This window comes from Bradyrhizobium ottawaense (assembly GCF_900099825.1).
Lineage (GTDB): Bacteria > Pseudomonadota > Alphaproteobacteria > Rhizobiales > Xanthobacteraceae > Bradyrhizobium > Bradyrhizobium ottawaense_A.
Window position 1 is genome coordinate 1361887 of record NZ_LT629693.1, and the last position, 57671, is coordinate 1419557.

The 57671-nt window shown below is 63.3% G+C and carries 48 protein-coding genes (2 of these 48 only partly in view); 12 read left to right on the forward strand and 36 right to left on the reverse strand.

Translation table 11 applies throughout. The features are described from left to right. From BLR13_RS06470 to BLR13_RS06485, 4 genes are all read right to left on the reverse strand, one after another. Positions 1–265: the beginning of an ABC transporter substrate-binding protein gene (locus tag BLR13_RS06470; protein WP_074826317.1), read on the reverse strand. Its footprint begins 734 nt before the window's first position; the window shows 265 of its 999 coding nt (coding positions 1–265); the start codon lies at positions 263–265; its stop codon lies off the left edge, out of view. 59 nt (positions 266–324) lie between these two features. Beyond that, positions 325–1134 carry an ABC transporter permease gene (locus BLR13_RS06475; RefSeq protein ID WP_074826314.1) on the reverse strand — a complete coding sequence of 270 codons (810 nt, stop codon included), beginning with the start codon at positions 1132–1134 and terminating at the stop codon, positions 325–327. Between the two features lie 245 nt (positions 1135–1379). Continuing rightward, complete coding sequence (locus BLR13_RS06480; RefSeq protein WP_171944990.1) at positions 1380–2087, reverse strand: TetR/AcrR family transcriptional regulator; 708 nt, start codon at positions 2085–2087, stop codon at positions 1380–1382. A 73-nt stretch (positions 2088–2160) separates the two neighbouring features. Beyond that, entirely contained in the window at positions 2161–3021 is an 861-nt protein-coding gene (locus BLR13_RS06485; protein WP_074826311.1) for a VOC family protein, read from the reverse strand. 238 nt (positions 3022–3259) lie between these two features. Here BLR13_RS06485 and BLR13_RS06490 point away from each other — a divergent pair, with 238 nt between their 5' ends. The 3 genes from BLR13_RS06490 to BLR13_RS06500 all read left to right on the forward strand — a co-directional run bounded on the left by BLR13_RS06490 (position 3260) and on the right by BLR13_RS06500 (position 6284). After that, positions 3260–4153 (forward strand): sugar kinase, encoded by an 894-nt coding sequence (locus tag BLR13_RS06490; protein WP_074826308.1) that lies wholly within the window; start codon positions 3260–3262, stop codon positions 4151–4153. A gap of 20 nt (positions 4154–4173) precedes the next feature. Continuing rightward, positions 4174–5085 (forward strand): ribokinase, encoded by a 912-nt coding sequence (locus BLR13_RS06495; protein ID WP_074826305.1) that lies wholly within the window; start codon positions 4174–4176, stop codon positions 5083–5085. 89 nt (positions 5086–5174) lie between these two features. Further along, a complete protein-coding gene (locus BLR13_RS06500; RefSeq protein ID WP_074826302.1) occupies positions 5175–6284 on the forward strand; it encodes a mandelate racemase/muconate lactonizing enzyme family protein in 1110 nt (369 codons plus the stop codon). Positions 6285–6314: 30 nt separating this feature from the next. On the opposite strand, the gene BLR13_RS06505 is transcribed toward BLR13_RS06500, so the two are convergent. Then, positions 6315–7535 (reverse strand): NAD(P)/FAD-dependent oxidoreductase, encoded by a 1221-nt coding sequence (locus BLR13_RS06505; protein WP_074826300.1) that lies wholly within the window; start codon positions 7533–7535, stop codon positions 6315–6317. A 253-nt stretch (positions 7536–7788) separates the two neighbouring features. On the opposite strand from BLR13_RS06505, the gene BLR13_RS06510 reads away from it, so the two are divergent. Continuing rightward, complete coding sequence (locus BLR13_RS06510; RefSeq protein WP_433994257.1) at positions 7789–8574, forward strand: enoyl-CoA hydratase/isomerase family protein; 786 nt, start codon at positions 7789–7791, stop codon at positions 8572–8574. A gap of 60 nt (positions 8575–8634) precedes the next feature. Here BLR13_RS06510 and BLR13_RS06515 read toward each other — a convergent pair whose 3' ends face one another. From BLR13_RS06515 to BLR13_RS06535, 5 genes are all read right to left on the reverse strand, one after another. Beyond that, the gene (locus tag BLR13_RS06515; RefSeq protein ID WP_074826294.1) at positions 8635–9978 is read right to left on the reverse strand and encodes a TRAP transporter large permease; all 1344 of its coding nucleotides are present in this window, start codon (positions 9976–9978) and stop codon (positions 8635–8637) included. Then, the gene (locus BLR13_RS06520; RefSeq protein WP_074826291.1) at positions 9975–10559 is read right to left on the reverse strand and encodes a TRAP transporter small permease; all 585 of its coding nucleotides are present in this window, start codon (positions 10557–10559) and stop codon (positions 9975–9977) included. Before BLR13_RS06520 ends, BLR13_RS06515 begins: the two co-directional genes overlap by 4 nt. A gap of 168 nt (positions 10560–10727) precedes the next feature. Next, on the reverse strand, positions 10728–11729 hold the full coding sequence (locus tag BLR13_RS06525) for a TRAP transporter substrate-binding protein (protein WP_074826287.1): 1002 nt from the start codon (positions 11727–11729) through the stop codon (positions 10728–10730). A gap of 136 nt (positions 11730–11865) precedes the next feature. Then, entirely contained in the window at positions 11866–12864 is a 999-nt protein-coding gene (locus tag BLR13_RS06530; protein WP_074826284.1) for a TRAP transporter substrate-binding protein, read from the reverse strand. Between the two features lie 273 nt (positions 12865–13137). Then, a complete protein-coding gene (locus tag BLR13_RS06535) occupies positions 13138–14844 on the reverse strand; it encodes an IlvD/Edd family dehydratase (protein ID WP_074826281.1) in 1707 nt (568 codons plus the stop codon). Positions 14845–14994: 150 nt separating this feature from the next. On the opposite strand from BLR13_RS06535, the gene BLR13_RS06540 reads away from it, so the two are divergent. Together BLR13_RS06540 and BLR13_RS06545 are read left to right on the forward strand one after the other, a co-directional pair. Next, a complete protein-coding gene (locus BLR13_RS06540; RefSeq protein ID WP_074826278.1) occupies positions 14995–15678 on the forward strand; it encodes a GntR family transcriptional regulator in 684 nt (227 codons plus the stop codon). A 31-nt stretch (positions 15679–15709) separates the two neighbouring features. Then, on the forward strand, positions 15710–16297 hold the full coding sequence (locus BLR13_RS06545; RefSeq protein ID WP_074826276.1) for an invasion associated locus B family protein: 588 nt from the start codon (positions 15710–15712) through the stop codon (positions 16295–16297). 6 nt (positions 16298–16303) lie between these two features. On the opposite strand, the gene BLR13_RS06550 is transcribed toward BLR13_RS06545, so the two are convergent. Further along, positions 16304–17125 (reverse strand): NAD-dependent epimerase/dehydratase family protein, encoded by an 822-nt coding sequence (locus BLR13_RS06550; RefSeq protein WP_074826273.1) that lies wholly within the window; start codon positions 17123–17125, stop codon positions 16304–16306. A 105-nt stretch (positions 17126–17230) separates the two neighbouring features. On the opposite strand from BLR13_RS06550, the gene BLR13_RS06555 reads away from it, so the two are divergent. Both BLR13_RS06555 and BLR13_RS06560 read left to right on the forward strand, forming a co-directional pair. Continuing rightward, positions 17231–18199: an SMP-30/gluconolactonase/LRE family protein gene (locus BLR13_RS06555; protein WP_074826268.1), complete on the forward strand. Its 969-nt coding sequence runs from the start codon at positions 17231–17233 to the stop codon at positions 18197–18199. Positions 18200–18394: 195 nt separating this feature from the next. Beyond that, complete coding sequence (locus BLR13_RS06560) at positions 18395–19357, forward strand: IS481 family transposase (protein ID WP_074826265.1); 963 nt, start codon at positions 18395–18397, stop codon at positions 19355–19357. 51 nt (positions 19358–19408) lie between these two features. On the opposite strand, the gene BLR13_RS06565 is transcribed toward BLR13_RS06560, so the two are convergent. Both BLR13_RS06565 and BLR13_RS06570 read right to left on the reverse strand, forming a co-directional pair. After that, positions 19409–20839 carry an aldehyde dehydrogenase family protein gene (locus BLR13_RS06565; protein WP_074826262.1) on the reverse strand — a complete coding sequence of 477 codons (1431 nt, stop codon included), beginning with the start codon at positions 20837–20839 and terminating at the stop codon, positions 19409–19411. Between the two features lie 209 nt (positions 20840–21048). Beyond that, positions 21049–23415, reverse strand: coding sequence for a hypothetical protein (locus BLR13_RS06570; protein WP_074826259.1), 2367 nt, complete (start codon positions 23413–23415; stop codon positions 21049–21051). A gap of 137 nt (positions 23416–23552) precedes the next feature. Here BLR13_RS06570 and BLR13_RS06575 point away from each other — a divergent pair, with 137 nt between their 5' ends. Next, positions 23553–24014 carry an Lrp/AsnC family transcriptional regulator gene (locus tag BLR13_RS06575; RefSeq protein WP_027536530.1) on the forward strand — a complete coding sequence of 154 codons (462 nt, stop codon included), beginning with the start codon at positions 23553–23555 and terminating at the stop codon, positions 24012–24014. Positions 24015–24886: 872 nt separating this feature from the next. Here BLR13_RS06575 and BLR13_RS06585 read toward each other — a convergent pair. From BLR13_RS06585 to BLR13_RS06605, 5 genes are all read right to left on the reverse strand, one after another. After that, the gene (locus BLR13_RS06585; protein WP_074826256.1) at positions 24887–25972 is read right to left on the reverse strand and encodes a zinc-binding dehydrogenase; all 1086 of its coding nucleotides are present in this window, start codon (positions 25970–25972) and stop codon (positions 24887–24889) included. A 40-nt stretch (positions 25973–26012) separates the two neighbouring features. Next, positions 26013–28925, reverse strand: a complete 2913-nt coding sequence (locus tag BLR13_RS06590; protein WP_244525110.1) for an autotransporter outer membrane beta-barrel domain-containing protein — start codon at positions 28923–28925, stop codon at positions 26013–26015. A 200-nt stretch (positions 28926–29125) separates the two neighbouring features. Beyond that, a complete protein-coding gene (locus BLR13_RS06595; RefSeq protein WP_074831836.1) occupies positions 29126–30070 on the reverse strand; it encodes a DMT family transporter in 945 nt (314 codons plus the stop codon). A 316-nt stretch (positions 30071–30386) separates the two neighbouring features. Then, positions 30387–31226, reverse strand: coding sequence for an aldo/keto reductase (locus BLR13_RS06600; RefSeq protein WP_074826249.1), 840 nt, complete (start codon positions 31224–31226; stop codon positions 30387–30389). Positions 31227–31287: 61 nt separating this feature from the next. Beyond that, positions 31288–31854 (reverse strand): TetR/AcrR family transcriptional regulator, encoded by a 567-nt coding sequence (locus tag BLR13_RS06605; RefSeq protein WP_074826247.1) that lies wholly within the window; start codon positions 31852–31854, stop codon positions 31288–31290. 149 nt (positions 31855–32003) lie between these two features. On the opposite strand from BLR13_RS06605, the gene BLR13_RS06610 reads away from it, so the two are divergent. Then, complete coding sequence (locus BLR13_RS06610; protein WP_074831835.1) at positions 32004–32792, forward strand: crotonase/enoyl-CoA hydratase family protein; 789 nt, start codon at positions 32004–32006, stop codon at positions 32790–32792. 142 nt (positions 32793–32934) lie between these two features. Here the strand turns inward: BLR13_RS06610 and BLR13_RS06615 are convergent, their stop codons facing one another. The 11 genes from BLR13_RS06615 to urtA form a co-directional block, all read right to left on the reverse strand. Further along, positions 32935–34182 carry a serine hydrolase domain-containing protein gene (locus BLR13_RS06615; protein WP_157793689.1) on the reverse strand — a complete coding sequence of 416 codons (1248 nt, stop codon included), beginning with the start codon at positions 34180–34182 and terminating at the stop codon, positions 32935–32937. Between the two features lie 153 nt (positions 34183–34335). After that, complete coding sequence (locus tag BLR13_RS06620; RefSeq protein ID WP_074826242.1) at positions 34336–35718, reverse strand: MFS transporter; 1383 nt, start codon at positions 35716–35718, stop codon at positions 34336–34338. 11 nt (positions 35719–35729) lie between these two features. After that, on the reverse strand, positions 35730–36752 hold the full coding sequence (locus BLR13_RS06625) for an MBL fold metallo-hydrolase (protein WP_074826239.1): 1023 nt from the start codon (positions 36750–36752) through the stop codon (positions 35730–35732). A gap of 402 nt (positions 36753–37154) precedes the next feature. Next, complete coding sequence (locus BLR13_RS06630; RefSeq protein WP_074826235.1) at positions 37155–38195, reverse strand: aliphatic amidase; 1041 nt, start codon at positions 38193–38195, stop codon at positions 37155–37157. 68 nt (positions 38196–38263) lie between these two features. After that, positions 38264–38605, reverse strand: a complete 342-nt coding sequence (locus BLR13_RS06635) for an FmdB family zinc ribbon protein (RefSeq protein ID WP_074826232.1) — start codon at positions 38603–38605, stop codon at positions 38264–38266. Between the two features lie 147 nt (positions 38606–38752). Continuing rightward, positions 38753–39982 carry a formamidase gene (gene fmdA / locus BLR13_RS06640; protein ID WP_074826229.1) on the reverse strand — a complete coding sequence of 410 codons (1230 nt, stop codon included), beginning with the start codon at positions 39980–39982 and terminating at the stop codon, positions 38753–38755. A 104-nt stretch (positions 39983–40086) separates the two neighbouring features. Continuing rightward, positions 40087–40776, reverse strand: a complete 690-nt coding sequence (gene urtE / locus BLR13_RS06645; RefSeq protein WP_074826225.1) for an urea ABC transporter ATP-binding subunit UrtE — start codon at positions 40774–40776, stop codon at positions 40087–40089. A gap of 19 nt (positions 40777–40795) precedes the next feature. After that, positions 40796–41551 carry an urea ABC transporter ATP-binding protein UrtD gene (urtD, locus tag BLR13_RS06650; protein WP_074826222.1) on the reverse strand — a complete coding sequence of 252 codons (756 nt, stop codon included), beginning with the start codon at positions 41549–41551 and terminating at the stop codon, positions 40796–40798. A gap of 11 nt (positions 41552–41562) precedes the next feature. Further along, entirely contained in the window at positions 41563–42696 is a 1134-nt protein-coding gene (urtC, locus tag BLR13_RS06655) for an urea ABC transporter permease subunit UrtC (protein ID WP_074826219.1), read from the reverse strand. Positions 42697–42715: 19 nt separating this feature from the next. Then, positions 42716–43642, reverse strand: coding sequence for an urea ABC transporter permease subunit UrtB (gene urtB / locus BLR13_RS06660; protein ID WP_074826215.1), 927 nt, complete (start codon positions 43640–43642; stop codon positions 42716–42718). A 135-nt stretch (positions 43643–43777) separates the two neighbouring features. Continuing rightward, entirely contained in the window at positions 43778–45037 is a 1260-nt protein-coding gene (urtA, locus tag BLR13_RS06665; RefSeq protein WP_074826212.1) for an urea ABC transporter substrate-binding protein, read from the reverse strand. Between the two features lie 173 nt (positions 45038–45210). Here urtA and BLR13_RS06670 point away from each other — a divergent pair, with 173 nt between their 5' ends. Next, a complete protein-coding gene (locus tag BLR13_RS06670; protein ID WP_074826208.1) occupies positions 45211–48576 on the forward strand; it encodes a hybrid sensor histidine kinase/response regulator in 3366 nt (1121 codons plus the stop codon). Continuing rightward, a complete protein-coding gene (locus tag BLR13_RS06675; protein WP_074826205.1) occupies positions 48566–49495 on the forward strand; it encodes a response regulator in 930 nt (309 codons plus the stop codon). Before BLR13_RS06670 ends, BLR13_RS06675 begins: the two co-directional genes overlap by 11 nt. Before the next feature lie 175 nt (positions 49496–49670). Here BLR13_RS06675 and BLR13_RS06680 read toward each other — a convergent pair whose 3' ends face one another. The 7 genes from BLR13_RS06680 to BLR13_RS06710 all read right to left on the reverse strand — a co-directional run. Continuing rightward, positions 49671–50573, reverse strand: a complete 903-nt coding sequence (locus BLR13_RS06680) for an SMP-30/gluconolactonase/LRE family protein (RefSeq protein ID WP_171944989.1) — start codon at positions 50571–50573, stop codon at positions 49671–49673. A 173-nt stretch (positions 50574–50746) separates the two neighbouring features. Beyond that, a complete protein-coding gene (locus BLR13_RS06685; RefSeq protein ID WP_074826198.1) occupies positions 50747–53452 on the reverse strand; it encodes a nitrate reductase in 2706 nt (901 codons plus the stop codon). A gap of 13 nt (positions 53453–53465) precedes the next feature. Further along, on the reverse strand, positions 53466–54683 hold the full coding sequence (locus BLR13_RS06690) for an NAD(P)/FAD-dependent oxidoreductase (protein WP_074826194.1): 1218 nt from the start codon (positions 54681–54683) through the stop codon (positions 53466–53468). A gap of 18 nt (positions 54684–54701) precedes the next feature. Next, positions 54702–55127, reverse strand: a complete 426-nt coding sequence (locus tag BLR13_RS06695) for a globin family protein (protein WP_074826191.1) — start codon at positions 55125–55127, stop codon at positions 54702–54704. Positions 55128–55215: 88 nt separating this feature from the next. After that, on the reverse strand, positions 55216–56013 hold the full coding sequence (locus tag BLR13_RS06700) for an ABC transporter ATP-binding protein (RefSeq protein WP_074826185.1): 798 nt from the start codon (positions 56011–56013) through the stop codon (positions 55216–55218). Between the two features lie 10 nt (positions 56014–56023). Further along, a complete protein-coding gene (gene ntrB, locus BLR13_RS06705; RefSeq protein ID WP_074826180.1) occupies positions 56024–56929 on the reverse strand; it encodes a nitrate ABC transporter permease in 906 nt (301 codons plus the stop codon). A 62-nt stretch (positions 56930–56991) separates the two neighbouring features. Next, positions 56992–57671, reverse strand: the 3' portion of a protein-coding gene (locus tag BLR13_RS06710; RefSeq protein ID WP_074826176.1) for a CmpA/NrtA family ABC transporter substrate-binding protein. Its footprint extends 634 nt past the window's final position; the window shows 680 of its 1314 coding nt (coding positions 635–1314); its start codon lies beyond the right edge, outside the window; its stop codon occupies positions 56992–56994.

Here is a 57671-nt window from a genome sequence, read left to right on the forward strand (position 1 = left end):
TGGTGGGCACGTCGACATAGCCGAAATCGGCGGTCTTCGCCGCCACCGCCTGCGTGGTCGCCGCCGAACCGCGGCCTTCCTGGATTTCGAGATCGATGCCTTCGGCGGCATAGATGCCCTTGGCCTTGCCGTAATAGAACGGCGCGTGCTCGCCATAGACGTACCAGTTCAGCATCAGCACGACCTTGTCGGCAGCGGAAGCGGGAACCACTGAAAGCGCGGTCCAGATCAAGGCGGTCGCAACCGCCGCTATCGCTCGTATCATGGTTATCCTCCCGTTGGTGTTGACGCGGTCCTTGCCGGCCGCTTGTTCTGACGTTGGTATTATGAAGCGAAAATGATGTCCTCGCGCTGGCTGACATGCCAGGGGATCACGAGGCGTTCGATGCGGTCGACGATCCAGAACAGGATCACGCCGAGCAGCGCCAGGATCACGAGCGCGGCAAACATCGTCGGCAGATCGAAGGTGCCGATCGAGCGCTGCAGCACATAGCCGATGCCGGAATTGGAGCCGACGAACTCGCCGACCACGGCGCCGACGACGGCCAGCGTCACCGAGACCTTGAGGCCGGAGAAAATCGCCGGCATCGCATGCGGCAGGTTGACGGCGCAAAACACCTGGAAGCGGCTGCCCTGCATGGCGCGCGCGAGATCGACCATATCAGGGTCGACCGACTTGAAGCCCTGCACCGCCGATACCACGACCGGGAAAAATCCCAACAGGAACGCCGAGATCACTTTCGGAATAATGCCGAAGCCGAACCAGACCACAAACAGCGGTGCGATCGCGATCTTCGGCACCGATTGCGAGAACACCAGCAGCGGATAGACGTAGCTCTCCACCGTCTTCGAGCCCGCGATCAGCATCGCGACGGGAATGCCGAACAGCGCCGACAGCGCAAAGCCGCAGATGGTGGCGTAGGTGGTCGGCCAGGCCTGCCGCAACAGTTCCGGCCAGTCGGTCCACAGCACCGCCAGCACATCGCCGGGCGACGGGATCTGATAGGCCGGGATGTGGAACAGCCGGATCGCCACATCCCAGGCCACCACGATGAAGATCAGGAACAAAAACGGCCGCAGCCACGCCGCGTTCAGCGCTCTGGATACACCACTGGGCCCCTTCGCCTCGGCCACGTCTCGCTCCCTGTCTGGCTGTCTGGTCGTCTTTCGGAGAGAAATTAACCCGTTGGATAAATACTGGCAAGTGGCTTTCGTGCGGCAATTTGCGGCGTGGGCGACCGTCCGGGATGTGGAGAAGGCTCCATCCGCCGTCATGCCCGGGCTTGACCCGGGCATCCACGACTTTTCACACTAAGAAGGAATACGTGGATGGCCGGGTTAAACCCGGCCATGACGCCGTGTTCACCAACGCGAACGCGTCAAACCGGCTGATGCGCCGCCGCCCGCAATCCCGCCGGCTTCGCCTTGCCGAAATCCGCGGTCGATTTTCCCGTCAGCGCCGCCAGCACCAGCGCCACCATGTGCGCGAGGCGCTCGTCCCTCGCCTCCCTCTTCAGGAGGTCGCGGCCGAAGATCACCGACAGCGTGGCGCTGTTCGAGAGATAGAAGAAGCACAGCCCGGCGATCGAAATGTACAACTGGACCGGATCGACGGCGACGCGGAAGTCGCCGCTTTCGACGCCGCGCGTCACCACGGTGCGGATCATCTCGACGAACGGCGAGTGCATCGACTTGACCTTGGTCGAGCGTTTCAGATGGCGGGCTTTGGCGAGATTCTCGGTGTTGAGCAGCGCCAGGAATTCCGGGTTGCGGATGAAATAATTCCAGGTGAAGTCGATCAGCCGCTCGATCGCCTCGGGCGGATCGAGATGTTCGAGATCGAGGCCGCGCTCCTCGGAACGGATCTTGTCGTAGGCAGCCTCCAGCACCGCGAGGTAGAGATCTTCCTTGTTGCCGACATGGTAATACAGCATGCGCTTGTTGGCGTCGGCATTGGCCGCGATGCGGTCGACGCGCGCACCGGCCAGGCCATGGGCGGCAAATTCCTGCTTGGCGGCCTCGAGAATGCGGATCCGCATGCCCTCGGGGTCGCGCTGCCACTTCAGGACGCGTTTTGCCTTTGCCAAATCAATCGCTCGATGGACGCATGATGGTTGCTGTAGCACGCAGGCGGGCGTTTGAGAATGCGGGGTGAGCGCATCACTCCGGCTTCCCCGGCGACGGCTGCACCAACAGTGTCGGAACCCCGCAGGTGCCGTTGCGCACGGTCATCACCCGCGTGCCCGGCTTGCGGCCGGTGCGGACTTCGGAGACGTCGACGCCGGCCCGGGCCAGCCGCGCATGGGTGGCGTCGATGTCGGCGACGCGCCAGCAGATGCCCCGGAGACGATCCTTCTGCAGGTCCAGCGGCGCAGGCGCGGGCTTGGCCGGCCGGTGCGTCACCTCGACGACGAGGTCGCCGCAGCGGAAGAACATCAGCCGGCCCCAGTCCGGATGTGAGCGGTCGAGCGCCATGTCGAGCCCGAGCCGCGCGCCATAAAGCGCGGCGGCGCGCTCGGGATCCGGCGTCGAAACCACGACATGGTCCATCGCGGTGATCGGCCCGGTCGCGACAGGCACGGAGCGCGGACGCTCGCTGGCGAGTTGAAGATAGAACAGCCGGATGCCGCGCGTGGCGTCCGAGGCCGTGCGAGTCCGCTTCCACGACAGCACAGCCCCCGAGAGCGCGTCGCGGCTTTCAACCTCCGCAACCGGCTCGGGCTTCAGGGTCAGCCGATCGAGCCGGCGGTGCAGCTTGCCGATGTCGTTGGTGCGGAAACAGAGGCTCGCCAGCCCCTCGCCCTGGGCCGCCAGAACGCTGCGGATTCGATCCGCATTGGCGTCCGCGCCCGAGGGCGCCATCAACTCCAGCGACATATTGTCGAGCGTGAACAGCACGCGGTCGGCGCCGTCGCCGCTGTTCTGCCAGGCCGGCGCCCGCGCAAACAGCGTCTGATAGCTTGCGGTGCCCGCCGCGATGTCCTGGGTTAAGACGACGACATGATCGAGACCGGTAATCACGGAAAAGTCCCCTCCCATTTTGTCGCACCGCGCCGGAAACCCGCGCAGTGTCCAGCCGTTATACAGGCCCGGCCGCCTTGGGACGGTCCTAGGCTCATCATCTTGCCATCTCAAGCCGCAAAGACGGCACGGTTTGCGAATATTTTCAGCGAAACCATCTGATTTCCGGTGTTAGTGTAAGCGCGCCGGGCCGGATCCACCTTCAGCCCAATGCGCTGTAATACAAGACGGAAAGCGAATGCAGGCCCTCTTCATCGGACAGACCTATATCGACGTCACCTTCATCACCGACCACATGCCGACCGGCGACGAAAAGCACGTAGCCTCCGCCTACGCGGTTTCGTTTGGCGGCAACGCCGTCACGGCCGCATTCTGCTGTGCGAAACTCGGCATCGTGCCCGACCTGATCGCGACCGTCGCCAATGACTGGCTCGGCCGCATGTTCCAGGACATGAGCGCGAAATACGGCATCTCGATCCATCCGCGCAAGGTCAATAGCTCCTCGCTGTCCTTCATCATGCCGAAGGACGGCAAGCGCGCCATCGTCCGCTGCCGCGACGACGAGCATATCCATCCCTTTCCGATCCTCAACCTGAGGGGTTGCCGGGCGCTGCATATCGACGGCCACCAGCCGGACGCCGCCATCCACTATGCCAAACTGTGCCGCGAGGACGGCATCCTGACCTCGCTCGACGGCGGCGGCCTGCGCTCCAATACCCATGAGCTGCTGGAATTCATCGACGTCGCCATCGTCGCCGAAAGGCTCTGCGAGCAGATGGACAAGACGCCGGAGGAGATGCTGGATTATCTCAAGAGCAGGGGCTGCCGGGTCGGCGGTGTCACGCTCGGCGAAAAGGGCCTGCTCTGGTACGACGAGACCGGCGCGGTCCACAACCTGCCGGCGCTTCCGATTCCACGCGAGCGCGTGATCGATACCAACGGCGCCGGCGACGTCTTCCACGGCGCCTATGTCTATTCCTACCTCGCTAACCCCAGCAAAAGCTGGCACGACCATTTCGAATTCGCGCGGGCCGCGTCCACCTACAAGATCCAGCGCCTCGGCAACGAGGCCGGATTGCCGACGCTGACCGACATCGAAGTGGTCAAGATGGCGTTTCCGGCCGGCGCGTGACCGGATGAGTCGGGGATAACATGGGGCGGGTCTTTGTCGCCGGCAGCATCAACATGGATGTGGTGGCGACCGCCGACCGGCATCCCAAGGTCGGCGAGACCGTCGCCGGCAACGCCGTAAACTATTTTCCTGGCGGCAAGGGCGCCAACCAGGCGGTGGCATCCGCCAAGCTCGGCGCGCCGACCACGCTGATCGGCCGGCTGGGGCGCGATGCCTTCGGCCAGCAATTACGGACGTTTCTCGCCGCACAGGCGGTCGATCTCGCTCATGTCAAGGACACCGCCGAGGCCCATACCGGAATGGCCATCATCACCGTTGCCGATGCCGACAATACGATTGTGGTCGTGCCAGGCGCCAATGCGCTGGTTAGTAGCGAAGACGTCACCGCAGTTGCGCTGGCCAAAGGCGACGTCGCCGTCAGCCAGTTCGAAATTCCGCAAGCGACGATCGTCGCGTTCTTCCGGCGCGCACGGGCAGCGGGCGCGACCACGATCCTCAATCCCGCGCCGGCGATCCCGTTCGGGAAGGATCTGCTCGATCTCGTCGATATCCTGATCCTGAACGAGACCGAGCTCGGACTTCTCACCCATATGGAGCTGCGCGACAGCGACGATCCCGCCCGCTTCGTGGCAGCAGCGAGCGCCTTGCAAGGCGGCAGTAGAATCATCTGCATCACGCTGGGCAAACGCGGCGTGCTGGCGCTGATCGATGGGCAGGCCTCCGTCATCGCCGGCCGCGCGGTGAAGGCGGTCGACACCACCGGCGCCGGTGATTGCTTTGTCGGCGCGCTCGCAAGCCAGCTCGCCAATGGCACGGCCATCCGCCGTGCCTTGGAATACGCCAATGCCGCGGCATCGATCTGTGTGCAGCGGATGGGCGCGGCGCCCTCGATGCCGACGGCGGCGGAGGTCGCGGCACTGCTGTCCACATAGACTCGTCTTCCTGATCCCCCGGTCTTGATATCGGGCGCGTCCGGCGACATGCTGGCTGCGGCGCTTGCCCCAACGAACAAGGAAAAACCATGGCCAAGATCGTGCGTGTCGAAATCCTGCAGGTCGATCTTGTGCCAAAGGCGGTCCGCACCGACGCGATCCAGTCGTTCGCCACGCAGGAAACGCCGATGGTCCGCATCCACACCAGCGACGGCATCGTCGGCACCGGCTATTCCTATACGATCGGCACCGGCGGCTCGTCGGTGGTCGCGCTGCTCAGGGATCATCTGGCGCCGCGGCTGCTGGGCCGCGACCCGCTCGACATCGAGGCGATCTGGAAGTCGCTGTTCTTCGCAACCCATGCGACCGCGGTCGGCGCCATCACCAGTCTCGCGCTATCAGCCATCGATACCGCGCTGTGGGACGTCAAATGCCTCGCCGCGGGCCGTCCGCTCTGGAAGGAAGCCGGCGGCGCGCAAGCTTCCGTGCCGGTCTATTCCACCGAGGGCGGCTGGCTGCATGTCGAGCCGCAGGCGCTGGTCGATGACGCACTGTCCGTGCGCGCGCAGGGGTTCGGCGGTGCCAAGATCAAGGTCGGCCGCCCCCATGTCAGCGAGGACATCGCGCGCCTTGCCGCCGTGCGCGACGCGGTCGGCCCCGGTTTCGAGATCATGGTCGATGCCAACCAGGCCTTCACGGTCGGCGAAGCGATCCGCCGCGCCCGCCAGTACGAGCCGCTCGACCTCGCCTGGTTCGAGGAGCCGCTACCGGCGGAAGACCTCGCCGGCCATATCCGCCTCGCCGCATCGACGTCGCTACCAATCGCGGTCGGCGAGTCGATCTATCATCCCAGCCATTTTCGCGAATATCTGCAGCGCGACGCCTGCGCGATCGTGCAGGCCGACGTGGCGCGGATCGGCGGCATCACGCCGTGGCTCAAGGTGGCGCACCTCGCCGAAACCTTCAACGTTCCGATCTGCCCGCACTTCCTGATGGAGTTGCACGTCTCGCTGTGCGCGGCCGTGCCGAACGCGGCCTGGGTGGAATGGATCCCGCAGCTCGACGACATCACCACCAGCCGCCTGACCATCGAAGGCGGGCGGGCCAAACCGTCTTCCGAACCCGGCCTCGGCATCGCATGGGACTGGCAGGCGATCGCCAGGCTGCAGGCGTTCACTCCGGTTGTCCTGAGCGCGTGATGATGACCTGAAGCCGGCACCGTGCCGGCCTTAAGTCAGCGCGCCCTTCAGATCGAAGCTGGCATCGGCCGCCTGCTCCGGGGTGATCGAGCGATTGGCGGCCAGCAGACGCCGGCCGAACATGTGATCGCCGGCGCGGTTGACGGATTCGATGCCGAGCAGCCGCCCGGACTTGTAACAGAAGGCGGAGAAGGCCCCCGCGCCGCGATCGCCGCGCACCACGACCTGGTCGTAACCGGTGGTCAGGCCTACCATCTGCAGCTTGTCGGGCCCCTGATCGCTCCAGAACCACGGCAGGCCGTCATAGGGTTTGGCGTCGCCGGTCAGCCGCGCCGCGACGCTGCGCGCGTGATCGGTGGCGTTCTGCACCGACTCCAGCCGCAACGAGCCGCCGAAGCGCGGGCTCGCATACAGCGCGCAATCGCCAACCGCCGAAATGTTCGGATCCGCGGTCAACAGAAGCTCGTCGACGATGATGCCGGCCGCCACCGGCAGGCCGGCCTCCGCCGCCAGTTCGACATTGGGCAAGACGCCGACGCCGACCACCACGAGATCGGCCTGAAGGTGCCGGCCGTCACTGAGGCTGACACCGGTCACCCTGCCGCCGTCGTTTTCGATGCTGGTGACCTGCACGCCGAAATGAATGCGAATGCCGGCAGCGGCATGCTGCGATTGCGAAAATTCCGAGATTTCCGCGGTCACCGCACGCGCCATCACCCGCGCGGCAAGTTCGACCACGTCGACTTCGAGGCCCTTGGCCCGCGCCGTTGCGGCAAATTCCAGCCCGATGAAACCGGCGCCGATCACGATGACATGCTGGCCGGAGGCGATCCGGTGCCGCAGCGCCTCGCTGTCGTCGAGCGTCCGCAGATAACGCACGCCATCGAGATTGGCGTTGGGAATATCCAGCAGGCGGTTGCGCGCCCCGGTCGCCAGCACGAGATGGCCGTAATCCAGCGACGCGCCGGACGCGAGCGCCAGTTTGCGCGCGGCGCGATCGATCGAGGTGACGCGATCGGCGATCAGATCGACGGTCTGGTCGTGATAGAATTTTTCCGGCCGGAACATCAGGGTGTCCGGTCCGCCGGTTCCCTTCAGATAGGCCTTGGACAGCGGCGGCCGCTGGTACGGCAGATGGCCTTCATCATTGACGAGCGCGATGCGCTCGGAAAAGCCGTTCTGGCGCAATGAGGCCGCAAGCTGAAAGCCTGCATGGCCGGCGCCGGCGATGATGACCGGTCCCTGCGTCATCGGGACAATTCAACTGCGAAGGCACAGGAGTGACCCATGTCGTCTGCTCTCGGCTGATGTTGGTGCTTGCTGCCTCATCCTGGATCGCGGCGCTCGTGGCCGGATCCGGAAAGATGGGCATCTCGAGGCTCGAGGCGGCTCGTGCGCCCCAAACCCCTGATGAAGCCGAAGTCTTGCAGACTTCGCCGGGATTGTCACCCGTTCCCTTCTGCGATTTAAATGCCGGGCCATTTTCGCGTCCATGAGGTCCACCATGTCAGCAGCCCCCTCCGACCCTGCCCTGCTCCGGATCGAAGGTCCGATCGCGACCATCACCCTCAACCGGCCCGCGGCCTTCAATTCGATCGACCTGTCGATCGCGCAAAAGCTCGAGCAGCTCGGCGCCGACGTCGAAGGCAATGACGATATCAGGGTGCTGGTGATCGAGGGCGAAGGCCGCGCCTTCTCCGCCGGCGGCGACTTGCAGACCATTGGCGCTGCGGCGGCTGCCGACAACATCGCGCCCGTGGTCGGGGAACTGCTGAAGCATTATCACGCCTTCATCGAGACGGTGCGGCGGATGCCGAAGATCGTGCTGTCCAGCGTCAACGGCTCGGCAGCCGGCGCCGGCATGGGACTGGCCTTTGTCACCGACCTCTGCATCGCCGCCGATGATGCCCGCTTCACCCCGGCCTACGCCAAGATCGGCGTCTCGCCCGATGGCGGCAGTACCGTCGGCATGGTCGGCACCGTCGGCACCCGCCGCGCGCTGCAGATATTTCTGGCGGAAGACAGTTTTACCGCAAAGCAGGCTTACGAATGGGGCCTGGTCGCGCGCGTCGTGCCCGCCGCTGAACTCAAGGCCGCGACGCGCAAATTCGCCGAACGGCTGGCGCAGAACCCGCCGGCCGCCATCGCCGGCACCAAATCGCTGGTCTATCAGGCCGCGGTGACGCCGACCCGGCAGCAGCTCGATGCCGAGGAAGCCAAGATCATCGACGCCATGCACACCGATGATTTTCGCGTGGCGGTGAAGAAATTCACCAGCAAAGGGAAATGAGAGCGACGCATCCAGCACTCTGCCGTCGTCCCCGCCTTCGCCGGGACGACGCGGGTATTGTTACGTGTTCGGACAGATATACCCGGTCCCCGCCGGAGACTTGAAGCACCCGACCGACTCCGGGATCACCTGCTTCGGCAGCCACAGCACCACCTTCGGGAAATAGATCGTGAAGATGATGGTCACCAGGAACACGACGTAGATCGGCAGCGCCGCGCGCAATGCCTTCGCAAATGGAACGCCGACGAATTTCGAAGCCATCAGCAATACCAGCCCGTAAGGGGGCGTGATCAGGCCGAACGCCAGCGTGGCGATCAGCACCACGCCCATATGAACGCCGTTGATGTCGCCGGCCTGCGTCAGCGTGTTCACCAGCGGCATGAAGATGATGATGGTCGGCACCGGCTCGATGAAATCGCCCACGACCGTGAACAGCAGCACCAGCAACAGCATCATCAGATGCGGGTCGTTGCCCGCGATCGAGGTGATCCAGTCGGCGATCACGGCCGCACCGCGCAGATAGGCCAGCATCCAGCCGAAGGCGTTGGCGGCGCCGATGGTGATCAGGGGCAGCGAAAAGATCAGCCCGGCGAGACAGAAATCGTAGGGGATGTTCCTGAAGTGCTTGCGATTGAGCGCCGGGATCACCACCGCGATGATCCAGATCACGGCGACGATGCCGGCTTCCGTCGGCGTGAAATAGCCGGTGAGGATGCCGCCGAGCAGGATCACCGGGATCATCAGCGGCAGCGCCGCGTCACCGGCGGCGAACACGACCTGGCGCAGGGGCGCGCGCGGCTTGCGCATGCCGGAAGGGCCGAAGAAATAGCAATATATCATCAGGCCGAAGCCAATCATCAGGCCCGGTACCACACCGGCCATGAACAGCCCGGCGATCGAGACGTTGCCGACCGCGCCATAGACGACCGCCGTGATGCTCGGCGGCACCAGCGCCGCGATGGTCGAGGCCGATGCGATGATCGCGGCGATGAAAGCAGGGCTATAGCCTTCCCGCTTCATCGGGCCGCCCAGCGCGCGGCTCATGACCGCGACATCGGCGGTGGTCGATCCCGACATTTCCGAGAAGAACATCGAGAACACCACGACCACCTGGGACAGCCCGCCCCTGATATGGCCGACCAGCGACAGCGACAGATTGGCTATTCGCACCACGACGTTGGCCGAACTCATGAGCTCGCCGACCAAGAGGAAGAATGGAATCGCCAGCAACGCCTCGGAATCGACGCCGTCAAACACCTTCTGGATGATGGCCGCCAGCGAAACGTCCGTCAGCATGGCGCCGACGAACACGCCGGCCAGCAGCGAGAACGGCACCGGCACGCCGAGATAGCCGAAGAACAGGAAGCAGAACGTCATCAGACCGAGAATGACCGGTGCACTCACGGGCGCGCCCTCGTCTCAGGCCTGACGTCGACCGGCGGAATATCGCGGTCTTCCTCCAGTGGCTCCGGATGATCGAACCCGTTACGAATGCCGTTGACCAGTTGCTCCACCGTGAACAGCGCGATCAACGCGCCGGCGAACGGAATCGCCGCATAGAGCGAGGCGATCGGCGTCCCCGACGGCAACCGGAAACTGCCGAATCCCCTGACATAATTGATGTAGCCAAAATAGATGAGGCAGAACGCGACGCCGAGCACGACGATGCGAATCATGATCTCGACGATCATGCGCGGCGTGCCATGCATCGCTTCGGAGATCGCGGTCAGATACAGATGATCGTTGCGGCGGGTGGCGACGGCCGCGCCGATGAAGATCGCATAGATGAACAGCGTCGATGTGACTTCCTGCAGCCAGAGCCATGGATGACCGATGGTCCGCGTGATGATGTCGGCCGTCACCGATAGCGAGAATCCGAGGCAAAGGACGCCGCATACGATCATCAGGAACAGTTCGAGCCGGTCGAACGACTGCCATTTCAGATGACGTTGCCGCTGCAGCACCAGTTTGTCGGCGATGGCCATCGGGTTAGACTCTCTGTCCCGGATCAAACTCTCTCGTCGTCCCGGCGAACGCCGGGACCCATAACCACCGGCGTACATTGTTGAACAAGATGGCTGCCTGATCGCCCAATTGAAAGGCCGCGGCGTATGGGTCCCGGCGTTCGCCGGGACGACACGGATAGTGCGCCCTCAATTAATCCCGCGGATCAGGTTCTTGATCTTCTCCGCGTGCGGGCCGAGTTCCTTGGCGAGCTTGTCGAGATACCGATCGGAGATGGCCGCAAAGCTCTTCTTGTCCACGTCCTCGACGATCTTGACGCCATACCCCTTCAGCTTGGTGGCCGCCGTCTTTTCGAGTTCGAATGCCTTGGCCGGCTCCTTGGCGCTGACTTCGGCCGCTGCGGTCTTGACCCACTGTTTCTGGTCGGCGGAAAGGCTCTGCCAAAGCTTGTCGCTGATGAACAGCAGCGCGTTGTTGGCTTCATGCTCGCTCATCGAGAGCACCGGCGCCACCTCGTAATGCTTGTTGACGAGGTAGACGTTGACGCTGTTCTCGGCGGCATCCATCACGCCGGTCTGCAGCGAGGTGTAGACGCTGCCGAACGGCATATGCACGGTCTGGGCGCCATAGGCCGGGAAGATTGCGTCCTCGGTCGCCGTGGCCTGAACCCGGATCTTCAATCCCTTCATGTCGCCGGCGTTGTGGATTTCCTTCTTGCTGTAGATGCTCCGCACGCCCTGCGAACCGGTGGCGATGACGTGCAGGCCCTGCGTGGTCTCGTCGATCATCGCCGTGATCGCGTCGATTACCTGCTGGTTGGCCAGCGACTTGACCAGATGATCGGCGTTGCGGAACAGGAAGTGCAGCGACATCACTCCGGCCTGCGGCGAGATCGTCGCGGTATTCGCTGACGAGACGATGGCGAAGTCGATGTCGCCGGACTTCACCAGTTGCAGAAGCTGCGGCTCCTGGCCGAGTTGCGCGCCAGGATATTGATCGACCAGCATCGTTCCCTTGCTCAGTTCCTTGAGCTTGGCCGAAAACATGTCGTAGGCGACACTGTAGCCGGTGTTGAGCTGCTGATCGTGGGCGAAGCGGTAATGCTTCGTCTCCTGGGCGCCGGCGCTTGCGGCAAACATCACCGAAGCCGCGGCGATCGCCGCGCCCAACAACATCCTACGACTGGCCATCCCGCCCTCCCTGTTCTGATTTTCCCGATCATCCCATCAAGGCCGCAAGATTGTCAATAAAGTAACGGCATTTCAAGGCGATGCGACAGTTCCTGACCTCGAAGACACCAGATTATCGACAATTCCGCGAAGGGCCTTACTTAATGGCCCGGATCAGGTCCTTGACCTTCTCGGCGTGGGGACCGAGGTCCTTGGCGAGCTTGTCGAGATAGGGATCGGCTATTGCGACGAAGCCCGATTTGTCGACATCGGTGACCACTTTCACGCCGATCGCCTTCAGCTTGTCCTGCGACTGATGCTCGAGCTCGATCGCCTTGGCGGGCTGGGTCTTGTTGACCTCATCGGCGGCGGCCTGCACCCAGCCCTGCTGTTCCGGCGAGAGGCTGTTCCAGAGCTTGTCGCTGACCCAGACCAGGTTGTTGTTGGCCTCGTGTTCGGTCATCGACAGCACGGGCGCAACTTCATAGTGCTTGTTGGCGAGATAGACGTTGACGCCGTTTTCGGCGACGTCGATCACGCCGGTCTGCAGCGAGGTGTAGACGCTGCCGAACGGCATGTGCACGATCTGCGCGCCATAGGCCGGGAACATGGTGTCCTCGGTGGGCGTCGCCTGCACCCGCACCTTGAGACCTTTCATGTCATCGATCTTCTTGATCTCGCGCTTGGAATACATGCTGCGCAAACCAAGCGTCGACAGCGCGATGACGCGGGCGCCCTGCACGGTATCCGCGATCATCGCCTTCATGGCCTTGGACACTTCGGGATCCGCGATCGCCTTGATGAGATGCGCCTCGGAGCGGAACAGGAAATGCATCGACATCACGCCGGCCTGCGGCGACAGCGTCGCGGCATTGGCTGATGACGAGATGCAGAACTCCACGTCGCCGGATTTGACGAGCTGCAGCACCTGCGGCTCCTGTCCGAGCTGCGCGCCCGGATACTGGTCGATCAGCATGGTGCCCTTGCTCAGCGCCTTCAACTTGTCGCTGAAGATATCGCCGACGATGCCGTAACCGGTCGATTTCGGTTGATCGTAGGCGAAGCGATAGTGTTTCGCCTCCTGCGCGCCGGCGCTTGCGGTGGTCATCACGAGCGCGGCCACGACCGCACCAAGCACGCTTCTCAGCCTGTCCATCGTCTCCCCCTCATGATTTCTGATGTTATTTTTCCTTTTATCATCCCATCGGCCTTGTTCGATTGTCAATCAAACAAGGCGCAACGCATCTGCGAGATGGATGACAACCAATACGGCAAATCTATTCGCACAACCGTCATCGTCCGCCTTGTGCGCGATTGCGCACTGGGGCGGAAGATCCAGTATCCTGTGGGGTCTCGGCTCTACGTCAGCGTCTCTACAATACTGGATGCCCGCTTTCGCGAGCATGACGACGGCGGATGTACAAGTCGGCTACTTGCCTTCGCCGCGCATGAAATCGAAGTCGCAGCCCTCATCGGCCTGCAGGATGGTTTCGTTGAACAGATGCGCATAGCCGCGCTTGGCCCAGTCGGGCGTCGTCGGCGGCGCCAGCGCCGCACGGCGCTTTTCAAGTTCGGCATCGTCGATCAGCAAGTCGATGCTGCGGCTGGCGACATCGAGGCGGATCATGTCGCCGTTCCTGACCAGCGCCAGTGGGCCGCCGACAGCCGATTCCGGCGTGATGTGCAGCACGATGGTGCCGAACGCCGTGCCGCTCATGCGCGCGTCCGATATCCGTACCATGTCCTTCACGCCTGTACGCGCGAGCTTCTTCGGGATCGGCAGGTAACCCGCTTCCGGCATGCCGGGGGCGCCCTTCGGTCCCGCATTGCGCAGCACCAGCACGTCGTCGGCCGTCACATCGAGCGCGGGATCGTCGACCCGCAGCGTCATGTCTTCAACCGACTCGAACACCACCGCCCGGCCGGTATGCTGCAGCAATTTGGGGCTCGCCGCCGAATGCTTGATGACGGCACCGCGCGGCGCGAGATTGCCATGCAGCACCGCCATCGCGCCTTCCGGCTTGATCGGATTGTTGCGCGGGCGGATCGCGTCCTGCCCCGGCACGTCCTCGGCACCGGCGACGACATCGCGCAACGTCGCGCCGGTGATGGTCCTGGCATCGAGGTCGAGGAGATCGCCGAGCTGCGCCATCAGCTTCGGCACACCGCCGGCATGATGGAAGTGCTCCATGTAGTGCTCGCCGGACGGTTTCAGGTCGATCAGCACGGGCACTTCGCGGCCAAGCTTGTCGAAGGCTGCGAGATCGATACGATTTTTGGTGCGGTTGGCAATCGCGGTCAGATGAATGAGGCCGTTGGTCGAGCCGCCGATCGCCTGCAGCACCACCTGCGCATTGCGGAACGACGACGCCGTCAGAAATTCGCTGGGCTTTGGCCCCTTCGCGATCGCCATCGCGGCGGCAACCCTGCCGCTCGCTTCGGCGGAACGAAACCGTTCGGCATGCGGCGCCGGTATGGTCGCGCTCATCGGCAGCGACAGGCCGAGCGTTTCGGTGATGCACGCCATGGTGCTGGCGGTACCCATCACCATGCAGGTGCCGACCGACGGCGCCAGCCGGCCGTTGACGGCCTCGATCTCGACGTCGTCGATTTCACCGGCGCGGTATTTGGCCCACAGCCGCCGGCAATCGGTGCAGGCGCCGAGCACCTCGCCCTTGTGATGCCCGACCACCATCGGCCCGACCGGAATGACCACGGTCGGCAGATCGGCAGAGACTGCTGCCATGATCTGCGCCGGCAAGGTCTTGTCGCAGCCGCCGATCACCACAATGGAGTCCATCGGCTGGGCGCGGATCATCTCCTCGGTATCCATCGCCATCAGATTGCGCAGATACATCGACGTCGGATGCGAGAAGCTTTCGGCAATCGAGATGGTCGGGAATACCATCGGCATCGCGCCCGACAGCATCACGCCGCGCTTCACGGCCTCGATGATCTGCGGCACATTGCCGTGGCAGGGATTGTAATCGCTGTAGGTATTGGTGATGCCGACGATCGGGCGATTGAGCGCGTCGTCGGAATAGCCCATCGCCTTGATGAAGGCCTTGCGCAGGAACAGCGAAAATCCGGCGTCGCCATAGCTCGCCAATCCCTTGCGAAGTCCGTCGTCAGCCATCTCTTTAATTCCCGTGGTCGTTGGCCGCCCACTAAAGGAGGCCGCGGAATTATTGTCAATGCATGATAATTCGCGGGCCAAATTAAGCGGATAGCCGCCAAAATCCCATCATTATTGACAATGAATGGGGTACTGTGCTGACTTTGAGAGATGAAAGCTCAGGCAGAGGAAGCTTCCGCGCTGACGCGCGAGGAGGAACAGGCGGAAGTCATTCGCCGCCTGGAAGAGGACATCATCTTCGGCCGCTTCGCGCCGGGCTCGCGGCTGGTCGAGGACACGCTGATGACGCGCTACGGCGCCAGCCGGCATTTCGTGCGCCAGGGCCTGTTCCAGCTCGAACGCCAGGGCATCGTGCTGCGCGAGAAGAATATCGGCGCCACCGTGCGGTTCTATTCGGCCGAGGAAGTGCGGCAGATCTACGAGGTGCGGGAGATGCTGACGCGGCAGGCCGCGCTGATGATCGCGCTGCCCGCGCCCGCCAGCCTGATCGAAGAGTTGAGCGAGCTGCAGCGGCAATATTGCGCGAGGGCCGATGCGCAGGACCTGCGCGGCATTCACGAGACCAACGACGCCTTCCACGTCGCGCTGTTTTCGGCTTGCGGCAATCCCTATCTGGTGCGCTCGCTGCAGGACTACATGAACCTGACGCTGCCGATGCGGGCCAAGAACCTCGCCGACAAGGAAGGTTTGGCGCTATCGCGTCGCCAGCACGAACTAATGATCGAGCTGTTGAAGGGCCGCGACAGCTGGGCGCTGGCGCAGCTCTGCGTCGACCACATGCAGTTCAGCAAGGCGGACTATCTCGGCCGCATCGCGGACAACAAGAATCCGTAAGTCCGGCATCGGCGGAGCGATGAGCCCCTTCATGAAACGCGTGCTGGTGTTGTCCGCAGTGATCGCGGCGCGTGTCGGATGTGGCGCCGGCGCAGCCGAAGCCGCCAGTGATCCAAGGGCGGCGCAACTCACCTATCAACCGTGGGCCAAGATTTGCGTCAATCGACCCGACGGCAATTCCGACTGCTTCACTTCTTCCGGCGCGAAGGGCGCGTGTCAGCCTTCCGGAGGCGGAATCGCCGTCTGGATCCGCGACGGCAAACAGCGAAGCCTGTCCATCAACCTGGTGACGAAGCGCCTGCTCGACGGCACCCTCGCGGTCCGGATCGATCAGGGCACCCCGATCCCAATTCCTGATCCGAATTGTGGGGAATTGGGCTGCCGGGGCAAGCTCGATATCGACACCTATTTCATTGAAGGCCTGAAGCATGCGCGCACGATCAGCATCGAAGCCATGGCCCGCGATCGTCAAGGCATCACCCTTCCGTTTCCGCTCGCAGGGTTCGCCGAGGCCTTTGACGGTCCGGCCGGCGGACCACCAAAGGTAGCTGAGATGACCAGCGACGAATTGAACGCGCGGTTGAAGCGGGCAGCGAACCCGCCACCATGCGAGGAATAGGCAGCGCTACTTCTTCCAGTCCACGATCTTGCTCTTGTCGCCCGCGAATTCCATGCTGCAGAACGTGCCGCCCTGGTAGAAGTCGCCGACCGGATCGGGCTTGAGCTTGGCCTGCTCGGCCATTGCATGCTCGCGAAAGTCCTCAGCCCTGCCGGTCGGCCGGTAGCCGAGGTCGTAGGCGCGGTGGTTGTCCCACCAGGCGCGCTCGTTATACGAGGCGCCGTACAGCACCTCGAAATGAATGTCGGGATGGTCGAGCCCGATCCGGCAGAGCTGCACCAGGTCTTCCGGCTTCAGCCAGATCGAAAGCCTGCGGTGGTCGAGCGGCATTTCGCCGAAATTGCCGATCCGGATGCAGGTGACGCCGAGCCCGTATTTGTCGGCATAGAGCGCGCCGACGGCTTCGCCGAACACCTTGCTGACGCCATAGCGGCTGTCCGGCCGCGCGGTGACGTCGGTGCCGATGCGATGGTGGCGCGGATAGAAGCCAACCGCATGATTTGACGAGGCAAACACCACGCGCTTGACGCCCTTCTTGCGCGCGGCCTCGAACAGGTTGTAGCCGCCGATGATGTTGGACTGCAGGATATCGTCCCAGGGGCCTTCGACCGAGTAGCCGCCGAAATGCAGGATACCGTCGACGCCGTCGCAGATCGCCTCGACCTGCGCCGGATCGGCCAGATCCGCCGCGATGAATTTCTCGTTCCTGCCGAGATCGGCCGGCGCCTTCAAGTCGCTCAGCACGAGGTCCGGATAGATCGGCGGCAACAGCTTGCGCAAGGACGTGCCGATCCCGCCGGCGGCGCCGGTCATCAATATGCGTGGCATTGCGTTCCTCTTCTCTTTTCTCTTGCTTGGACCGATTTGCGGTCATTGGCTGGGGGTGATAGCAAACCAAACTGCGAGGAAACGCAACAACAACGAGAACAGCAAATGTCCGAGGCATCATCTCATGCGGCCGGCTGGCGTCCGGCGACCTGCTATCCCGATCCGGCGATCCACGCGCTCGATCCGCGCTTCGAGAAATACTGGCTGAAGCTGTCGGCCGTGGAGCGGCTGACCACCGGCCTGCGCTGGGCCGAAGGCCCGGTATATTTTGGCGACGGGCGGTATCTCTTGTGCAGCGACATTCCGAACCAGCGCATCCTCAAATGGGAAGAGGAGACCGGCGCCGTCAGCATCTATCGCAAGCCGTCGAACTTCGCCAACGGCAACACCCGCGACCGCCAGGGACGCCTCGTCACCTGCGAGCACGGCGGCCGCCGCGTCACCCGCACCGAATATGACGGCTCGATCACGGTGCTGATCGACAGTTTCGACGGCAAGCCGCTGAACTCACCCAATGACGTCGTGGTGAAATCCGACGGCTCGATCTGGTTCACCGATCCGACCTTCGGCCTGCTCGGCAACTACGAGGGCTACAAGGCCGAGTCCGAGATCGACGCCAATGTCTACCGCCTTGATGGTGCGACCGGCAAAGCCACCATCGTCGCCGAGGGCGTGCTCGGGCCCAACGGGCTGTGCTTCTCGCCGGACGAGAAGATCCTCTACGTCGTGGAATCCCGCGGCGTGCCGAACCGAAAGATTCTCGCCTATGACGTCTCGCCCGGCGGCGACAGGATCTCCAACAAGCGCGTCTTCATCGACGCCGGTCCCGGCACGCCCGACGGCATGCGTTGCGACATCGACGGCAATCTGTGGTGCGGCTGGGGCATGGGCGATCCCGAACTCGACGGCGTCGTGGTCTACGCACCCGACGGCGTCCTGATCGGCCGCATCGCGCTGCCCGAGCGCTGCGCCAACCTCTGCTTCGGCGGCGTCAAGCGCAACCGCCTGTTCATGGCCGCGAGCCAGTCGATCTACGCGTTGTATGTCAACACGCAGGGCGCGCTCGGCGGGTAGGCTCAACTGTCGTCCCTGCGAACGCAGGGACCCATACTCCGTGATCTCAATTTCGAAGGACGCTGTTCGACGACTTTTCGCAGTAACGAATGCCTGTGGTTATGGGTCCCTGCGTTCGTGTTTGGTCCCGGAAGATTGGTTGGACGGAATCGGTGTAGAACGAGGCGTGGCCTTTATCAGGGAGCGCCTCGAGTCATGGAACTGAACCTGCACGCCAATGCTACGACGACGCCAAAGACGCGCGGCTACATCCAGCGCAGCAGGAAATCAGTCGTCCAATTGGCCGCGGAACTCGGGGTTAGCGAGACCACCATTCGTCGCTGGCGCGGACGAACGACGGTCGCGGACCGCTCGCATCAGCCGCGCAACCTGACGACCAGCCTGTCGGCTGTGGAAGAGAGGGCGGTTTGCGAGCTGCGGACGTCGCTGCAATTGCCGCTGGATGACATCGTCGAGGTGATGCAGCGCTGCATTAATGCCAAGCTATCCCGCAGCGCCATCCACCGCTGTCTGCAGCGAAATGGGATTAGTCGGCGTCCCAAGCCGGACAAGCCAAAGGCCGGCGTCTTCGAGACCGCCAGTGTTGGGTTCATCCATATCGACCTCAAGCATCTGCCGGCCCTGCAGCGTCGCACGAGTTATGCCTTTGTCGCCATCGATCGCGCCACTCGCTACGTCTATGTCGAGATCCACTCCAGGCGGGACAGCGAGACTGCGGCCGGCTTCCTCCAGCGCTTCCTGGCCCACTTCCCGCATGATGTTCACACCATCCTGACCGACAATGGCGCCGAGTTCACCGACCGCTTCGCCGTCGACAAGAAGAACAAGCCGCCCGGTCGGCCTTCCGGCAGTCATCCCTTTGATCGGCTCTGCAAGCAACACGGCATCGACCATCGCCTGACCAAGCCCTACCACCCGCAGACCAACGGTTTGGTCGAGCGCTTCAATCGCCGCATCGCCGAAGCCATCGGCCGCGAGGAAAAGCGCGGCAGCGCCCGCCGCACATTCGCCGACCATGCCGATCGCGACGCCTTCCTCGGCAAGTTCGTCCACGATTACAATCGAACCCGCCTCAAATGCCTTGGATACAAGGCCCCCATCCAGGCCCTCACCAATCTTCCGGGACCAAACACGTTCGCAGGGACGACACTGAAATAGAAACGCCGGAGCGGAAGTTCCGCCCCGGCGTCGGCATTTCGTTTCGACGATTTACGCGGCGTTGTAGCCGGCGACCGCCTTCACTTCGAGATACTCTTCCAGACCGTACTTGCCCCATTCGCGGCCGTTGCCGGACTGCTTGTAGCCGCCGAACGGCGCGGTGCGGTCGTTCGGAACGCCCTGCAGGTTGACGTTGCCGGCGCGGATCTGGCGGCCGACGCGGCGCGCGCTTTCCACGGTGTCGCCGGTGACGTAACCGGCCAGACCATAGGGCGTGTCGTTGGCGATCTTGACGGCTTCCGCTTCATCCTTGGCGCCGAGGATCGTCAGCACCGGTCCGAAGATTTCTTCGCGGGCGATCGTCATGTCGTTGGTGACGTCGGCGAAGATGGTCGGGCGAACATAGAAGCCCTTGTTGACGCCTTCCGGCAGACCCGGACCGCCGGCCACAAGCGTTGCACCTTCCTCGATGCCCTTGTGGATCAGCGCCTGGATCTTGTCCCACTGGATGCGCGAGACGACCGGGCCGATGGTGGTGCCTTCGGCGCGGGGATCGCCGGCCTTGGTCTTGTCGGCCACCGCCTTCGCAATTGCGGCGACTTCCTTCATCTTCGACAGCGGCACGATCATCCGCGACGGCGCGTTGCACGACTGTCCGGAGTTGTTGAACATGTGCATCACGCCACCGGTGACGGCCTTGGCGAGGTCGGCGCCTTCGAGGATCACGTTCGGCGACTTGCCGCCGAGTTCCTGGCTGACGCGCTTCACGGTCGGCGCGGCGCGCTTGGCGACGTCGACGCCGGCGCGGGTCGAGCCGGTGAACGAGATCATGTCGATGTCCGGGTGCTCGCTCATGGCGGCGCCAACCTCGGGGCCGAGGCCGTTGACGAGGTTGAACACGCCCTTCGGCACGCCCGCTTCATGCAGGATTTCCGCGAAAATCAGCGCCGAGGTCGGCGTGAATTCGCTCGGCTTCAGGATCATGGTGCAGCCGGCGGCGAGCGCGGGCGCGACCTTGCAGGCGATCTGGTTCAGCGGCCAGTTCCAGGGCGTGATCATGCCGATGACGCCAACCGGTTCACGCAGCACCGTGGCGGTGCCGATGTTTTCCTCGAAATGATAGTTCTTCAGCACTTCCAGGGTGGAGGCGATGTGGCCGAGGCCGGCGCCGGCCTGCAGGCGTTCGGCCATCGGCAGCGGTGCGCCCATCTCGTCGGACACGGCAGCGCCGATTTCCTTCATGCGGCCCTTGTAGACCTCCATGACCTTCTCGAGCAGGGCGACGCGCTCCTCGCGGCTGGTCTGCGAAAAAGTCACGAAAGCGCGCTTGGCGGCGGCGACAGCCTTGTCGACGTCGGCCTTGGAGCCGAGCGCAATGTCATACATCGCTTCTTCAGTCGCCGGGTTGACGACGGGCGTGGACTTCTTGACGGCGGGATCGACCCAGGCGCCATCGATGTAGAACTGCATGCGATTGACCATCGTAAACCTCTTTATTTCGGGGCGGATGTAAGGGAACGGAAGCGTTCGGCAGGCATCCTTGCACGAAAGCCCGGATATTTGAACCCACCATATGCGGGACGCCGCGTTGCGGCACGGGCTGGATATAAGGTCAGCGCGGTGACGGATGCAAGGCTTCCCCTGTCGTCCCTGCGCCCCGTGCGCAATTGCGCACTAGGCAGGGGCCACAGCTACACCGCCATTTTGCGGTGCCGCACCGGCGCGCCCACGGTGAGACTTTCGGCCGCATCGATGATGGCGTTGGCGTCCATGCCATGGTGCCGGTAGAGGTCGCCGATCGTGCCGGTCTGGCCGAACGCCTCGACGCCGAGGGCCTCGACGCGGTGGCCGCGTACGCTGCCGAGCCAGCCGAGTGCGGCCGGATGGCCGTCGATCACGCTGACGATGCCGCAATCCCTGCCCAGCGGCGCCAGCAGTTTTTCGATGTGGCTGAGATACTGCACGCCGCGGCGGTCGCGGCGCAATTTCCGCGCGGCGGTCCAGCCGCCATGCAGCCGGTCCGCCGAGGTGATCGCCAGCAGGCCGACGTCGCGATGGCTTTCGCCGATGAATCCGACCGCCTCGATCGCCTCCGGCGCCACCGCACCGGTATAGGCAATGACGAGATCGCAATTCGGCCCGGGCTCGCGCAGCCAGTAGGCGCCCTCGGTGATGTCGCGCTGCCGATCCGGCGTCATGATCCGCTGCGGCTGGTCGAGGTTGCGGGTCGACAGCCGCAAATAGACCGATCCACCCTCGCCGGCTTCGCGCTGCATGTGCTCAAAACCCCAACCCATGATCACGGCCAGTTCATCGACAAAGGCCGGCTCGAACGAGGCCAGCCCGTCCTGCGCGATGCCGATCAGCGGCGTGGCAATGGACTGGTGCGCGCCGCCTTCCGGCGCCAGCGTGATGCCCGACGGCGTCGCCGCCACCATGAAGCGCGCATCCTGGTAGCAGGCATAGTTCAGCGCATCGAGGCCACGCTGGATGAAGGGATCGTACAGCGTGCCGACCGGCAGCAGCCGCGCGCCGTTGATCGCATGCGACAGGCCCAGCGCCGACAGCAGGATGAACAGGTTCATCTCGGCGATGCCGAGTTCGATGTGCTGGCCCTTCGGCGAATAATCCCAGTTGAAGGTCGAGGGGATTTTCTCTTGCCTGAACAGGTCGGCATTCTCCAACTTGGCAAACAGCCCGCGGCGGTTGACCCAGGCGCCGAGATTGGTCGACACGGTGACGTCGGGCGACGCGGTGACGATACGCGAGGCGAGTTCAGTGTCGCCGCGCGCGAGTTCGTTGAGCACCAGCCCAAAGCCCTGCTGGGTCGACATCTGCGCCGCCGGCTTGAAGGCGAGTTGCTGCGGCACCTCGATCACGGGCGCGGTCAGACGGCGGCGGCCCTCGCGGTTGAACGGCGCCTCCGCCAGGAACGCTTCGAGCTCGGTCTGTATCTTCGACAAGCCTTCGAACTTGTCCCATTCGTGGCCGGGCCGGATGTTCTGCGTGGTGCGCCACTTCTCCATCTGCGTCGGCGTCATCAGCCCGGCATGGTTGTCCTTGTGGCCCTGGAACGGCAGGCCGACGCCCTTGATGGTGTAGGCGATGAAGCAGACCGGACGATCGTGATCAACAGCCTCGAACGCCTCGATCATGCTCGCCATATCGTGTCCGCCGAGATTGGACATCAGCGCCAGCAATTCCTCGTCGCTGCGCCGGTCGATCAGTTGCGACACCTGACCCTGGTCGCCGATGTCGTCCTGCAAATGCTTGCGGAAGGCCGCACCACCCTGGAAGCACAGCGCGGCATACATCTGGTTCGGGCAATTATCGATCCAGCGCTTCAGCGCCGCGCCGCCGGGCTCGGCGAACGCCGCCTGCATCAGGCGTCCATACTTCACAATAACCACGTCCCAGCCGAAATTGCGGAACATGGATTCGAATTTTTCCCACAGCCCTTCGCGCACCACCGCATCGAGGCTCTGGCGGTTGTAGTCGACGATCCACCAGGTGTTGCGCAGGCCTTGCTTCCAGCCTTCCAGCAGCGCCTCGAAGATATTGCCTTCGTCCATCTCGGCATCGCCGACCAGCGCGATCATCCGCCCTTCCGGCCGGTCCTTCATCCAGCCATGCGCACTGACGTAGTCCTGCACCAGGGACGAGAACAGCGTCTGCGCCACGCCGAGGCCGACCGAGCCGGTGGAGAAATCGACGTCGTCGGCATCCTTGGTGCGCGACGGATAGGATTGCGCGCCCTTGTAGCCGCGGAAATTTTCCAACTTTTCGCGAGTCTGATGCCCGAACAGATACTGGATGGCGTGGAAGACCGGGCTCGCGTGCGGCTTCACCGCGACGCGGTCCTCCGGCCGCAGCACCGAGAAGTACAGCGCCGACATGATGTTGGCGAGCGACGCCGACGAAGCCTGATGGCCGCCGACCTTCAACCCGTCGACATTGGGCCGGATATGGTTGGCGTGGTGGATGGTCCACGACGACAGCCAGAGAACCTTGCGGGCCAGCGCGGACAACAGCTCCAGGCGTGCGGGTTCGATTGCCATGGCAATACTCCGGTCATATCCAGTATCGGTCGATTTTAGCGGGCCTGCCGCTGCCAAAAATCTCAAATTCTCGCGACATACCCGCCAATATTGGGATAAATTCCCACAAAGCGACCTCAAACCACGGGTTCATCCCAATGCAAGCCCTCGATGCCATCGACCGCAAGATTCTCGGCCTGCTGCAGTCCGACAGCCGCATGACCATGCAGGAACTGGCCGACAAGGTCGGCCTCTCGGTGTCGCCCTGCCATCGCCGGGTCAAACTGCTCGAACAACGCGGCGTCATCACCCGCTACATCGCAACCGTCGACCAGAAATCGCTCGGTCTGCATGTCAGCGTCTTCATCTCGATCAAGCTGGCGCGGCAGAAGGAAGAGGACCTCAATCGCTTCGCCAAGGCGATCTCGAAATGGGACGAGGTGCTGGAATGCTATCTGATGACCGGCAACCGCGATTATTTGCTGCGCGTCGTCGCCGCCGACCTGTCGTCCTACGAGGCGTTCCTGAAGAACAAGCTGACGCGTCTGGACGGCATCGCCTCGATCGAGTCGAGCTTTGCGCTGAGCCAGGTGAAGTATTCGATCGCGCTGCCGGTGTGACACAACTACCTCCACGTCATTGCGAGCGCAGCGAAGCAATCCATTCTTTCTTCACGTGGCGCGATGGATTGCTTCGCTGCGCTCGCAATGACGGCGGATACGACTTCGCATTCTCGCGGCGCGATGCGCCCGGAGTTTTGAAAGAAAACCTTACCCTCAAGAACAGAGGGCGCAGGGAAGACCGGGTGCGCGCTGCACCCGCGGTCTCGCGTGCAATGTGCATCAAAAAATGCCGCACACGAGCATACAGGTTCAGCGGAGAGCCTCCGGCCTTCCCTGCGCAATGGCTTTACGGCTTATACGTGATCGTCCTGGTGACCGGCTTTCTTGCCACCATCGCTTGCGGATTGCTCCGCTCACTTGACGCCAGCACCGGGGCGTCGGACCCAAACGATTTCACCGTACGCTGCAGCTCGTTCGTCTCGCGTGCTGCCGCGTCCACCGCTCCCTGCCCCTCGTTTGCGACGATGGCCTACGCCCCTCTGGTGGGACAGGATGGCGGGAGTTAGACGTCTGATTTGCCCGACGGGGCAACGGAAATATTTTTGCGCGAAGGGATGGACAGACTTTTGGTGATTTGCCCGTCGTGCCAATTTGTCGCACGCATCACCGTCATTATGGTCATTGCTGGTACAGGCGACTCGTGCGCCGAAGCTCGTCGAGCGCAGGCGAAGCCGGCAATGTCACATCTCCGTAACGCGGCCGAACCATTGTCCGATGCCCCACACCTGCGAGCAAAAGACAGTCCCATGACCGCAATCGCCACCGGCGGTCGTTGTTGGAAAAAGCCATCGATGACCTTGCTTGAACAACAGCGGCCGCGGCGTATGGGTCCCTGCGTTCGCAGGGACGACGAAACTACTTTCGCGGATCTACCGCCACGGCTCGATGATGATCTTGGTGTGCGCTTCCGGATTGGCGAGATCGGCGAAGGCTTTGGCAACACCGTCGATGCCGACGCTGGCCGTCACCATCGAGGCTGCGTCGACCTTGCCTTCCGCGATCAGGCGGAGCGAATACGCGAACTCTTCCGGCGTGTAGGCCAGCACATACTGGACATTGAGCTCCTTCACGATGCCGAGGAACGGTTCGGAGCGGTCGGTTTCCATGCAGACGCCGACCACGACGATGCGCGCATCGCGCGGCGCGCTCTCGAACACCTGCTGCAGCAGGCCGGGAATGCCGACGCATTCGAAGATCAGTGCGGGCTTGAGCGCCGGCAGCATGGCCTGCAGCGGCGGCCGCGCCGCCTTTTGCTCAGGGGACATCTGCGCATGTTCGGCCCAGGTTGCGTAAGGCTGCGAACGCGCAGGATCAACGACGATATCGGCGCCGAGCTTGGCGGCGAGCGCGCGCCGCGCCGGTGAATAGTCCGCCGCGACAATCGGGTGCAATCCCTTGATCTTGAGCGCCGCGATCACGGCGAGCCCGACCGGCCCGCAGCCGATCACCAGCGGCACCTCGTCACCGCGGATGCCGGCTTTTTCGACGGCGTGAATGCCGACGGCCAAAGGTTCGGTCAGCGCCGCATGCTCGGGCGCCAGCCCGTTGGGGACTTCGAGCAACAGCGGTTCGCTCAGCACCATGCGTTCGGCATAGGCGCCGATATTCTCGTTGGAATAGCCGATGACCTGGATGCCGCCGGCGGGCGTCAGCAGCGCGGGAAGCGAGCACACATGCGTGCCGGGTTTGAACCTGCGCTGCGCGCCCGGGCCATAATCGAGGATTTCGCAGCAGAATTCATGGCCAAACACGACGTCGCGGGAAAGATCCATCGGCTTGCGGCCGGGAAGGAACTTGGCGAGATCGACCATGCGGTGGGCGTGCTTGCGCGCATGCAGGTCGGATCCGCAGATGCCGCAGGCCAGCGACTTGACCAGCACCTGGCCCGGACCCGGCGTGGGCTCGGGCATCTCATCGACAACGATCTCGCCGTTCCGGAAAATAGCTGCGCGCATCGGCGTCTCCTGTGGTTTTGGTCTGTAATACCACAGAGAGCTACCAGGAATAGCGCACAACCCCCTTGCCGGCGTAGGAATTGGTGACGTTGGAGAACTGGCCTTCGAAGGTTCCGGCGAGCGAGAAGCCGTTGACCCATTTCATTTCGGCGGCGCCTGTGACCAGCGCGGAGTCATGCGCCTGCGCCGCGCCGTTGACGACGAAGGAAGCGCCCGGCAGCGTCTGGAACAACGCCGTGACGTTGCGGTCGGTGTTGAAATCATGCGCCCAGGCGACGCGCCCGCGCAGCGTCAGGATCGCGTTCTGCATCGCAAAGGATTTGTCGGTGCGAACGCCGAACTCGCTCCGTGACGCCGTGACGTCCTTGGCGGCATAATTCAGCGCGAAGGTGCCGGCGCCGGATAACACTTGTTCGGCATAGGCCGGCAGGCTGTAGGCGGTGAACTGCCCGGCGGCGTAGGGCGTGATCCCCATCCACGGCGTTGCGAACCGGTAACCGGCCTCGACGCGCCCCGACCAGGCATTGGCGTTGAACTCCGCGCGCAGGCGGTCGATGCCGGCGGCTGTCACCGTGCGGTCGGTGGTGACGTCCTGCCAGCCATAGGCGGCGGCGGCCGTGACATAGGCGGCGCCGAAATTGCGGCGCACGAACGCGCCGGCCTGGAACAGATCGGAGCGGCCGGTGCCGAAGCCCGCGACGCTGAAATTGGTGCCGCCACCGGCCAGCGCGAAACCGACGAGCGTATCGGGCGAGATGCGATAATCAGCGCCGGCGGCAAGGCCGAACGCGCGCGCGGTCGCGGACTGGGATCCGAGCGTTGCATTGCCGGAGGTATTGCTGCCGCCGCCAAAGGCCGAGCCCCACACGCTCCAGTGGGGATCCAAGAGATCGTTGCGCGCGACATCCGCCTTGGTGGCGAATTTGGCGAAGGCGCTGCGCGCGCTATCCTGTTTGTTCGCGGCATAGGCGTCGGCGCCTTCGTCGGTGAACGGCGTCGCGCCGGTGTTGCCGCCAACGCCGCCGCGGCCGTCGATGAACGGATCGGTCAGCAGCGAGAGGAACAGGTTCATGGCATCGAAGGTTGCCTGCTGGGAGCCGGTCGCCAGCTCGCCGGAGACCTGCGTCAGGCCGGCCGGCGTCAACGAGGCGAAGGCGGCGGGAATGGTGCCATTGGCATTGAAGAAATTCGTCGCCGCATTGGCGACGTTCTGCTGATTGACGTTGAGGCCGAACTTGGCGCCGAAATCGAGCGCGAAGGTGAGGAAGACATGCGTGGGATCGAAGCTGATGCTGCCGACAAGGCCGCCGGGCGCGTTGACGCCACTGAAGGTCCCGTTATGACTGCCCGTCGTCATGATCGTGTATTGCTTGATCACGTTGCTGCCGGGAGTGAGCGAAACCCCGACGATACCGCTCAAGTCAGCGTTGCCGGCCACATTGGCGAACGAGGACGTCGTCGAGTTAAGCTGCACCATATACAGCGCGCCCGACTGGAAGGCGAGATTGGCAACATTGAGCGACGAGCCCGCGGTGCCGTTGCCGGGTGCGAAGATGCCGCCGCTGTTGACCGCCGTATCGCCGGTCGTGCCGGTGCCGGCGAGCGTGCCGCCGGCGTTGACGGTTACGATACCGGCGATCGTGCCGTTCACGGTGAGCGTGCCGCCGAGGACGTTCCAGTCCTGCGCGCCGGTGCCAATCACGGTCCAGTTGGAACTGTCGACCTTGTTGAAGGTTGCGAAGCCGTCATACTGAAGGCCGGCGCCGATCAGGCTCAGATTGAACGTATCCTTGCCGGTGCCGCCCAACTGGAACGTCTCGACGCCGCTGCCGATCACGAGGCCCTGGATCGAACTGCCGGGACCAAGCGTCAGCGAGGAGTTGACGCTGCAGGCACAGAATTCGATGGCCGCAGAACCGGTTGCGGCATTGATGGCGCCTGAATTGAATACCGTCCCGTCGCCGGAGACGGAAATGCCCGTCGCATTGGTGCCGACATTGATCGTCCCGGTGTTGATGATGCTGTTGCTGCCGGCAAGGCTGAAGCTTTCGATGCCGGTAGCGGTAGCGGAAGAAACGTTTCTGACAGTGATGGTGCCGCGGTTGATGATGGTGATGGAATCGCCCAACACGGAGATGCCCGCGGAATCATCGCGGGCAACGATCGTGCCCGTATTGGTGACTATTGCACGATCGCCCTGCACGAGAATGCCCGGCGCAGAGTCCCTGACGGTAATGGTGCCGGCGTTGGTTACCTTCGCGTCATTGCCCTGCACGGCGAGCCCGGCGGCGCCGTCGCCACCGGTGATGGTCGCGCCGGCGGCGTTGACGAGCGTGTTGAAGTCGTTGATCGCAAAGATGCCGGCCGCCGGACCAAACGTGTTGCCGATCGTAATCGCGCCTGCGTTGGTCACCGTGCTGTTGCCGGCGACGAAGATCCCGGAGGCGCCATCGCCCACGGTGATGACGCCGGTCGCGGCGTTGGTGATCGTATTGTTCACGCCGGCGAAGATGCCGAATCCGGATATTCCGGCTACAATCGTGCCGTTATTGACCACCACGTTGTTGTCGGCTCCCACCAGGCCGAACCCGCTGGCACCGATCACAATCGTCGCGTTGTTGGTGACGAGGTTGAAATCGCCGAAGATGATGCCGTTGGCGCCGGGGTTCACCGTCGTCAGCGTTCCGTTGTTGGTGACCGTGTTGGTATCGTTGAGGATGATCGTTGCCGTGCCGTTGTCGTTGACGGTCGCCAGCGGCTGCACATTGACGGTGAGATTGTTGAGGGCGCCGGCGTCAAAGCCATCGGCGTCGAGGCCGCTGCAGGTGACGGTCTGGCCGCTCAGGACGCAATCCGCATGCGCTGAAGTCGCCGATAGAGGCAGGCCAACAAGAAGCGCAGCCACACCAAGGCATAGCCGGACCTGCACCCGCGATCGCAATTGAAACCCCACGCCCAAACCCCGCTACCCCGGCGCTCTACGGCGCCCTTTGGAACTCAGGCTAGCACAGCGGTTCCGGCCGTAGTTCTACGGTTCTCCGGAATGGATTGATTCGATGATGAAAAGGGCACTTTCCGCCCGGACTGTGGTTCCCGCGCCACGCTTGTGCGGCGTGCTTCCCATTCCGCGCACTACTTTCGCGCGAGATAGCCTCAGGCGTTGGGCGACGGCTCGGCCGGCACCGCCAACAGCTGCGATCGCCGCACCCGTTCGCGATGGGCGGTGTAGAGGCCGCTGGCGACGATGAAGGCGGCGCCGGTCACGGTCCAGACGTCAGGCACCTCGCCGAACACCAGGAAGCCGAGAATGCTGACCCACAACAGTTGCGTATAGGAGAACGGCGCCAGCACGGAAGCATCGGCGTAACGAAACGCCAGCACCACGATCCACTGTCCGAGCGTCGAAGCGACGCCGATGAAGATGCCGAACGCGATGTCGTGCCAGGTCGGCGTCACCCAGACGGATGACACCAGCCCGGAGAGCAGGACCAGGCCCACCATCGACGAATAGGCCATCACCGTGATGGCGCGCTCGGTGCCGCTCATCATCCGCGTGATGATCAGCGTGCAGGCCCAGCAAAGCGCCGAGACCAGCGGAAAGAACGCCGCCGGGTGAAACGCGCCGGTGCCGGGACGCAGGATGATGATGACGCCGATCAGGCCGACGCCGGTCGCGATCCATCGGCGCAGGCCGACGCTTTCACCCAAGAACACGATCGACAGCGCGGTGACGAGCAGCGGCGCGACGAAACCGGTGGCGGAGGCCTCCGCGATCGGGAGAAAGCGAAGCCCCGAAATGAAGAACAGCGACGAGCCCAGAATCCCCAGGCCACGCAGCAGATGCAGGCTGAGCCGGTTGGTCTGCAGCGCGAAAAGCGGGGAACCGGGCACCATCGCCGGGACCATGATCAGCGCGAAAGTCAGGAACCTGATCCAGGTGATCTCGATCGAGGGCAACGTCGCCGATAGATATTTCGCGGTCACGTCGGAAGTGCCGAGAAAGATCGTCGAGGTCAGAATCAGCGCGATACCTTTGAACGGATGATCGGCGCGCGCGGGCGCCCCGGGTACACGAGGCTTTAGCGGAGCCTTTGGCAGTGCAGCTTCGGGCGCGGCGGACTTCTTCTCCGGCAACGGCAATTCGGCGCTGTCCAGCCTGGCGGCTGCGGCGGGGGGCGGTGTCACGGCAATCTCGAAAGGCAGTAATGATCGACTCGGGCGAGGCTGTAAAAAACACCAATTGCGCCGCTGCGACTAGGTCCGAAAACAGGATGCGGATATGCAGTACCGGGCGCGGCGGCCTGCCACGGCCGGCGCCACACCGCGATTGCAACACTTTGTTAGGAAGTGTGTTCTCATCGAGAGAGTGCGAACTCCTACCTCTCCCCGCAAGAGCGGGGCGAGCGAGAAGCCGCTACAGCATCGGCAGGCCGCGTGGTTTCGGGCCGCGCGGGAACGCCTTGTCGAGCGCGGCGATCTCGCCGTCAGCAAGCTTCAGATCGCCGGCGGCGGCGTTGTCGGCGGCGTGTGACGCGCTCGCGGCTTTCGGAATCGCGAACAGCGACGGCGCGCGCGTGAGAAAAGCGAGCGCGACCTGACGCGCGGTGGCCTTGTGCGCGTCGGCAATGGCCTGCAACAGCTCGCCTTGCTTGCTGCGCGCGGAAGGAAAATCATCATGGCCGAACGGCGAATAGGCGACGACGGCAACGCCGTGTTGCTCGCACCATGGAATCACCGCGTGCTCGATCGCACGCTCCTGCAGATGATAGAGCACCTGGTTGCAGGCAATCGCGCCCTCGCCCGCGACATCGAGCATTTCGTCGAGATCGTCGACATCGAAGTTGCTGACGCCCCAGGAACGGATTTTCCCGGCTTGAACCAGTTCGTCGAACGCCGCGACCGTTTCCTCGAACGGATAGGAGCCGCGCCAGTGCAGCAGATAGCAGTCGAGCCGATCGGTCTTCAGCCGCTTCAGCGACCGCTCGCAGGCCGCGATAGTGCCGCGCCGCGAGGCGTTGCTCGGCAATACCTTTGAGACCAGGAACAGTTTTTCGCGCTGTCCCTCGATCGCGTCCGCGATCACCAGTTCGGCGTCGCCATACATCTCGGCAGTATCGATGTGGGTCATGCCGAGATCGATGCCGCGCCGAAGTGCCGCTACGGCTGCCTTGCGGTCGCCGCGATCGAGATACCAGGTGCCCTGCCCGATCACGGACACGTCGGGACCGTGGCTTCCGAATTTCTGTTGTCGCATGATTTGCCTCGGGTTGGTTTTGCCTTTGCCGGCTGCGAGGCCACTGTAGCATCGCCGCCCGTCACTCCGGAACCGAGGCTATCAGGTTCTGCCTGACCGCCCGCAAGATCGCATCCGACCGCTTTTCATCGGTCATGACACGCGAGATCACGATCGCGCCGATCAGGGCACTGACGGCGCCGATCGCGCGTGTATCGTCACGATCTCCGATGGTTTGCGATACCGTCGCGATGAATTCCTCCAGGCTTTCTTCCATGACCTGGCGCGACAATTCGTCGGCGCGCGCCACATCGGAAATCAGCGCGGCCATCGCGCAGCCCGTGCCGCGCGAATCGCGATGGGTCCGGCTCAGGTAACTCCTGACCATCATCGCAAAGGATCTCGCGCGGCCGGGATCGCGCGCTGCATGGAATTGGGCTTTTCCGGCCGCCAAAGCCCGCCGCAGCGCCTGCGCGATCAGTTCCGAACGGGACGCGAAATGCCCGTAAAATCCGCCATGAGTCAGATCGACCTTCTGCATGAGCTTGCCTACGCTCAGGGCGTCCAGACCACTCTCGCGTATCTGCCTTGCCGCCTCGTCAAGAATGCGTTCGCGATTCCTGCCCTTCTCCGCCTGCGAATGACCCATCCTGATGCCCCGATTGACTCGCCTGAATTCTGAATGATAACCATCATCCTTCTGGATGACAATTGTCATGCAGATGACCCGCCATGCCGCTTGCAGGCGGCGAAAAGCTGCAATGGCCCCGAAGCAAAGAGTTCCACAGGGAGAGTTCAATGTCCGGCGACAGCACCGAAGGCCGCGTCTATCACGAGCGCCACGACCACATCCTGAAGATCGTCATCGACAATCCGACCAAGAAGAATGCTTTCAGCCCGGAGATGATGGAGCAGTTGTCGGACGCCTACACCCTGCTCGACCGGGAGGACGACCTTTGGGTCGGGGTGCTCTGCGCCAGCGGCGACAATTTTACCGCGGGCCTCGACATGCCGAAGTTTTTCGGACCGACCGCCACGCGCAAGCCGCGGCCGGAAGGCAATATCGATCCGTTCGGTCTGGCCAACCAGTGCCGCAAGCCGATCGTCACCGCCGTTGCCGGCATTGTCTTTACGGTCGGCATCGAAATGATGCTGGCGGGAGACATCGTCGTTGCCGCCGACAATTGCCGGTTCTGCCAGATGGAGGCCAAGCGCGGGATCGCACCGCTCGGCGGCGCCCACTTCCGCTTCATCACCCGGGCCGGCTGGGGCGACGCCATGTATCATCTGTTGTTGTGCGATGAATTCACGTCCGCCGAAGCCCACCGTATCGGACTTGTTCAGGAGGTGGTGCCCGCCGGCCAGCAGAACGAACGCGCGATGGAACTGGCGCGTATCATCTCCCGCAATGCGCCACTCGGCATTCAGGTGACCAAGGAAGCCGGCCGCAAGTTCATCGAAGCGGGCGAACAGGCCGCGATCGCCGTCGTGCCTGTTATCCGCGATCGGGTGCTGAACAGCGAGGACGCCAGGGAAGGCATCAAGTCCTTTGTCGAACGGCGCGCCGCGGTCTTTACCGGTCGATAAAGGCAGCTGCGCGGTTCGCCAATGCGCTGTATCAGCGCGAATTGCCGGTCTGGATCGAGAGCGCGCAGTCGCTCGGCATGGAGCCGGTCTAGCTGCGCATGTGCGTCTGCCGGCGTGACATCGGCCGGATACCGCAACTCCGCTACCGCTCGGCGTTCACGATCTGATAGGCGCCGCGCTCGAACGTGTCGTAGACGGCCAGGGCCTTGGCGTCGGCGAACGGCAGGTACTGCATCATGATCACGCCGGCGACGCCTCTGATGGGGTCGACCCAGAAGAACGTGTTGTTGATGCCGCCCCAGCTCAGGCTGCCGGGGGAACGCTTGCCGGGTAGCTGATCGGTCGTGATGAGGAAGCCGAGCCCCCATTTGTCGCGTCCGTCAGCAATGAAAGTGAAGTCGGCGCTGCGCGGCAGCGCGGACTTGAGCGCGGGGACCGAAACCGCGCCGATATGGTTCTGGCCCATCAGCGCCACCGTCTCGGCTTTCAGCACCCGCGCCCCCTCCAGCGCGCCGCCGTTGAGCAGCATGCGCACGAAGCGCCCGTAGTCATCGGCGGTCGAGGCAAGACCGCCACCGCCGACCGGTGCGGCGATGGTGAGCCCGAGCTGCGGCTTCTGCAGTTCAACGGCGCCGTCCATGCGCTCGCCGGCGCGCTGCTGTTGCGCGACGAGGCGCGGCCCCTTGGCCTCCGGCACGTTGTAGGAGGTGTCATTCATCTTGAGGGGGATGAAGATGTGCTCGCGGAAATAATCCTCGAGCTTTTGGCCGGAAACCACCTCGACCAGTTTGCCGACAACGTCGGTCGAGGTGCTGTAGTGCCAGCGCTCGCCCGGATCGAACAATAGCGGCCCGCCGAACGGATAGGTTTCGCCGGCGCGCGGCTTGAAATCGCGCCAGATCGCGCTGGTGAACGGATAGGCCAATCCGGACGTGTGGGTCAGGAAGTGTTTGACGGTCGGCTTTCTTGCCGGCGGACGGAGCTGGTAGGCCCCGGTCGTCGCGTCAAAGGATTCAATGACTTTCAGTCCCGCGAGCTCCGGCAGGTACTTTTCCGCGGGGTCATCGAGCGTGAGGCGGCCCTGCTCCACCAGTTGCATCAGTGCCACCGACGTCACCGGCTTGGTCATCGAGGCAATGCGAAACAGCGCGTCTGATGTGAGCGGGCGCCCGGTCGCGACATCGGCCACGCCGAATGCGCCCTGATAGAGCACGCGATCGCGATCGGTGACCAGCGCGACCACGCCCGGCACGTCCCTCCGCTCGACCGCGCCGCGAAGGCTGGTGTCGAGGGCCGCAGCCCCTGGTGACTGTTGTGCGTCCGCGGCGCCGGCCAACGCTGCAACCCCAACGCCTATCGTGAAGACCATTCCAGCTAACTTTCCAGTCATGGAAGCCTCCCTGTTGCGCTTGCCCCGGGTATCACCCGCGCAGCCCTCCCGAGGCCATCTTGTTTTGTTCGACGCCGGCTCGATAACAGCGACAAGGACGCGGCGCCGCATTCCTGTCGCGCGGCCACCTTAGCACCGGCCATCCGTTGAGTCTCAATGAGCGATTTTGCGCGGCAGCAATGCCAATAATCCCGCGCTGACAAACGGCAGCAACGCCGCAAGCTGAAAGGTCTGACGGAAGGCTGCAAAGAAGCCGTGCCGGATTTGCAGAATTTCGAAGATCATCAGGACAACCGAGGCCGCGGTGACGGTTCCCAGCATTCGCGTCAGCAGCGTGAGGCTGCCGGCCACGCCGCGATCCCCGATGGGAAGCGCTGCGGTCACCATATCCGCATAGGCCAATTGAAACAGGCCGAGACCGATGCCCTGCACGATCAGCCCGGCGACCTGCAGCGCCGTCGAGGTCTGCTCCGTCCACGCACTCAGCAGCAGAAGACCGGCGCCAATCACGGCGGCGCCTGCGATCGCCAGCCGCTCGGCGGAGATCATCCGCTCGATCAGGCGACCGCCGAACGGCGCGGCCAGCACGGCGCCTGCCGCACCCGCGGCCAGGATCGCGCCGCTCTCCGCCAGCGTGTGTCCGGGGATGCGCGTCAGATAATAGGGCACCAGCAGCCAGACCGAAAACGCTGCAAGATTGGCCGTCACGCTGACAAGGTTCAGCAGCGCAAAGCCCGGTGATTTAAGGACGTTGGTGGCGATGATCGGATATTCGGCCCGCGACTGCCGGAAGCCAAAGCCGGCAAAGGACAGGACGGAGAAAAGCCCGAGCGGGATCGCGGCGAACTCGCGCATTCGATTGAGCGCCAGCAACATCGTCACCAGGCCCACGATCAGTGCGATGCCGCTCCAAACATCGAAGCCGTCGCCCGTCTGGCGTGGTGGCGGCGAAGGCATGCCGCGCAACAGCAGCAGTGCCGCAATCGCGATGGGGATGCGGAACCAGAATACCGCCGGCCAGCCCCAGACAGCCGTCAGGGCGCCGCCGAGCAGCGGACCGAGCATCAGGCCAAGCGCCATCATCATGGTATAGATGCCGAGCGCCCGGCTGCGCCGCTTTTCGCCATAGAGCGACGTCACCAGCGCCACGCCGCAGCTCAGCACCAGCGCCGCGCCGACGCCTTGCAGGCAGCGAAACAACAGCATCGCGCCGTAGCTCGGCGCATAGCCGACAAGAAGCAGCGCCACCGCGCTCCAGATCAGGCCGGTCCGGAAGACCACCGCGTGACCGATGGTGTCGCCGATGCGCCCGAGCGCCAGCAGCAGGCTGGCGTAAGTCAGGACATAGCAAATCACGACCCACTGGATATCCGATATCGCGAGGTCGAATCCCCGGGTGATGGCAGGAAAGGCAATATTGACCGACGTATCGAGCTGCGCCGTCGCCGTGCCGAGCCCGATCATCGCGACCTGCCATCCTTTCGAATGCAGCAGGCCGGCGGGTGCGCCAGTGGGAACGGGTTCGGTTGAAGGCACGCTGAATTAACTCATGCGGGCGCGAAGCTGATCGCGCCGGTGCCATCGACCTCGCGGGTCAGCCGGCCGGTCGAGGCCAGCATATTCAGATGCGCCAACGACTCGCCAAAAGCCTGGCGCGGATTGGCGTACAGCACGCGCGAGAACACCTCTTGCGCGACCGCAAACGCCGTCGTCTTGCCCGTGACGACGGATGCGACGTCGTCGAGCCTGTTCATATGATGTTCCCGCATCTGGGTGAGCCGGGTATGCAGCCCGCGAAACGGCAAGCCGTGCGAGGGCAGCACCAGCGTATCCGGCGGCAGCGCTTCGAACCGCGTCAGCGACTCCAGATACTCCTGCATCGGATTGGCATCCGGCTGCGCCGATGGCACGATCACCGACGGTATCATGTGCGACAGGATCTGATCGCCTGCGATCAGGATCTTGTCCTTCTCGCAATAAAACGACGCATGTTCCACCGAGTGCCCGCCCGTCGTGATCACCCGCCACTCGCGCTGACCCATCGCGATCACATCGCCGTCCCGGATGCGGATGAATTCGCGCGGCGGCCGCAGGCCGGGATATTTCGACTTGCGCAGCGAGCCGATGATGCCGGTGGCCTCCTCATCCGAGGCGCCATTGCGCGTCATGAAAGACTTGAGCTGTTCGTCCTGTCCGTCCTCGCGCTCGTGCCACAGCTTCCAGCCGCTGAGCCATTCCGCCAGCGGCATGCGCACCGTGCATTTCGATTCCTTTACCAGATAGCTCGCGAAGCCGAAGTGATCGAGATGGGCATGGGTGAAGGTGAGGTTCTGCAGCGGACGGCTGCGCAGCAGGCCGCGCCACAGCTTGTCCCAGATCTCGAAAACGTCGTCGGCGTCAAAGCCGCAGTCGACCAGGGTCCATCCCGGCCCGTTGTCGAGCAGCCAGCAATTGACGTGGTTGGGCAGCGTCGGCATCGGCAGCCGCACCCAGAACAGTCCGGGCAGCAGGTCCGTCAGTTCGCCATAGGCCGGCGGGCGCGGGACAGTGAATTGCAGATCGTCGGACATGTGTTACCCCGGCCTCACCCATTATCGCTTGTTTCCAGCCTGCGCCCGAATGAATGGTGCAATGCGGGACGTCCCTGGAGAGCGGGACAGCGCGATTATTTCTTTAGCTTACGCGATTTCATCCGCGCATCAACGTCGACAGGGATTTGACGGATCGGCGCGATGTTCGTGCCGTGATCAACCGGTTTGGCGTAACAATGGTAATGGCGATGGGCATCGCGCCGATGCTGACCGCTGCCGCAGCCGTCATATGGCTTCGCTACCGGTGGCCGATCCAGAGCCCTACGCCGTAGGCGCAAGCGGAAAGGTGGGCAAAGGCGCCTCTCGCGCCGTGCCCACCATCTGTCCGCGTCGATCACGAATGGTGGGCACGCTGCGCTTTGCCCACCCTACGATGCCACGTCAGTAATTCGTCCCGGTCTTCTCGTTCGGGATGCCGTCGATCGGGCACTCCTCGGTGCCGGCGGTCGGGCGGGTCATGGCCTCGACCATTTCGCGGGTGCCCTCGGGATCGTTGATCCACTTCTTGTAGAAATCGTAGGGACAGGCCGCGACGCCGCGCGGGCTCTCGCCGGAATTGATCATGCCGGTGTAGCCGCGATGCACCAGCTTGTAGAGATGGTTCTGCGACTGGCCGGTGCGGCGCGCATCGCGGATCAGGGTTTTGGAGAGCTGCGCATACTGGATGCCGTATTCCTCCTCGCCGGTCTCGCCCAAGGTTCGACCGTCGAAGCCGATGATCGCGGAGTGACCGAAGTAGGAATAGACGCCGTCGAAGCCGGCGGCATTGGCGACCGCGACATAGACGTTGTTGGCCCAGGCCATCGCCTTGGAAATCAGGATCTGCTGTTCCTTGGCCGGATACATGTAGCCCTGGCAGCGCACGATCAGTTCGGCGCCCTTCATGGCGCAGTCGCGCCAGATTTCCGGAAAGTTGCCGTCGTCGCAGATGATCAGGCTGACCTTCATCCCCTTCGGGCCGTCGGAAACATAGGTGCAGTTGCCGGGATACCAGCCTTCAATCGGTACCCACGGCATGATCTTGCGGTACTTCTGGACGATCTCGCCCTTGTCGTTCATCAGGATCAGGGTGTTGTACGGCGCCTTGTTCGGATGCTCCTCGTGGCGTTCCCCGGTCAGCGAGAACACGCCCCAGACTTTTGCCTTGCGGCAGGCTTCCGCGAAAATTGCGGTCTCCTCGCCCGGTACGGCGCAGGCGGTCTCGTACATCTCCTTGGAGTCGTACATGATCCCTTGGGTGGAATATTCCGGGAAGATCACCAGATCCATGCCCGGCAGACCCAGCTTCATCCCCACCAGCATGTCGGCGATCTTGCGGGCGTTGTCGAGCACCTCGGCCTTGGTGTGTAAGCGCGGCATCTTGTAATTGACGACGGCGACGCCGACGGTATCGTTGCTCGAGGAAATGTCACCGTGAAGCATGGGGATATGCCTTCTGTTTTGATTTGAGTCTTGCCGTCGGTCGGACGGGAATCATTCGGGGTCGCGCGTCAGTGGCTGATCATCCAGGGCCGCGCGGTCGGAAAACTCTTGGCGCCGCTGCGGGTCTGCTTCACCAGCCGCGACGGTTTCTTGCTCGAGCAGCAGCCGCAACCCGGACCGTGCGAAGCCTTGTATTCGGCAAGCGTCTTCGGCGCGTGGGAGCTGCGCTCGTTGGTGGCGGCGGCCTTGCGCTTGTCGGAGGGCATGCAGAAGAACGCCGGCGCGGTCAGGATCACGCGCGGCGATTCGGTTTCGCAACGCGGGCAATCCTGCGGGTCGTCGCATTCCGCCATCGGCCGCATATCCGTAAACGGGCCGCAATCGTTGCAAAGATATTCATAGACAGGCATTTGGTTTCCTTGCGCAAGACTCTCATGCTTGACGCGTTTTCTTCACGCGAACCGGTATCCACTTCGCTCGAAAACGCTATGTTGATAAGAGCGACGGCGGATGCGGGGCGGCAATTACGCACCGTCCCGCATCCCGTCGCGCAGGGATTACTTGTCCGGCGAGAGCGGCATCTGGATCGAACCGTCGATGTGTTTGATCGGTCCCGCCGACGACGGCATGATGTCGAAGTCGAAGATTTCCGTCGGCAGCCACAAAGTCGCGCAGGCGTTGGGCACGTCGACCACCCCGGAGATGTGGCCCTGGCAGGGCGCGGTACCGAGGATCGAATAGGCCTGAGCGCCGGAATAGCCGAACTTCTTCAGGTATTCGATCGCGTTCAGACAGGCCTGGCGATAGGCGATGTGAACGTCGAGGTAATGCTGCTTGCCGGCCTCGTCGACCGAGATGCCTTCGAAGATCAGATAGTCCTTGTAGTTCGGCGTGATCGGCGACGGCTTGAACACGGGATTCTTGATGCCGTATTTGGCGACGCCGTCCTTGATGATATCGACCTTGATGTGCAGCCAGCCGGCCATTTCGATCGCGCCGCAGAAGGTGATCTCGCCGTCACCCTGGCTGAAGTGCAGATCGCCCATCGAGAGACCGCCGCCGGGAACATAGACCGGGAAGTAGATCTTCGAGCCGCGGGAGAGATCCTTGATGTCGCAGTTGCCGCCATGCTCGCGCGGCGGCACGGTGCGGGCACCCTCGGCGCCGATCTTGGCCTTGACGTCGCCCTTGGCCTGACCGGCATGCGCGGTCGCGGCGAATGGCGGATTGGCCAATCCGGGTATGCGGGTGGGATCGGTCGCGATCAGTGCATTCTCGCGCTCGTTCCACTTCGCCAGCAGTTTCGGATCGGGCAGACAGCCGATCAGGCCGGGATGGATCAGGCCGGCAAAGTTGACGCCGGGAATGTGGCGCGACGACGTGTAGAGGCCCTTGATGTCCCAGATCGACTTCTGCGCCAGCGGGAAATGGTCGGTCAGGAAGCCGCCGCCGTTCTGTTTGGAGAAGAAGCCGTTAAAACCCCAGAGGCTTTCCTTCAGCGGACCGACGTCGAGCAGATCGACCACCAGGAGGTCGCCGGGCTCGGCGCCCTTGACGCCGATCGGGCCGGACAGGAAGTGCACGATCGACAGGTCGATGTCGCGCACGTCATCGGCGGAATCGTTGTTCTTGATGAAACCACCGGTCCAGTCATAGGTCTCGATGATGAAGTCGTCGCCCGGGCTGACCCAGGACACCATCGGAATGTCGGGATGCCACCGATTGTGGATCTTGTCGTTATCGTAGGCCGACTTCGTGAGATCGACCTTGATCAGCGTATCAGGCATCAACAGCTCCCCTTTTTACAAGCCTAGTTGCAGTTCACTTTTGCGCATGATCTTTTCGGAAAACCGCTTCACACTTTTCCGGATCATGCTCGGACGGACAAGAATCAGACGGACAGGAATTTCGAAATCTGGGCGGCATCGACGCTGTCGCGCGGATCGTCGCGGACGATCTCGCCGTTCTCGATGACGAGCACGCGGTCCGCGATGTCGAGCGCGAAGCTCAGCACCTGTTCCGACACCACGATGGAAAGACCGCGCTCGTCGCGAATCCGCTTCAGCGTGCGCGCCATGTCCTTGATGATCGACGGCTGGATGCCTTCGGTCGGCTCGTCCAGCAGCAAGACTTTCGGCTTGGTGGCGAGCGCGCGCGCGATCGCCAATTGCTGCTGTTGTCCGCCGGAGAGGTTGCCGCCGCGCCGGTCCTTCATCTCCAGCAGCACCGGAAACAGCTCGTAGATGTCTTCGGGAACTTCGGAGCCGCCGGACACCACAAGGCCGGTCTCGATGTTTTCCTTCACCGTCATGGTCGAGAAGATCATGCGGCCCTGCGGCACGTAAGCGAGGCCCTTGGCGACGCGCTCGTAGCTCGGCAGCGCGCTGAGCTCGGCGCCTTCCATGCTCACCGAGCCGCTCTTGGTCGGCACGATCCCCATCAGCGACTTCATCAGCGTGGTCTTGCCCATGCCGTTGCGGCCCATGATCGCAATGATCTCGTTTGATGCCACCGACACGTTGAGGCCGTGCAGCACTTCGCTCTGGCCGTAAGCGACGTGAAGATCCGAAATAGCCAGCATGAACGTGCTCCTGATTGGATTAATGGCCGAGATAGACTTCGATGACTTTGGGGTCGTTCTTGACCTTTTCCATCGTGCCTTCCGACAGGATCTGGCCCTGGTGCAGGACCGTGACCTTGTGGGCGATGTCCTCGACAAATTTCATGTCGTGCTCGATCACCAGCACCGACCGGTTCTTGATGATGCGGTTGAGCAGCTCGGCGGTCTTGGAACGCTCGCTGACGCTCATGCCGGCGACGGGTTCGTCCAGCATCAGCAGTTCCGGGTCCTGGATCAGCAGCATGCCGATCTCGAGCCACTGCTTCTGGCCGTGGCTGAGCAGCGCCGCGCTCATGTTGAGGCGGTCCTTCAGAAAGATCATCTCGGCGACTTCATGCACCCGGTCGCGCACGACTGCGTCGCGGGTGAAGGTCAGCGCGCCGAACACGGTGCGGCCGCGCGGAAACGAGATTTCCAGATTCTCGAACACCGTGAGATCGTCGTAGATCGACGGCGTCTGGAATTTTCGCCCCACCCCGGCCTTGACGATCTGGTTCTCCTTCAGCTTCGTCAGGTCCTTGTCACGAAAGTGAATCGAGCCCGAGGTCGCCTTGGTCTTGCCGCAGATCAGGTCGAGCACCGTGGTCTTGCCGGCGCCGTTCGGGCCGATGATGACGCGGATCTCGTTCTCCTCGACATAAAAGGAGAGATCGTTAACCGCCTTGAAGCCGTCGAAGGAAACGGTGAGCCCCTCCACTGCGAGCAGAAAATCCTTGGGCTGATGACCGATGAGCATGACCTATCTCCTCATTCCGCCGGTGCGCCGTCAGCGACCAGGTCGTCGTCCGGTTTGGCGCTGCGTGATGCGAACAGCTGGTCGATCCGCGGCTGGACGTGATCCTGCCAGATGCCGGCTAAGCCGTTCGGGAAGGCAAGCACCACGGCGATGAACAAGCCGCCGAGGCCGAACAGCCAGAGTTCGGGGAAGGATTCCGAAAGGCTGGTCTTGGCGAAGTTGACCAGCATGGTGCCGTAGACGGCGCCGAGGATCGAGAACCGGCCGCCGACCGCGGTGTAGATCACCATCTCGATCGACGGTACGATGCCGACAAAGGATGGAGACATGAACCCGACCTGCAGCGCGAACATGGCGCCGCCGATCGCAGCGAAGATCGCGGCGACGCAAAAGGCGAAGATCTTGAAGTTGGCGACGCTGTAGCCGGAGAAGCGGACCCGGTCCTCCTGTTCGCGCATCGCGACCAGGATGCGGCCGAGCTTCGAGCGCCGGATGAAGTAGGCGATGAAGATGCAAGCGAACAGACAGCCGACCTCGAAGAAGTAGAGCACGACCTTGGCGTGGTCAGGACGGATGTCCCATCCCTTCAGGGTGCGCAGGTCGGTCATGCCATTGATGCCGCCGGTGTAACCTTGCTGGCCGACGATCAGGATGGTCAGGATCGCCGCTACCGCTTGCGTAATGATGGCGAAGTAGGTGCCGCCGACGCGGCGCTTGAACATCGCCGCACCGATGATCAGGGCGAATATGCCGGGCACCAGGATCACGGCGAGAACGGTGAAGGTGAGGCTGTGGAACGGCTGCCAGAAGTACGGCAGCGAGGTGATCTGGTTCCAGTCCATGAAATCGGGAATGCCGGGGGTCGACTGGATCTTGGTGTTCTCGACGCTCGATGCTTCCAGCTTGAGAAACATCGCCATGCAGTAGCCGCCGAGGCCGAAGAACACGCCCTGCCCCAGCGAGAGAATGCCGCCATAGCCCCAGCAGACCACCAGTCCGAGCGCCACGAAGGCATAGGTGAGATATTTGGCAACCAGGTTGAGCCGGAACACGTCGAGGCAGAGCGGCAGGATCACCACCAGGAAGACGGCGAGCACCAGGATGCCGATCAGCTCCGAACGATTGAAGTAGCGGTTGTCGTTCATGGCTTCAGCCCTCTTGTTGTTATTTGCGAACCTTGAGAGCGAACAGCCCCTGCGGCCGCAGCATCAGGATTCCGACCACCGCGAGCAGCGTCAGCACCTTCGCCATCGATCCCGACATGAAGAATTCGAGCGTCGATTGCGTCTGCGAGATCGAGAAGGCGGAAGCGATGGTGCCGAGCAGGCTGGCGGCGCCGCCGAACACCACCACCAGGAAGGTATCGACGATGTAGAGCTGGCCTGACGTCGGCCCGGTCGAGCCGATCATGGTGAAGGCGCTGCCGGCGACGCCAGCGATGCCGCAGCCGAGTGCGAAGGTGTAGCGGTCGACCTTCGCGGTATTGATGCCGACCGCGCCCGCCATGATGCGGTTCTGCACCACGGCGCGGACCTGGCGGCCCCAGCGCGACTTGTACATGATATAGGCGACCGCGATCGTGATCAGCAGCGTCAGTCCCATCACGAAGACGCCGTTGATCGGCACTTCGATGCTTTCGGTGACGTGCAGCGAGCCCAGCATCCACTGCGGCAGTTCGACGCCGACTTCACGGGCGCCGAAGATCGAGCGATAGGCCTGCTGCAGCATCAGGCTGAGGCCCCAGGTGGCGAGCAGCGTATCGAGCGGCCGCTTGTAGAGATGGCGTATCAGCACCCACTCCACCAGCATCCCCAGTGAACCGGAGGCTATGAAGGCCAATATCATTGCGAGAAAGAAGTAGCCGCTGAACAGGCTCGGCAGAAAGGTCTGGAAGAAGTTCGACGTCATCCAGGTGACGTAGGCGCCGAGGATCATGAACTCGCCATGCGCCATGTTGATGACGCCCATCTGGCCGAAGATGATCGCAAGACCGAGCGCCATCAGCACGTAAACGGAAAACAGGATCAGGCCCGCAAACCCCTGCATGACGAAGATGGAGCCGAGATCGCCAATCGAATAATCGCCGAACATGATGTTCTCCGTCGGGGGATAAGGTCCCCGCATCGCGAGAAAAACTCGCGACGCGGGGTCGTAAGCGTGGATTGACGATCCACGCCAGGGAGCGGTTGAGCAGGGAGAGCTGCGAAAACGCCGCGCGCTTGATGCTTACTGGTATCCCTTGGGGAACGGATCGGGCTCGACCAGATCGGCGGTCTCGTAGATCAGTTCGAACTGGCCATCGAGCTTGGCGCGGCCGACGCGGGTCTTCGACCACAGATGATGGTTTTCATGGATGCGCACGTAGCCTTCGGGCGCGCCCTTGAATTCGACGCCGGGTGACGCCGCCGCGATCTTGTCGATGTCGAAGCTGCCGGCCTTCTCGACCGTCAATTTCCACAGCCACGGGCCGAGATAGGCAGCCTGGGTGACGTCTCCGATCACGGTCTTTTCGCCCCACATCTTCTTGAAGGCGGGCACGAAGGTCTTGTTGTTCGGGTTGTCGAGCGACTGGAAGTACTTCATGCAGGCATAGGCGCCCGCGATGTTCTCGCCGCCGATGCCGTCGATTTCGTCTTCGGTCACCGAGATCGTGAGCAGCGCCTGCTTCGACAGGTCGATGCCGGCCGCCTTGAGCTGCTTGTAGAAGGCGACGTTCGAACCGCCGACGACGTCGGTGAAGATCACGTCGGGCTTGGTCAGCTTGATCTTGTTGATCACCGAGTTGAACTGGGTGTTGCCGAGCGGGTAGTATTCCTCGCCGACGACCTTGCCCTTCAGCACGTTCTCGACGTGCTTGCGCGCGATCTTGTTCGAGGTGCGCGGCCAGATGTAGTCGGAGCCGACGAAGAAGAACGATTTTGCGCCCTTCTCCTTGGCGATCCAGTTCAGGCCCGCGAGAATCTGCTGGGTGGCTTCCTGACCGGTGTAGATGACGTTCTTGGACTGCTCGAGACCTTCGTAGAAGGTCGGGTAGTAGAGCATGCCGTTGTACTGCTCCATGACCGGCAGCACCGCCTTGCGGGAGGCCGAGGTCCAGCAGCCCATGATCGCCGCGACCTTGTCGTTGACGAGCAGCTTCTTGGCCTTTTCGGCGAACGTCGGCCAGTCGCTGGCGCCGTCTTCCTGGATGAACTTGATCTTCCGCCCGAGCACGCCGCCCAAGGCGTTGATCTGGTCGATCGCGAGCTTTTCGGCCTCGATCGAGCCGGTTTCCGAGATCGCCATCGTGCCGGTGGCCGAATGCAGGATGCCGACGGTGACTTCAGTATCGGTAACCGCTAACCCTGTCGTGTTGACCGCGGAGGTTGCCGGCGCCTGGGCGAAAGATGACCGCGGCAGCACGGTCAGGGCGGGGATCGCCGCCATTCCCATCAGCAGCTTTCGGCGAAATGCCGACTGCAGCCCCTGTTTATTCTCGTCTGACATATCAACCCCTGTTTGTTCGAGGACGCGTTATTGGCGGGGTAAGGATTGCCGAATTTGTGCAGTGCACAGATACGTGAGATCGCGTATATTGCACCGCAAAATAGCGACGTAGGTTTTGGTACGGGGTTTGCTGGCGATCGAGGGGTCGATGGTTGGCAGTGAGGAGTACAGAAGTGGCAGGGCGGCAGCGGATAGACCGCGTCAGGCGCCAATATAATCAATGGGTTGCCAACCAGACGCTGGAAGACTACGCGCTGCGCTTCACCGCCAAGAGCGCGCGGCGATGGTCGGCCGCCCGCGTCGCCAACACCGCGTTGGGCGCGATTTCCTTTCTGGCGCTGGAAGCGATCGGCGGCACCATCACGCTTAACTATGGCGCCACCAACGCCACCGCTGCCATCCTGGTCGTCAGTGTCATCATCTTCTGCTGCGGACTGCCGATTGCCTACCATGCCGCAAAATGCGGCATCGATATCGACCTGCTGACCCGCGGCGCCGGCTTCGGCTACATCGGCTCAACCATCACCTCGCTGATCTACGCGTCGTTTACCTTCATCTTCTTCGCGATCGAGGCGGTCATCCTCGCGACTGCGCTGGAGATGTGCTTCGGCATCCCGCGCCCGGTCGGTTACCTGATCTCGGCCGTCGTCATCATTCCGCTGGTGACCTACGGCATCACGCTGATCAGCCGCTTCCAGCTCTGGACGCAGCCGCTCTGGATCATCCTGCACATCATGCCGTTCGTGGCGATCGCCTACGCCAACCCGCACTCGTTCACCGAATGGCGCAAGTTCGCCGGCGAGCATGGCGATGCCGGCGGCCATCTCGATCTCCTGCTGTTCGGCACCGCGGCCTCGGTGGTGTTTTCGCTGGTGGCGCAGATCGGCGAGCAGGTCGACTTCCTGCGGTTTCTGCCGCGCGACCGCCACACCTCGCGAACCTCGTGGTGGATCGCGCTGCTCAGCGCCGGCCCCGGCTGGATCGTGCTCGGCGCGCTCAAATTGCTGGCGGGATCGTTCCTCGCCTTCTTCGCGCTGAGTCACGGCGTCTCCGAAGAGCATGCTGCCGAACCCGCGCACATGTATCTCGAAGCGTTTCGCTATGTGCTGTCGCAGCCTGATCTCGCGCTGGCGTTGACCGGCACCTTCGTCATCCTCTCGCAGCTCAAGATCAACGTCACCAACGCCTATGCCGGTTCGATCGCGTGGTCGAACTTCTTTTCGCGACTGACCCACAGCCATCCCGGCCGTGTGGTGTGGCTGGTGTTCAACGTCGTGGTGGCGCTGCTGCTGATGGAAATCGGCGTCTACAAGGCGCTGGAGCAGACGCTGGCGCTCTATTCCAACGTCGCCATCGCCTGGGTCGGCGCGCTGGTCGCCGACCTCGTCGTCAACAAGCCGCTCCGCCTGCGCCCGCAGCATATCGAGTTCAAGCGCGCCCATCTCTACGACATCAACCCGGTCGGCGTCGGCGCGATGCTGATCGCGACCATCGTCTCGATCAGTGCATTCTACGGCCTGTTCGGGCCGACAGCGAAGGCGCTGTCCGCCTTCGTGGCACTCGCCGTCGCCTTCGTTACTGCGCCGCTGATCGCATGGGCCACCGACGGAAAATACTACATCGCGCGCAAACCCAAGCGCAGCTGGCAGAATCTCGAATCGATCCAGTGCTGTATCTGCGAGCATTCATTCGAACCCGAGGACATGGCCTCCTGCCCGGCCTATGCCGGCCCGATCTGTTCGCTGTGCTGTTCGCTCGACGCGCGCTGCCATGATCTGTGCAAGCCGCACGCGCGGATCGGCGCACAGGTCTCCGGCGTGGTGGGCAAACTGGTGCCAAAGCCGATCTACGCCCGCGTCAACTCCCAGCTCGGGCATTATCTCGGCGTGTTCGTGGTGTCGGCGGGACTGGTCGGGTTGACGCTCGGGCTGATCTATTTGCAGACGGCGACCAATCTCAGCGATGCCTTGCTGTCCGACGTGCTCTGGAAGGTGTTCTTCGCGCTCACCATCATCATCGGCGTCGTGGCGTGGCTGTTCGTGCTGGCGCAACAGAGCCGCCGCGCCGCCGAAGAAGAGACGCGACGGCAGACCGCGCTGCTGATCAACGAAATCGACGCCCACAAGCGCACCGACGCCGAGCTGCAGCGCGCCAAGGAAGTCGCGGAATCAGCGAATCTTGCCAAGAGCCGCTACGTCGTCGGCCTCAGCCACGAACTGCGCTCGCCGCTGAACGCCATCTCCGGCTATGCGCAACTGCTGGAACAGGATGCCAGCCTGAGCACGAAACCGCGCGACCAGGTGCGCGTGGTCCGCCGCAGCGCCGACCATCTGTCGGGGCTGATCGACGGCATCTTGGACATTTCCAAGATCGAGGCCGGCCGGCTGTATTTGTCGCGCGACGAGGTTCGCCTCAGCGAATTCCTCGACCAGCTGGTCGGCATGTTCCGCGTTCAGGCCGCCACCAAGGGCATCGACTTCGTCTTCAAGCGGCCTTCGGTGCTGCCGGTCGTGGTCTATGCCGACGAGAAGCGGCTGCGGCAGGTTCTGATCAATCTGCTGTCGAATGCGCTGAAGTTCACGCAAACCGGCAGCGTGCAGTTCGTCGTGCATTACCGCAGCCCGGTCGCGGAATTCGAAATCATCGATACCGGTCCCGGCATCCAGGCCGGCGATCTCGAGCGCATCTTCGCGCCCTTCGAGCGCGGCGCGCTCGGCATCTCGCAGCCACAGACCGGAACGGGCCTGGGCCTCACCATCAGCCGGCTGCTCGCCGGCGTCATGGGCGGCGACATCAAGGTCTCGAGCACGGTGGGCGCCGGCAGCACCTTCAAGGTCAAGATGCTGCTGTCAGAGGTCACCAACCCGACCCGGATCGCGCCGGTCGAAGCCCCGATCTACGGCTATCTCGGCCCGCGCAAGACCATCATGATCACCGACGACGATCCGACCCAGCGCGACCTGTTGCGCGAAGTGCTGACGCCGCTCGGCTTCATCCTGCTCAGCGCCCCCGACGGCGCCGCCTGCCTCGCACTGGCGCAGCACTGCCGGCCGGATCTGTTCCTGCTCGACATATCGATGGCCGGCATGGACGGCTGGACGGTAGCGGAAACGCTGCGTACCAACGGCCATCACCAGGCGCGGATCCTGATGGTGTCGGCGAGCGCGCTGGAAGCGCACGGCGCGCCGCTGGCGCAGCCGTTCCATGACGGCTATATGATGAAGCCGATCGATATTCCCCGGCTGCTGGAATCCATTCGCCAGTTGCTCAAGCTGCAATGGCAATACGAGGCCGATCAAATCCCCCTCCCGCACTGGAAACCGGAAACCGGCTCACGGCCGCCGGTGAAGCATGTCGAGGAACTGATCGGCCTCGGACAACTCGGCTATATCCGCGCCATCCAGGTCAAACTGGACGAGATCGGCAGCGATTACCCCGAGCACGCCGATTTCGTCTCGCAAATGCGCTCACTGGTCGATCGCTTCGACCTCGACCAGTACATGGCCACATTGAAAACCCTGCACAGCTATGATCACTGATCCCAAAAAGCGCGACGTCGCCCTCGTCGTCGACGATTCGCCGGAGACCCTGCGGTTGCTGACCGACGCGCTCGACGGCGCCGGCATGACGGTGATGGTCGCACTCGACGGCGCCTCCGCGATGCGGATCGTCGACCAGATCACGCCCGACATCGTGCTGATGGACGCGGTCATGCCCGGCATGGACGGCTTTGAGACCTGCCGGCGGCTGAAGCGCGACGCCGGCCTCGACAACGTGCCGATCATCTTCATGACGGGCTTGGCCGAAACCGAACACATCGTGCGTGGCCTCGAGGCCGGCGGCGTCGACTATGTCACCAAGCCGATCGCGATCGAGGAAATGCTGGCGCGGATTCGCGTCCACCTTGCCAACGCGCGGCTGACCCAGAGCGCCCGCGCAGCCCTCGACGTCTCCGGCCGCTACCTGCTCGCGGTCAACGATGCCGGCAAGATCATGTGGGCGACGCCGCAGGCGCAGAAGCTGCTGGCGGATACGCTCGCGGCCGATGCCGACGACGACTTCGTGCTGCCCGACCCGATGCCGCAATGGCTCGATCAGGCCCAAAAGAACAAGGCCGGCTCGAAGGCCGCCTTGATGGCGGCGTTTCCCGGTAGCGAGCAGCTCCGGCTGCAATATATGGGCAAGCTCGGCCCGAACGAATTTTTGCTGCGGCTCGCCAAGGATTCCGGCGCCGACACGCCCGCGGAATTCTCCAGCGAACTCGGCCTGACCACGCGCGAGGGCGAAGTGCTGCAGTGGCTCTCCAAGGGCAAGACCAACCGCGACATCGCGCAGATTCTGGGCCTGAGCCCGCGCACCGTCGACAAGCATCTCGAGCAGATCTACTCCAAGCTCGGCGTCGAAAACCGCACCGCGGCGGCAGCGATCGCGGTCAATGCGAAAAACAGGAAGTTGTGAGAGGCTGGCACCACCGTCTCTCTCCGTCATGGCCGGGCATAGTAGTCTGCCTTGCGCAGACTACGTAAACTTGTCTGCGTACCCGGCCATCCACGTCTTTGCTCGCAAAAGGAAAGTAAGACGTGGATGCCCGGGTCAAGCCCGGGCATGACGAGTGGTTAGACCGCCCGCCGTTTCAACCATCCAGCCCGCTGATGTCAGCCACCAGCACCGTTCCCGTCACCGACTCCGTGATGTAGAGCCGGTCCAAATCCTTGCCGCCGATCGCGACATTGGTGCAGCTCTGGCCGGCGCAGGATTTGATGCGCGCGATCAGCTCGCCATTGGGCGCGAACACGAAGACATGGCCGAGCGAGGCGTGCGCCACGAACAGCCGGCCGGCTTTGTCCATGGTCATGCCGTCGGGGCCGCTCGGGCCGAAGGTCGAGCAGAAGCGGCCGACCTTGGAGACGCTGCCGTCCTTCATGAACGGCATCCGCCACACCGCGTTGTCGCGGGTCATCGCGACGAACAGCACCGCCTCGTGCGGATCGAGCACCAGACCGTTGGGGCTGATGCCGGTATCGAGCAGGCAATCGAGCCGGCCGTCGGTCTTGAGCCGGTAGACCCGGCCGGTCGGATCGTGCAGGCCGGTCTGGCCCTGATCGGTGAAGTAGATGTCGCCGTTGGAGGCAATGTGAAGGTCGTTGCAACCCCTAAAGGATTCCGAGTTGCGCGACCTCAGCACATTCTGCATCCGACCGGCGCGCGCATCGAGCTCCATGATGCCGTTGCGGTAGTCGGCCACCAGGATGCGGCCGTCGCGGGCAATCTTCAGCCCGTTGGGCCAGCCGTCATATTCGACCACCAGCGACCATTTCCGGTCGGGCGTGATTTTGAAAATACGTCCGAAGGGAATGTCGACGATGTAGAGATTGCCGTCGGCATCGAACGACGGGCCCTCGATGAAACAGTCAGTAATAGCGCCCGGTCGGTTGGCGTCGGCCCATTCGGTGCGCACCGGACGCCGGAATTCGGCAGGCATCGCGGAGAAGACTTCGGTCGGGATCAGTTTCGGCGGCGTTTCCAGATACATCATTTTCTTGGTTCACCCGTGATGGAACGGGCGCACCATAGATGACGTTTTTGGGGGCGTCGATTACCCCCTGCACCCTCCCCGTCATTGCGAGCGAAGCGAAGCAATCCATCGCGGCATAAAGAAAGAATGGATTGCTTCGTCGCTACGCTCCTCGCAATGACGGCTGAGAGATCTTAGTTCGCCGCGACCGCCAATTGTTGCGGTACGGCGGCCGTGCCCGTTTGTGCGATCAGCCTTTTCAGCTCCGGAATACAGGAGCCGCAATTGGTGCCGGCCTTCAGCCGGGCGCCGATGTCGGCAGCGGTGCGCGCGCCGCCTGCGATACTTTCGCAGATGGTGTTACGTCCGACGCCGAAGCAGGCGCAGACGATCGGGCCGGCGTCGGCGAGGCCGTCGGCCGATTTGCCCGACAGCAGCATACGGCGCTGGTCGTTGGAGAGTGCATCCGCGGCGAACAGGCCCTTGACGACGTTCCAGTCGCCGGCATCGCTCGCCGGCCCGATGAACAGGCAGGTCTCGATGCGGTCGCCGGCAAACGACGCCGCGCGATAGACGCCGCCGCCAAAGTCCTTGTATTCGGCGAGATCCTCGGCCGTGAACGATTTCAGCCAGGATTGCCAGCCCTTCAGGTCGGCGTTGTCGGCGAACAGATAGCCATATCCACCATTGACGGCGACGCGCGCCGCCCACGCATGCGCGGGCAGCGCCAGCGGCTTGCGCGACAAAGCAAAGCCGCGGAAGACATATTCGTAAGGCGTGATCGACGCCGGTGTCGCCTTGTTCTCGGGCTGGCCGGAGAACGCATCGGTATAGGGAGCGACCAGCGAACCGACGCGCGCGCCGGTCGCGTTGGCCTCGCTCCAGTGGATCGGCGCGAACAGCATGCCGCGCTGCTGCCGCTCGCTGACGACGACGCGAAGCGTGCATTGTCCGTAGTCGGTCGTCACCCGCGCGAAGCCGCCATCGTCGACACCGTGTCGCAAGGCATCATCGGGATGAACCTCGACGAACGGTTCCGGCAAATGCTGGCCGAGCCGCGGGCTTTCGCCGGATCGGGTCATGGTGTGCCACTGGTCGCGGATCCGGCCGGTGTTCAGCCGCAGCGGCCTCGCCGCCGTCGTCTCGGTCCGCAGAACTGGTACTTCCGGCGCGATGAAGCGGGCCTTGCGGTCGTTGGCGAAGAAGCCGCCCTCGGCAAAGAAGCGCGCCTGCGGCTGCGCATTGAGCCGGGTCGGCCATTGCACCGGCGCCATCGCATCGAACGCCTCATCCGACAGCGCTTTGAGCCCGCCGATATCGAAATCGCGCTCGCCCTCGTTCTCGAAGGCGGAGAGCGCGGCATGCTCGCGAAAAATATCCGCAGCCGAATTGAAATTGAACGCCGCACCGAAGCCGAGGCGCTTGGCAACTTCGCCGAGGATCCACCAGTCGGGTTTGGCCTCGCCCGGCGCATCCATGAACGCACGCTGCCGCGAGATCCGCCGCTCGGAGTTGGTCACGGTGCCGGATTTTTCGCCCCAGGCCTGCGCCGGCAGCAGCACATGCGGCCCGGCATCGACGGTGTCGTTGGAGGTCACATTCTCCGAAACGACGAACAGTTCGAGCTTCTTCAGCGCCTCGCGGACGACGTCGGCATTGGGCAACGATACCGCCGGGTTGGTGCCTATGACCCACAGCGCCTTGATCTCGCCGCGCGCAATGGCGTCAAACATCTGGACGGCCTTCAACCCTTCATGGGTGGCGATGCGCGGCGCCTTCCAGAACCGGCGCACGCGATCGATGTCGGGCGGCGTGAACGCCATATGGGCCGCCAACTGGTTGGCGAGCCCGCCAACCTCGCGGCCGCCCATCGCATTGGGCTGACCGGTCAGCGAGAACGGCGACGCGCCGACCTTGCCGATCCGTCCCGTCGCAAGATGGCAATTGACGATGGCGTTGACCTTGTCGGTGCCTTGCGCCGACTGGTTGACGCCTTGCGAATACAGCGTCACCACGCGCGGCGTGTTGGCGTAGATCTGGAAGAATGCGGCGACATCGGCCTCGGACAAGCCGGTCGCCAGCGCAGTGGCGCCGACACTGCCGGCCATGCTGCGCGCGCGGGCCAGCGCATCGTCGAAACCGGTCGTGTAAGCCGCAATGTAATTGTCATCGAGCTTGCCGTGATCGGCAAGGTAAACCAGCAAGCCGCTGAACAGAGCAGTGTCCGTCCCCGGCTTCAGCCCCAGAAACAGATCGTCATCGCCGACGGTATCGGTCCGGCGCGGATCGATCACCACAATGCGGGCGCCGCGGCCCTGCTTGTTGGCGAGCATGCGCTGGTACAGCACCGGGTGGCACCACGCCGCATTGGAGCCGACCAGCACGAGCAGATCGGCCTCGTCGAGATCCTCGTAGCAGCCGGGCACAGTGTCGGCGCCGAACGCACGGCGGTGGCCGGCAACCGACGAGGCCATGCAGAGCCGCGAATTGGTATCGACATTGGCGCTACCGAGAAAGCCCTTCATCAGCTTGTTGGCGACGTAATAGTCCTCGGTCAGCAACTGGCCGGAGAGATAGAACGCGACAGCCCCCGGGCCATCGCGCGCAATGATGTGCTGAAAACGATGCGCGACATGGTCGAGCGCGTCGCTCCAGGCCACGCGCTCCATGTTGCCCTTGTCGCAACGGATCATCGGATACAGCAGACGGTTGGTCAGGCCGAGCGTCTCGCCGAGCGCCGAGCCCTTCGAGCACAGCCGGCCGAAATTGGCGGGATGCTCGGGATCGCCCGATATCGCCGCCCCGCCCCGGCCGTCGGGCGTCGCCAGGATGCCGCAGCCGACGCCGCAATAGGCGCAGGTGGTGCTGACGGCGCGGAGATCGGGATCGACGACGCTCATGTGGCTGATCCGGTCATGCCGCCTCTGAACGAAGGGCCAGCGAGCGGCCGAACATCATATCGGAGCGAATTCTCTGCGTCGGCTGCCGGGTGCGGATCAGTTCGAGATACCACAGCGCGTCACCGACATCGCCGATCAGGACCGCGCCGGTCAATCGTCCGTCCGTGATGACAAGCTTCTTGTAGTTGCCGTGATTGATGTCTGACAGCACGAGGGCTTCGCTGCCCTCGCCGCCCATGAAGTCGCCCGCCGAGAATACGCTGACGCCGGAGACCTTCAGATTGGTCGCGACGATGCTGCCGTTATAGGCGGCTTCGCGGCCGGCGAGATGCTGCGCCAGCACCCGCCCCTGCTCGTAGGCCGGCTCGACCAGCCCGTAGCAGATGCCGCGATGTTCGGCGCATTCGCCGATCGCAAAGATATCCGCCGCACCGGTTTGCAGATGATCGTCGACGACGATGCCGCGGTTGACGGCGATGCCGGCCTCCTTGGCCAGCGCCATGTTGGGCCGGATGCCGGCGGCAAAGATAATCGCGTCGGCATCGATCCGACGGCCATCCACCAGTTCGACGCCCTCGACCCGGGTCTCGCCATGGATCCGCGCCGTGTTGGCGTTGAGCAGGATCTCGATGCCCTTGCATTCCACCAGCGATTTCAACAGCGCTGCCGCAGACGCGTCGAGCTGACGTTCCATCAGGCGGTCCATCAGGTGAATCAGCGTCACCGGCGCGCCGGCCTTGGCGAGCCCATAGGCCGCTTCGAGACCGAGCAGTCCGCCGCCGACCACCACCACGCGCTTCTTTTGCGCCGCCAGCGTCAGCAGCAGATCGACGTCCCGGCTGTCGCGAAAGGTATGCACGCCGGCGAGATCGGCGCCGGGCACGTTCAGCCGCAGCGCGGAAGAGCCCGTGGTCAATACTAGTTTGGAGAACGGGACGCTCTCGTCGCCGGCGATCTTGAGCTCGCGGCGGCCGACATCGATCTCGGTCGCACGGCAACCGTATTTCAACGTCACGCCGCGCTCGCTCCACCACGACGCCGGCCGCAATTCGATATCCTGCGTCGTGGTTTCGCCGGCAAGCACCGAGGACAGCAAGACGCGGTTATAGGCCAGCCGCGGCTCGTCGCCGATCACGGCAATGGCGTAGCGGCCGAGCGCCACCTTCGCCAGTTCATCGACCAGACGGGCGGCGGCCATGCCATTGCCGACAATCACAAGCGGTTCGCTCACCGGCGTATCCTCGTATTCCTACTCGGCCGCTTGAGCGCGGCCGTAGGCTTCCTCGATCATGTAACCGGACAGCGTGCCGTAGGCCGCAGTCCAGGCGTCGGCGACTTCGGGGGTCCAGGCGTCGCCCAATCCCTTTTCCAGCGTCCACAGCAGCGCGCCGCCGACGACCGGATAATGCTCGGGCTTGGCACCATAGTTGACGTGACGTTTGGCGAGTGCGCTCGCGGCCGGCAGCACGGCTTCGAGATTGCTCAGGCCGCCCACGACGAGGGCGAGCGTCGCCATCAACTTCTTGCGCTGCTCGGACATGTCGTCCGGAAACATCGCGCGCACCGACGGCGCCACCTCGAACAGGCGGCCGTAGAACAGCAGCGCGGCCTGCTCCGAGATCGGCGCGACCTTGGCGAAGCTGTCCTGAACCAGTTTGATCTGTGACGGATTCATCTCAATTCTCCTTAACTCTCAAAGGTGAACCGGTTGGTCGTGAAGTCCGCAAAATGGGTTCAAGCTGCAACGCCCGGGAAGAAGCGGCCTACGCCGCCGCCTCGACGAAGCGATGCCGTTCGTAGAGAAATTCGAGCACGCGCTGGCGGCACTTGAGGTAACCGGGATTGGTCGCGAGCTCGAGCCGCTTGCGCGGACGGGCCAGCGGCACTTCCAGCACCTCGCCGATCCGCGCGCTCGGCCCGTTGGTCATCATCACGATGCGGTCCGACAGCAACACGGCCTCGTCGACGTCATGCGTGATCATCAGGATGGTGTTGCCGAGCTTCTGGTGCAGCGCCATCACCGAATCCTGCAGATGCGCGCGGGTCAACGCGTCGAGCGCGCCAAAGGGCTCGTCGAGCAGCAGCACCTTCGGCTCCATCGCCAGCGCACGCGCGATGCCGACGCGCTGCTTCATGCCGCCGGAAATTTCCGACGGCCGCTTGTCCTTGGCATGGGCCATCTGCACCAGGTTGAGATTGTGCATCACCCAGGCGTCGCGCTCGGCCCTGGTCTTGCTGGAGGCGAACACCTTGTCGACGCCGAGCTTGACGTTTTCGTAGACCGTCAGCCAGGGCAGCAGGCTGTGGTTCTGGAACACCACCGCGCGATCCGGCCCCGGCGCGTTGACCTCGCGATTCTCCAGCAGCACGCAGCCGTTGGTGGTGCCGGTGAGGCCGGCGACGATGTTGAGCATCGTCGACTTGCCGCAGCCGGAATGTCCGATGATCGAGACGTATTCGCCCTTGTCGATCGTCAGGCTGATGTCCTTCAGCACCTCGGTCGACGCATTGCCGCGGGTGAAGACCTTGTCGATGTGGTCGAGCTTCAAATAGGCCTGCATGACATTTCCTTCAGCTTATCGCGGTGCCGCGGGTGACGATTTTGCCCAGGCCCGCGATCAGGCGGTCGAGCACGAAGCCGATGATGCCGACATAGAACAGCGCCAGGATGATTTCGCTGATGTGCGAGGAATTCCACGCATCCCAGATGAAAAAGCCGATGCCGACGCCGCCGATCAGCATCTCGGCTGCGATGATGGCGAGCCATGACAGACCGATGCCGATGCGCAGGCCGGTGAAGATGTAGGGCGCAGCCGCCGGGATCATCACCTTGGTGAAGAACTCGAGCGGATTGAGCTGCACCACCGCGGCGACGTTGCGGTAATCCTGCGGGATGTTGCGGATGCCGACGGCGGTGTTGATGATGATCGGCCATACCGAGGTGATGAAGATCACGAAGATCGCCGAGGGCTGGCCGTCACGGAAGGCCGCCAGCGCCAGCGGTAACCAGGCCAGCGGCGGAATGGTGCGCAACACCTGGAACAGCGGATCGAGCCCGCGCATCGCCCAGACCGATTGTCCGACCAGTGTGCCGAGCGCGACGCCGACGACGGCTGCAATCGAATAACCGAGCGCGACCCGCTGAAGGCTCGCCGACAGATGCCAGAACAGACCCTTGTCGATGCCGCCACGATCGAAGAACGGATCGAAGATCAGCTCCTTGGTATCCTTGAAGACTTTCGACGGCGGCGGCAGGGTCGAGCCCGTGCGCCGGCACACCAGTTCCCAGAACAGCATCAGGAGCGCGATGACGATCAGCGGCGGCACGACGTGCGCCGCGATCTCCTTGGCCATCTTGGCGTATTTTTCGGCGCGTGGCGCCCGCTTCGGCGTCATCGTCACAACCGGCGCCGCTGTTGCCGCCGGGGTCGGAATGGCCGCAGCAGGAGCTTCGGCTTTCATGGCAGTCATCGTCATTGAAAGTGTATCTCCGTGTTCAAAGAACGGGCCGCACGCGCGAGCGCACGGCCCGGCCGGGATCAGACGTCAACACGCTTGATGGACAGGGACTTGAGATACGCAGCGGGATTCTCGGGATCGAACACCTTGCCGTCGAAGAAGGTCTCCTTGCCGCGCGAGGTCGAGGCCGGAATATCGGCCGCGGCAACGCCGAGCTCCTTGGCGGCCTCCTTCCAGAGATCCTCGCGGTTGACCTTGGCGATCAGCGCCTTGGTGTCGAAGCCGGCTTCATACTTGCCCCAGCGGATATCCTCGGTGAGGAACCAGAGGTCATGGCTCTGGTACGGATACGACGCGTTGTCCTTCCAGAAGCGCATGTGCTGCGGTGAGTTCTCGACGACACGGCCGGTGCCGTAGTCGAACTTGCCCTTCATGCGGTCGGTGACGTCCTCGACCGGGCAGTTGATCCACTGGCGCTTGGCGCAGATCGCCGCAGTCTCTTCGCGGTTCTCCGCCTGCTCGCACCACTGCTGCGCTTCCATGACAGCCATCAGCAGTGCTTTGGCGGCCTTCGGATATTTGTCGACATAGGCGGCGCGCATGCCGAAGGATTTTTCCGGATGCTTGTCCCAGAGTTCGCCGGTCGTGATCGCGGTATAGCCGATCTCCTGATGGATCAGCTGCAGGTTCCAGGGTTCGCAGACGCAGAAGCAGTCCATGGTGCCAACCTTCATGTTGGCGACCATCTGCGGCGGCGGCA

What these genes read in the sequence shown, in the direction of transcription:
- BLR13_RS06490 (WP_074826308.1), top strand. Translation starts at nt 3,260, where the DNA reads ATGCAGGCCCTCTTCATCGGACAGACCTATATCGACGTCACCTTCATC.
- BLR13_RS06495 (WP_074826305.1), top strand. Translation starts at nt 4,174, where the DNA reads ATGGGGCGGGTCTTTGTCGCCGGCAGCATCAACATGGATGTGGTGGCG.
- BLR13_RS06500 (WP_074826302.1), top strand. Translation starts at nt 5,175, where the DNA reads ATGGCCAAGATCGTGCGTGTCGAAATCCTGCAGGTCGATCTTGTGCCA.
- BLR13_RS06505 (WP_074826300.1), bottom strand. Translation starts at nt 7,535, where the DNA reads ATGACGCAGGGACCGGTCATCATCGCCGGCGCCGGCCATGCAGGCTTT.
- BLR13_RS06510 (WP_433994257.1), top strand. Translation starts at nt 7,789, where the DNA reads ATGTCAGCAGCCCCCTCCGACCCTGCCCTGCTCCGGATCGAAGGTCCG.
- BLR13_RS06520 (WP_074826291.1), bottom strand. Translation starts at nt 10,559, where the DNA reads ATGGCCATCGCCGACAAACTGGTGCTGCAGCGGCAACGTCATCTGAAA.
- BLR13_RS06525 (WP_074826287.1), bottom strand. Translation starts at nt 11,729, where the DNA reads ATGGCCAGTCGTAGGATGTTGTTGGGCGCGGCGATCGCCGCGGCTTCG.
- BLR13_RS06530 (WP_074826284.1), bottom strand. Translation starts at nt 12,864, where the DNA reads ATGGACAGGCTGAGAAGCGTGCTTGGTGCGGTCGTGGCCGCGCTCGTG.
- BLR13_RS06535 (WP_074826281.1), bottom strand. Translation starts at nt 14,844, where the DNA reads ATGGCTGACGACGGACTTCGCAAGGGATTGGCGAGCTATGGCGACGCC.
- BLR13_RS06540 (WP_074826278.1), top strand. Translation starts at nt 14,995, where the DNA reads ATGAAAGCTCAGGCAGAGGAAGCTTCCGCGCTGACGCGCGAGGAGGAA.
- BLR13_RS06545 (WP_074826276.1), top strand. Translation starts at nt 15,710, where the DNA reads ATGAAACGCGTGCTGGTGTTGTCCGCAGTGATCGCGGCGCGTGTCGGA.
- BLR13_RS06550 (WP_074826273.1), bottom strand. Translation starts at nt 17,125, where the DNA reads ATGCCACGCATATTGATGACCGGCGCCGCCGGCGGGATCGGCACGTCC.
- BLR13_RS06555 (WP_074826268.1), top strand. Translation starts at nt 17,231, where the DNA reads ATGTCCGAGGCATCATCTCATGCGGCCGGCTGGCGTCCGGCGACCTGC.
- BLR13_RS06560 (WP_074826265.1), top strand. Translation starts at nt 18,395, where the DNA reads ATGGAACTGAACCTGCACGCCAATGCTACGACGACGCCAAAGACGCGC.
- BLR13_RS06565 (WP_074826262.1), bottom strand. Translation starts at nt 20,839, where the DNA reads ATGGTCAATCGCATGCAGTTCTACATCGATGGCGCCTGGGTCGATCCC.
- BLR13_RS06570 (WP_074826259.1), bottom strand. Translation starts at nt 23,415, where the DNA reads ATGGCAATCGAACCCGCACGCCTGGAGCTGTTGTCCGCGCTGGCCCGC.
- BLR13_RS06575 (WP_027536530.1), top strand. Translation starts at nt 23,553, where the DNA reads ATGCAAGCCCTCGATGCCATCGACCGCAAGATTCTCGGCCTGCTGCAG.
- BLR13_RS06585 (WP_074826256.1), bottom strand. Translation starts at nt 25,972, where the DNA reads ATGCGCGCAGCTATTTTCCGGAACGGCGAGATCGTTGTCGATGAGATG.
- BLR13_RS06600 (WP_074826249.1), bottom strand. Translation starts at nt 31,226, where the DNA reads ATGCGACAACAGAAATTCGGAAGCCACGGTCCCGACGTGTCCGTGATC.
- BLR13_RS06605 (WP_074826247.1), bottom strand. Translation starts at nt 31,854, where the DNA reads ATGGGTCATTCGCAGGCGGAGAAGGGCAGGAATCGCGAACGCATTCTT.
- BLR13_RS06610 (WP_074831835.1), top strand. Translation starts at nt 32,004, where the DNA reads ATGTCCGGCGACAGCACCGAAGGCCGCGTCTATCACGAGCGCCACGAC.
- BLR13_RS06615 (WP_157793689.1), bottom strand. Translation starts at nt 34,182, where the DNA reads ATGACTGGAAAGTTAGCTGGAATGGTCTTCACGATAGGCGTTGGGGTT.
- BLR13_RS06625 (WP_074826239.1), bottom strand. Translation starts at nt 36,752, where the DNA reads ATGTCCGACGATCTGCAATTCACTGTCCCGCGCCCGCCGGCCTATGGC.
- BLR13_RS06630 (WP_074826235.1), bottom strand. Translation starts at nt 38,195, where the DNA reads ATGCTTCACGGTGACATTTCCTCGAGCAACGATACCGTCGGCGTCGCC.
- BLR13_RS06635 (WP_074826232.1), bottom strand. Translation starts at nt 38,605, where the DNA reads ATGCCTGTCTATGAATATCTTTGCAACGATTGCGGCCCGTTTACGGAT.
- fmdA (WP_074826229.1), bottom strand. Translation starts at nt 39,982, where the DNA reads ATGCCTGATACGCTGATCAAGGTCGATCTCACGAAGTCGGCCTACGAT.
- urtE (WP_074826225.1), bottom strand. Translation starts at nt 40,776, where the DNA reads ATGCTGGCTATTTCGGATCTTCACGTCGCTTACGGCCAGAGCGAAGTG.
- urtD (WP_074826222.1), bottom strand. Translation starts at nt 41,551, where the DNA reads ATGCTCATCGGTCATCAGCCCAAGGATTTTCTGCTCGCAGTGGAGGGG.
- urtC (WP_074826219.1), bottom strand. Translation starts at nt 42,696, where the DNA reads ATGAACGACAACCGCTACTTCAATCGTTCGGAGCTGATCGGCATCCTG.
- urtB (WP_074826215.1), bottom strand. Translation starts at nt 43,642, where the DNA reads ATGTTCGGCGATTATTCGATTGGCGATCTCGGCTCCATCTTCGTCATG.
- urtA (WP_074826212.1), bottom strand. Translation starts at nt 45,037, where the DNA reads ATGTCAGACGAGAATAAACAGGGGCTGCAGTCGGCATTTCGCCGAAAG.
- BLR13_RS06675 (WP_074826205.1), top strand. Translation starts at nt 48,566, where the DNA reads ATGATCACTGATCCCAAAAAGCGCGACGTCGCCCTCGTCGTCGACGAT.
- BLR13_RS06680 (WP_171944989.1), bottom strand. Translation starts at nt 50,573, where the DNA reads ATGATGTATCTGGAAACGCCGCCGAAACTGATCCCGACCGAAGTCTTC.
- BLR13_RS06685 (WP_074826198.1), bottom strand. Translation starts at nt 53,452, where the DNA reads ATGAGCGTCGTCGATCCCGATCTCCGCGCCGTCAGCACCACCTGCGCC.
- BLR13_RS06695 (WP_074826191.1), bottom strand. Translation starts at nt 55,127, where the DNA reads ATGAATCCGTCACAGATCAAACTGGTTCAGGACAGCTTCGCCAAGGTC.
- BLR13_RS06700 (WP_074826185.1), bottom strand. Translation starts at nt 56,013, where the DNA reads ATGCAGGCCTATTTGAAGCTCGACCACATCGACAAGGTCTTCACCCGC.
- ntrB (WP_074826180.1), bottom strand. Translation starts at nt 56,929, where the DNA reads ATGACGATGACTGCCATGAAAGCCGAAGCTCCTGCTGCGGCCATTCCG.